This window comes from Streptomyces sp. bgisy159, from assembly GCF_057707805.1.
The window spans coordinates 55,803-113,473 of record NZ_JBYIQX010000023.1; the positions used below are offsets into that span (position 1 = coordinate 55,803).

The 57,671-nt window shown below is 68.8% G+C and carries 39 protein-coding genes and 4 pseudogenes (1 of these 43 only partly in view); 32 read left to right on the forward strand and 11 right to left on the reverse strand.

Annotated elements, in window-relative coordinates:
- The 27 genes and pseudogenes from AC3ET3_RS22115 to AC3ET3_RS22245 form a co-directional block, all read left to right on the forward strand.
- Positions 1-608, forward strand: the 3' portion of a protein-coding gene (locus AC3ET3_RS22115) for a relaxase/mobilization nuclease (RefSeq protein WP_435612733.1). It extends 244 nt beyond the left edge of the window; the window shows 608 of its 852 coding nt (coding positions 245-852); its start codon lies beyond the left edge, outside the window; it ends in the stop codon at positions 606-608.
- A gap of 34 nt (positions 609-642) precedes the next feature.
- Positions 643-1,323 (forward strand): hypothetical protein, encoded by a 681-nt coding sequence (locus AC3ET3_RS22120; RefSeq protein ID WP_435612760.1) that lies wholly within the window; start codon positions 643-645, stop codon positions 1,321-1,323.
- A 25-nt stretch (positions 1,324-1,348) separates the two neighbouring features.
- Positions 1,349-2,107 carry a hypothetical protein gene (locus AC3ET3_RS22125; protein ID WP_351728234.1) on the forward strand — a complete coding sequence of 253 codons (759 nt, stop codon included), beginning with the start codon at positions 1,349-1,351 and terminating at the stop codon, positions 2,105-2,107.
- Entirely contained in the window at positions 2,104-2,307 is a 204-nt protein-coding gene (locus AC3ET3_RS22130) for a hypothetical protein (RefSeq protein ID WP_351728203.1), read from the forward strand. The genes AC3ET3_RS22125 and AC3ET3_RS22130 overlap by 4 nt, the downstream gene beginning before the upstream one ends.
- A gap of 275 nt (positions 2,308-2,582) precedes the next feature.
- The gene (locus tag AC3ET3_RS22135; RefSeq protein WP_061915785.1) at positions 2,583-2,966 is read left to right on the forward strand and encodes a hypothetical protein; all 384 of its coding nucleotides are present in this window, start codon (positions 2,583-2,585) and stop codon (positions 2,964-2,966) included.
- The gene (locus tag AC3ET3_RS22140; protein WP_435612734.1) at positions 2,963-3,763 is read left to right on the forward strand and encodes an SPDY domain-containing protein; all 801 of its coding nucleotides are present in this window, start codon (positions 2,963-2,965) and stop codon (positions 3,761-3,763) included. Before AC3ET3_RS22135 ends, AC3ET3_RS22140 begins: the two co-directional genes overlap by 4 nt.
- Before the next feature lie 29 nt (positions 3,764-3,792).
- The gene (locus AC3ET3_RS22145) at positions 3,793-4,149 is read left to right on the forward strand and encodes a hypothetical protein (protein ID WP_058082617.1); all 357 of its coding nucleotides are present in this window, start codon (positions 3,793-3,795) and stop codon (positions 4,147-4,149) included.
- Positions 4,140-4,961 (forward strand): SPDY domain-containing protein, encoded by an 822-nt coding sequence (locus AC3ET3_RS22150; protein ID WP_435612735.1) that lies wholly within the window; start codon positions 4,140-4,142, stop codon positions 4,959-4,961. The genes AC3ET3_RS22145 and AC3ET3_RS22150 overlap by 10 nt, the downstream gene beginning before the upstream one ends.
- Positions 4,962-5,035: 74 nt before the next feature.
- Positions 5,036-5,560, forward strand: coding sequence for a hypothetical protein (locus AC3ET3_RS22155; protein WP_435612736.1), 525 nt, complete (start codon positions 5,036-5,038; stop codon positions 5,558-5,560).
- Positions 5,557-5,892, forward strand: a pseudogene (locus AC3ET3_RS22160) (SPDY domain-containing protein); the annotation flags it as partial. The gene AC3ET3_RS22155 and the pseudogene AC3ET3_RS22160, both read left to right, overlap by 4 nt.
- Positions 5,893-5,962: 70 nt before the next feature.
- Positions 5,963-7,756, forward strand: a complete 1,794-nt coding sequence (locus tag AC3ET3_RS22165; protein WP_435612737.1) for a type IV secretory system conjugative DNA transfer family protein — start codon at positions 5,963-5,965, stop codon at positions 7,754-7,756.
- Entirely contained in the window at positions 7,753-8,211 is a 459-nt protein-coding gene (locus AC3ET3_RS22170) for an XF1762 family protein (protein ID WP_079060030.1), read from the forward strand. Before AC3ET3_RS22165 ends, AC3ET3_RS22170 begins: the two co-directional genes overlap by 4 nt.
- Before the next feature lie 181 nt (positions 8,212-8,392).
- Positions 8,393-8,989 (forward strand): hypothetical protein, encoded by a 597-nt coding sequence (locus AC3ET3_RS22175; protein ID WP_061915769.1) that lies wholly within the window; start codon positions 8,393-8,395, stop codon positions 8,987-8,989.
- A gap of 193 nt (positions 8,990-9,182) precedes the next feature.
- Positions 9,183-9,653 carry a hypothetical protein gene (locus AC3ET3_RS22180; RefSeq protein WP_356307320.1) on the forward strand — a complete coding sequence of 157 codons (471 nt, stop codon included), beginning with the start codon at positions 9,183-9,185 and terminating at the stop codon, positions 9,651-9,653.
- A 97-nt stretch (positions 9,654-9,750) separates the two neighbouring features.
- Positions 9,751-10,158 (forward strand): annotated as a pseudogene (locus tag AC3ET3_RS22185) (tryptophan synthase subunit alpha); the annotation flags it as partial.
- A gap of 38 nt (positions 10,159-10,196) precedes the next feature.
- Positions 10,197-10,490 carry a tryptophan synthase subunit alpha gene (locus tag AC3ET3_RS22190; RefSeq protein WP_435612738.1) on the forward strand — a complete coding sequence of 98 codons (294 nt, stop codon included), beginning with the start codon at positions 10,197-10,199 and terminating at the stop codon, positions 10,488-10,490.
- Positions 10,483-10,959: a hypothetical protein gene (locus AC3ET3_RS22195; RefSeq protein ID WP_435612739.1), complete on the forward strand. Its 477-nt coding sequence runs from the start codon at positions 10,483-10,485 to the stop codon at positions 10,957-10,959. Before AC3ET3_RS22190 ends, AC3ET3_RS22195 begins: the two co-directional genes overlap by 8 nt.
- A 97-nt stretch (positions 10,960-11,056) precedes the next feature.
- Complete coding sequence (locus AC3ET3_RS22200; RefSeq protein WP_203349165.1) at positions 11,057-11,920, forward strand: adenine nucleotide alpha hydrolase family protein; 864 nt, start codon at positions 11,057-11,059, stop codon at positions 11,918-11,920.
- On the forward strand, positions 11,917-13,188 hold the full coding sequence (locus AC3ET3_RS22205; protein ID WP_435612740.1) for a DNA cytosine methyltransferase: 1,272 nt from the start codon (positions 11,917-11,919) through the stop codon (positions 13,186-13,188). Before AC3ET3_RS22200 ends, AC3ET3_RS22205 begins: the two co-directional genes overlap by 4 nt.
- The gene (locus tag AC3ET3_RS22210) at positions 13,188-14,306 is read left to right on the forward strand and encodes a DnaB-like helicase N-terminal domain-containing protein (RefSeq protein WP_435612741.1); all 1,119 of its coding nucleotides are present in this window, start codon (positions 13,188-13,190) and stop codon (positions 14,304-14,306) included. The genes AC3ET3_RS22205 and AC3ET3_RS22210 overlap by 1 nt, the downstream gene beginning before the upstream one ends.
- Before the next feature lie 66 nt (positions 14,307-14,372).
- Complete coding sequence (locus AC3ET3_RS22215; RefSeq protein WP_435612742.1) at positions 14,373-15,743, forward strand: SPDY domain-containing protein; 1,371 nt, start codon at positions 14,373-14,375, stop codon at positions 15,741-15,743.
- 261 nt (positions 15,744-16,004) lie between these two features.
- A complete protein-coding gene (pglW, locus tag AC3ET3_RS22220) occupies positions 16,005-20,693 on the forward strand; it encodes a BREX system serine/threonine kinase PglW (RefSeq protein ID WP_435612743.1) in 4,689 nt (1,562 codons plus the stop codon).
- Positions 20,694-20,754: 61 nt separating this feature from the next.
- Positions 20,755-24,501 carry a BREX-2 system adenine-specific DNA-methyltransferase PglX gene (gene pglX / locus AC3ET3_RS22225; RefSeq protein ID WP_435612744.1) on the forward strand — a complete coding sequence of 1,249 codons (3,747 nt, stop codon included), beginning with the start codon at positions 20,755-20,757 and terminating at the stop codon, positions 24,499-24,501.
- 23 nt (positions 24,502-24,524) lie between these two features.
- Positions 24,525-28,424: a BREX-2 system ATPase PglY gene (pglY, locus tag AC3ET3_RS22230; protein ID WP_435612745.1), complete on the forward strand. Its 3,900-nt coding sequence runs from the start codon at positions 24,525-24,527 to the stop codon at positions 28,422-28,424.
- Positions 28,424-31,342 carry a BREX-2 system phosphatase PglZ gene (gene pglZ, locus AC3ET3_RS22235; protein WP_435612746.1) on the forward strand — a complete coding sequence of 973 codons (2,919 nt, stop codon included), beginning with the start codon at positions 28,424-28,426 and terminating at the stop codon, positions 31,340-31,342. The genes pglY and pglZ overlap by 1 nt, the downstream gene beginning before the upstream one ends.
- A 121-nt stretch (positions 31,343-31,463) precedes the next feature.
- A complete protein-coding gene (gene brxD / locus AC3ET3_RS22240) occupies positions 31,464-32,816 on the forward strand; it encodes a BREX system ATP-binding protein BrxD (protein ID WP_435612747.1) in 1,353 nt (450 codons plus the stop codon).
- Positions 32,817-32,869: 53 nt separating this feature from the next.
- Entirely contained in the window at positions 32,870-35,017 is a 2,148-nt protein-coding gene (locus AC3ET3_RS22245) for a DEAD/DEAH box helicase (protein ID WP_435612748.1), read from the forward strand.
- Positions 35,018-35,263: 246 nt separating this feature from the next.
- On the opposite strand, the gene AC3ET3_RS22250 is transcribed toward AC3ET3_RS22245, so the two are convergent.
- From AC3ET3_RS22250 to AC3ET3_RS22260, 3 genes and pseudogenes are all read right to left on the reverse strand, one after another.
- Complete coding sequence (locus tag AC3ET3_RS22250) at positions 35,264-35,677, reverse strand: NUDIX hydrolase (RefSeq protein ID WP_435612749.1); 414 nt, start codon at positions 35,675-35,677, stop codon at positions 35,264-35,266.
- Position 35,678: 1 nt separating this feature from the next.
- Positions 35,679-35,985: pseudogene (locus AC3ET3_RS22255) on the reverse strand (NUDIX hydrolase); the annotation flags it as partial.
- Positions 35,986-36,051: 66 nt separating this feature from the next.
- Positions 36,052-36,948 (reverse strand): DUF5655 domain-containing protein, encoded by an 897-nt coding sequence (locus AC3ET3_RS22260; protein WP_435612762.1) that lies wholly within the window; start codon positions 36,946-36,948, stop codon positions 36,052-36,054.
- 101 nt (positions 36,949-37,049) lie between these two features.
- On the opposite strand from AC3ET3_RS22260, the pseudogene AC3ET3_RS22265 reads away from it, so the two are divergent.
- Positions 37,050-37,235 (forward strand): annotated as a pseudogene (locus AC3ET3_RS22265) (DNA-directed RNA polymerase subunit alpha); the annotation flags it as partial.
- Positions 37,236-37,433: 198 nt separating this feature from the next.
- Here the strand turns inward: AC3ET3_RS22265 and AC3ET3_RS22270 are convergent.
- The 4 genes from AC3ET3_RS22270 to AC3ET3_RS22285 form a co-directional block, all read right to left on the reverse strand.
- The gene (locus AC3ET3_RS22270) at positions 37,434-38,879 is read right to left on the reverse strand and encodes an argonaute/piwi family protein (protein WP_392366071.1); all 1,446 of its coding nucleotides are present in this window, start codon (positions 38,877-38,879) and stop codon (positions 37,434-37,436) included.
- Entirely contained in the window at positions 38,876-40,171 is a 1,296-nt protein-coding gene (locus tag AC3ET3_RS22275; RefSeq protein ID WP_435612750.1) for an HNH endonuclease, read from the reverse strand. The genes AC3ET3_RS22270 and AC3ET3_RS22275 overlap by 4 nt, the downstream gene beginning before the upstream one ends.
- 249 nt (positions 40,172-40,420) lie before the next feature.
- Positions 40,421-40,630, reverse strand: coding sequence for a hypothetical protein (locus tag AC3ET3_RS22280; protein WP_435612751.1), 210 nt, complete (start codon positions 40,628-40,630; stop codon positions 40,421-40,423).
- Between the two features lie 53 nt (positions 40,631-40,683).
- A complete protein-coding gene (locus tag AC3ET3_RS22285; RefSeq protein ID WP_435612752.1) occupies positions 40,684-41,223 on the reverse strand; it encodes a hypothetical protein in 540 nt (179 codons plus the stop codon).
- Between the two features lie 933 nt (positions 41,224-42,156).
- Here AC3ET3_RS22285 and AC3ET3_RS22290 point away from each other — a divergent pair.
- From AC3ET3_RS22290 to AC3ET3_RS22300, 3 genes are read left to right on the forward strand one after another with little or no spacing between them, the layout of a single operon-like run.
- Complete coding sequence (locus AC3ET3_RS22290; protein ID WP_435612753.1) at positions 42,157-43,284, forward strand: restriction endonuclease-related protein; 1,128 nt, start codon at positions 42,157-42,159, stop codon at positions 43,282-43,284.
- A 53-nt stretch (positions 43,285-43,337) separates the two neighbouring features.
- Positions 43,338-46,589, forward strand: a complete 3,252-nt coding sequence (locus AC3ET3_RS22295; protein ID WP_488191833.1) for a pPIWI_RE_Z domain-containing protein — start codon at positions 43,338-43,340, stop codon at positions 46,587-46,589.
- Positions 46,589-49,231, forward strand: coding sequence for a pPIWI_RE module domain-containing protein (locus tag AC3ET3_RS22300; RefSeq protein ID WP_435612755.1), 2,643 nt, complete (start codon positions 46,589-46,591; stop codon positions 49,229-49,231). Before AC3ET3_RS22295 ends, AC3ET3_RS22300 begins: the two co-directional genes overlap by 1 nt.
- A 268-nt stretch (positions 49,232-49,499) precedes the next feature.
- Here AC3ET3_RS22300 and AC3ET3_RS22305 read toward each other — a convergent pair whose 3' ends face one another.
- Entirely contained in the window at positions 49,500-49,916 is a 417-nt protein-coding gene (locus tag AC3ET3_RS22305; RefSeq protein WP_399019630.1) for a peptide deformylase, read from the reverse strand.
- Between the two features lie 257 nt (positions 49,917-50,173).
- Between AC3ET3_RS22305 and AC3ET3_RS22310 the strand changes: the two genes are divergently transcribed.
- On the forward strand, positions 50,174-53,434 hold the full coding sequence (locus AC3ET3_RS22310) for an HsdM family class I SAM-dependent methyltransferase (RefSeq protein WP_435612763.1): 3,261 nt from the start codon (positions 50,174-50,176) through the stop codon (positions 53,432-53,434).
- Between the two features lie 610 nt (positions 53,435-54,044).
- On the opposite strand, the gene AC3ET3_RS22315 is transcribed toward AC3ET3_RS22310, so the two are convergent.
- The 3 genes from AC3ET3_RS22315 to AC3ET3_RS22325 form a co-directional block, all read right to left on the reverse strand.
- Positions 54,045-54,935 (reverse strand): DUF5655 domain-containing protein, encoded by an 891-nt coding sequence (locus AC3ET3_RS22315; protein ID WP_435612756.1) that lies wholly within the window; start codon positions 54,933-54,935, stop codon positions 54,045-54,047.
- A gap of 257 nt (positions 54,936-55,192) precedes the next feature.
- A protein-coding gene (locus AC3ET3_RS22320; RefSeq protein ID WP_435612757.1) for an IS5 family transposase occupies positions 55,193-56,001 on the reverse strand; the annotation gives its coding sequence in 2 pieces (ribosomal slippage) (positions 55,193-55,662 and positions 55,662-56,001; 810 coding nt in all).
- Between the two features lie 505 nt (positions 56,002-56,506).
- Entirely contained in the window at positions 56,507-57,484 is a 978-nt protein-coding gene (locus AC3ET3_RS22325) for a hypothetical protein (protein WP_328919206.1), read from the reverse strand.
- Between the last annotated feature and the right edge of the window lie 187 nt (positions 57,485-57,671).

Below are 57,671 nucleotides of genomic sequence, written 5' to 3' on the forward strand. Positions count from 1 at the left end.
CGATCCTCCATCTCGACATCCGCCTCCACCCGGACGACCGGGAGCTGACCGGTCCCGAGTGGGCCGAAACCGCTCACCGGTTCGCGCGAGCCGCCGGTATCGAGATACCCGGCGCCGCAGAGCACGGCTGGCGGTGGATCGCCGTCCAGGCACAGCCCGGGCGCCTGGACCTGATCGCCAACCTGATCCACCTCGACGGCACCTGGCGCACCCCGCCCTCAGACATACTGCGGCGCCTTGCGGACGAGGCACGCCGCATCGAACAGGACCTCAACTTGATCCCCGCCCGCACCGGACCCGCGACACGCCCCGCTGTCCGTACGGCGCCCACCGCATCCGCGCAGTTCGCGAGCGTCCTTACGCAGCTCGCCGACGAGCAGGCCGGCCCGCTGGCCACGGTCCGCGGACTGAGCGAGCACACCGCTCACCGCATCGCCCGCCAGCCCGGAGCCGCCAGCACCGAAGCAGCACACGGTCTGGAGCTGATCGCCCGCCGGCTCCACGCGATCCAGCAGGACCTGGACACCACCGCGGCCCACCTGGTCCGCCGGTCCCGGATCGCCGCCGCACCGCCCGTAGCCCGGCACACCGCCCACAGATCTCCGTAGGAGCAACGCCTTCTTGCCCCATACCGGCCGCTTCATGGACATCCGCCGCGACTCGAGCTCCAGCGAACTCCTCGCGCGCGGCGACGACTTGGAGGCACACAGCATTCTCCAGCGCGCGGGATTCATCGCGGTCGTCCGCCTCCACGAGACCTACCACCGCGGCCCCGCCGGCCTCACCGAGGACGACGAGTCCCGTCTCGCCACCGATGCCGTAGCGCGCCTGCGGGCTGCCGGGTACCACGTCGACTGCGACGAACCTTTCGACACCGACGCCCGCCCCGCGCGCTATCCCACGCTCGGTACCTCGGTCTCCCACCTCGCCGAACGCCTGCGCGAAGCCACCGACACCGCCGAGGCAGCCGACATCCTCACCGCACTCACCGCGCCCCACGACGGCATCCTCGCCGGGTTGGAGGAAACCCTCGGCGCTCTGGCGGAGTTCTTCGACGGACTCGGCAACGCGACCGATCCGCACACCGCCCGGCGCCTGCGCTACCTCGCCGACGAATACGTCCGCGTCATCCACTCCGACCTCGCGTACACCCGCGAACGGCTGGCCGACCGGCACGCCCCTCACCCCGGCCGCCGCCCCTGCGCCGAGCAGGTGCCCGACCACGAGCCCGAACGCTCCGCCGTGTGCGCCTGCCCACCCCCGCCGCGTGCACTGCCGGCCCCGGCACCGCCGCCCGTCGGTGCCACCCGCCTGCGCCGCTGAGCCCCTGCAACTGCCCAAGGACACCATGCACGACCACGACACCTCCGAGCACCTCGCCTCGTACGCCGACGTCCTCGCCGGTGAACTCCCCGATACCTGGACCAGCACGCACCTGACAGCCGATGCCAAAGACGACCTCGCCGAACTCGCCGACCGGATCTGGGACCTGGACCTGGTCGCCGCCTCCCTCGGCGAGCACCCGCTGACGCAGGCAGCCGTCCTCAGCCGCCCCGACGGCGCCCAGCTCGTCCTCCTGGACCGGCACGACGGACGCGACGGCTTCCTTCTCGCCGCCGTCGCCCCGCGCGCCCTGCCCGACGAGGCGTACCGGGCTGTCCCTGAGCCCAACGGCGTCGCCCTGGCAGACGACCCGTTCCTGAGTGCCGAGCAGGTCGCTGGCGATCTGCTCGCCCGCTACGACCGTGCGCTCGCACAGGTCCGGCACAACGCCCTGGGTGGCATCCAGCCCTCCCAGCCGGACCGGATCGTCCTGACCTGGCAGCCGGACGGCAGCGTCGCCACCGCCCCCGCCGACGACCGGGCCGGCACGATCCTCGTCGCCCACGGCTTCATCCAGGACCCGCAGAGCGGCATCTACCGCCTGGGTGGTGACGACACCCAGGTCCAGGCCCGCGCCCTGCGCGAGATCGGCCCGCGCCTCGACGCGCTCGGCATCGGTACCGCCCTCCAGCACCCCGCCGGACGAACCGCGCCTACCTCAGCCCCGGCATCCATGCCGCCGACCCCGTCCGGCACCCGTACGCCAACCGCCAGGACTCGATGAACCAGGCGGAGGCCGACCTGGGCATCCCCTCCCTGCTCCTGACCGGTCATGACGTCAAGTGCACGCCCGGCGTCTTCGACGAAGCCACCTACCGGCGGGCCATGCACGGCCTCCGCACCAGAGCGGCCCGTCCCGCAGCGCAGCAACCGGCACCGGACGGCTCCCCGTCGCACTCCGCACCGGCCCGCTGTACCCCGTAAGACGCCCGAGCGGCCCCGGCACCACGCCGGGGCCGCCCAGCACACCGCCCGACTCCCGGAGAAACCCGTAGCACCCCGCACACCCCCACCGATCAGCAACCGGCTCAAGCCCCGGCTCGCCACAGCCCTGTTCCGCCGCTATCTGCGCGCTTGCATACCGACCGGTCCCGACCACACCTCCCCGCTGACCGGCGCCCGCCCGGGGGGCGTCCTCACCGAGTCACAGCGCGTCGGGCAGCGCCACCACCACTGACCGTTCACCGCCCCGGAGGAGCATGTCCCACCCCGCCCCCTATCCGGTGAGACTGGCCGACGAGATCACCCGCCAGCTCGGCCAGCTCGCCGACCACCTCTCGCAGCTTCCCCCGCCCCAGGCCGCGCAGGTCATCGCCCGCGTTCTCGACCCGGACGCCGGAGTCCTCGGCGGCGTCACTCACCTCGTCGCCACCGGAAGCGTGTTCGCCAAGGACCAGGCAGAGCGCGGCGCGCTCCCCGCGGAGGTGTGGCTCGCTCTGGGCCGTGCCTCGAACGAACTGCACGACATCACCCTCGACCTGGACGAACACAAGGACGCCCTGGCGCACGTCAGCACCCAGCCCGCCACCACCGAGGCGAAGCGCCCAGTGCCCGCACCGCTCGTGGTCCGGCGGCGCCGGTGAAGAAGAAGCAGTGGCAGGGCTGGGGGCCCGGCGAGCAGGCCGAGCAGCACTACCTCGTCCAGCCCCGTGCCCTGGCAGGCGGCGGCGACGTCCGGCACGTCTCGGAGTTCCTGCGTGCCTCGGGCTGGCGGGACAAGTCCAAGACCGGCGGCCCTTTGTTAATGGAGAGCCCGGACCGGACCGTCCGCGTCGCCTACGACCCTTACGTCCTTCCCGGCGGCTGGACCATCCACGGCCGGGCAGACGGGGCCAGCGGCGAGTGGTCGGCGCACCTGGGCCGTCAGGCCCCGGTGGAGATCGTCGCCGGCCTGACCGACGCCCTCACCCGTCCCCGCTCCGCACACGCCCCCAACGTCTGGGCTCCGCTGCAGGAACAGAACTGGCACACGCGTTTCGAGGGCGAAAACTACGTGGCGACCAGCCCCGACAGCACCGCGTGGATGCAGTACGGCCAGAACCCCGACGGCACGGCGATGTGGTGGAGCGGAGCGCAGGACAAGCAGGGCAACGGCTGGACGGCCCACTTCACGCCGAACACCCCGATGCACCTCGTGCAAGCCTTCTCCACCGAACTCGCTAGCCCCGACCCCGTGATGCGCCCACGCGGACGCGTCCCGCACAGCGCGCAGATCCGCACCTGGTCGGTATCCGTCGAGCCCTCCCAGCTCAGCGCCTGGCAGCAGGCCCGCATCACGGCCGCCCGGGCCGCCACCTGGGCCCGCAACAGCGCCCGAAGCACCAGACCGCGCACCACCGCCCGCGCCCACGCCGCCGACGGCGCACGAACCCGCCGCTGACCACGACACCCACCACCCCGAGGAGCCCGATGCCCGCACTCACCCCGGACACCATCCGCGCCGCGACCGACACCCTGTGCCGTCTCACCGAATACCTGCGCGAGAACCCCGACCCCAAGGAGGCGCTCGCTCTCGTCGAGCCCCTCCTCGACGAATACACCGGCCTGCCCATCCAGCTCGGTGACACCCTGCGCGCCCTCGCCCGCGCCGTACAGAGCCACCCGAACACACCGCGCAGCGAGAAGATCAGTGATCTGGTCACCGAGCTGCGTGCCGCGGCGTGGGTGCAGACCGACCAGTACATGCTCCACTACGTCCTGGACGAGCTGCGCAAGGTGATCGGCAGCGCCGCCGCGAGTGAGCCGGGGTGCGGTCGGTGCCGCTGAGCGAACGGCAGCTCGCCGGGTTCGCCGACAAGCACGCCTGGCGGATCCCCTTCGACACCAGCCCCCGCCATCTCGCCGGCCCCGGGGATGCCCGCCACGTCACCCACGGCTTGGCCGCCGCCGGATGGAGCGCCGTCTCCGACCCTTTGAGTGCCGAGATCGTCCTGCGCAGTCCCGACCTTCGCCACAGCCTCCAGTTCGACCCGCAGTCCGCCACCTCTGCATGGTGGCGGCTGCGGGCCGAGCCCACCGACACCGAGCCCGGCTGGTACGCCGAGTTCGGTGAACTCGTGCCCGCCGAGGTCCTCGCCGGCTTCACCGATGCCCTCATCGCCCCGCCGCCACAACAGCCAGACCCGTGGCAGCCGGTGACCTCGGCGGGCTGGCACCGCGACTCGGACGGTACGGCGCGCTCGCCGGACTCCATGTGCCACATCGAACTGCGCCCGTTGAGCGAATTCAGTGGCCGGTCGTCCTGGCACGTTGAGACCTGCGAGCCCGGCGACGGGCAGTTCCCCGGCCCGCGCATCTGGCACGCCTACTTCGACAAGGACGTCCCCGCCCACCATGTCGGATCGTTCCTCACCGCGCTGGCCGACCGCAGCCCGCTCCAGCGCGGCATGTACGACCGCACCGGCCACTACAGCGCCGTGCAGGAGCCCAGCCCGCTGCGCCCGCAGCAGGTGGTCGACGCCCACACCGCCCGTATCGAGTCGCTCCGTGCCCGGGCACGCTCCGCCCGCAGGCAGCAGACGAAACCCGCACCGACGCCGGCAAAGGCCCACACCGCCCAGCCGGCCGCCCGCCGCTGAACCGACAGGACCCCTTTCCCATTTCCGCCGATCACCGCGCCCACCGCGCCCTCCTCCGTCACCTCGACCATTACGTGAGCGACAGCAAGAAGATCCGCGACGCCTGGGACGCCTACTCCGACGAACACACCGACCTCGACGGCTGGCCCTACGACGACCACGCCTACGGAAGGCGCGCGAGCCAGCGCGACGCCGACACCGCCGAGGCATTCGAGCCGCTCCGGTACGGCGCCCGTCACCTGCTGGCCACGGCCGAAACGCAACTGGCCCACCTGCCGGAGACCAACGTGCAGAGCCGCTGGGTCTACCAGCTGGGCGTCCTGCGCGACGCACTCGACCGACTCGACGAACTGCACGAGCAATGGCTGGTCACCCGCGACGCCCTCCCCGCCACCGCCAAGCCCGGCACCCCGGACTTCGACGACGCACTCGCCGCACATCACGCCGAATCGTGGAGCTACCTCGACGACTGGGCCACCCACGGCAAGGCGCTCCGCGAGATCAACACGGCCGCCCGTAAAGCCCCTTCACCCCTGGCTCCCACACCGACACCGGCCCCGGCCACCGCGCCCGACCGGCGAGCTACGGCACGGAAGTGAGCACGCCCCCGACTCCCGAGACCGTCGAGGTCGACTTCATCACGCCGCGCCATCTGGTCGGCGGCGGTGCCCCCGCCTGGATCACCGTCTCCCTGCACCGCGCCTGCGGCTGGAGCCACGGCAACGACCCCCTGATACCCCGCGTCCTGCTCTCCAGCCCGGACCAGGAGACCCTCCTGCGCCTGGAACCCGATCCCGACGGACAGTGGTGGACCCTCAACCATGCAGCGGAGCCGGACCGGCCCGCCTGGTACGCGAGTTTCGGCGCCCGCACCCCGGTCGAACTCATCGCCGCCTTCAGCGACATCCCGCCGGCAACTCCAGGCCCGCCGCGCCCGCCGCCGGCCAGGAACAGCCGCAGCCGCTGAATGCCCCGCCCCCGCCCGGAAGGCACGTAACTCTTTGCCCCCCACCTCCTCCAACAGTTCCACCGACGGGTACGACATCGTCCTGCGCCTCCTGATCGGAGTCGCAGCCGTCGTCGTCCCCCTGTCCCACCTCGCCTGGCTGTCCGGCAACATCACCGCCTACCTCACCGGAGGCGGCTGGGCGCCGTACCAGCCGACCACCGCCCTGCTCCACCCCCAGCGCCTCTGGCCCCACGCTGGAGAAACACCCCTGCTGATCGGGGCACGCATCGTTCCCGTTCTCCTCCTCCTGGCCCTCGGGACAACAGCGGGCATCCTGTTGGCCCGGCACAAGAACCGCAGCGGCGGCCGGAAGAAGAAGATCACCGGCATGGCCAAGGCCCGGGACATCGAACCGATGATGGCCAAGGCGATCACCGAGAAGGCCCGCTCCCTGCGCCCGAGCCTGAAGGACGCCAAGCACATCGAGGCCCGCGACACCGGCATCCTCCTCGGCAACCTGCAGGGCACCAAGCAGGAGATCCGCATGGGCTACGAGGACGTGGCCGTCGCCATCATGGCGCCCCGCTCGGGCAAGACCACCTCGCTCGCGATCCCCTCCATCCTCGCCGCGCCCGGCCCGGTCCTGCTGACCTCGAACAAGGCCGCCGGCGATGCGTTCACCGCCACCTACGACGCCCGCGCCGCCGTGGGACGGGTGTGGTCGATGGACCCGCAGCAGATCGCGCACGCCGCACGCGAGATGTGGTGGAATCCCTTGGCGGACGCCAAAACCCTCGACGGCGCCGGGCGGCTGGCCGGCCACTTCCTCGCCGCCTCCGTGGACGCCTCCCAACAGGGCGACTTCTGGTCCAAGGCCGGATCCAACATCCTCGCGCAGCTCTTCCTCGCCGCGGCCCTGGACGAGCGGCCGATCACCGACGTCATGCAGTGGCTGGCCTTCCCCGCCGACCGCACCCCGCTCGACATCCTCCGCGACGACGGATTCACCGCCATCGCCGCCCAACTCAAGGGCACCGTGGAAGGACCGCCGGAAACCAGGGACGGCATCTACGAGACCGCCCGCCAGTACGCCGCCGCGCTGCTCAACAGCGAGATCGCCGCCTGGGTCACCCCGCAGAAGAACGTCCCCGAGTTCAGGCCGTCCGAGTTCGTCACCTCCACCGACACCCTCTTCCTGCTCAGCAAGGACGGCGGAGGCGGAGCCTCGGCGCTGATCGCGGCGTGCGCCGACTCGGTGATGCGGGCCGCGACCGCCCAGGCCGAACGAGCCGGAGGACGCCTCGACCCGCCCATGCTCGCGATCCTCGACGAGGCCGCCAACGTGTGCAAGATCTCGGACCTTCCGGACCTGTACTCGCACCTCGGGTCGCGCGGCATCATCCCGATCACGATCCTGCAGTCCTACCGCCAGGGCCAGAAGGTCTGGGGGGACGCCGGCATGGACGCCATGTGGTCCGCCTCTACCGTCAAGGTCATCGGCTCCGGTATCGACGACCCCGACTTCGCGGACAAGCTGTCCCGCCTGATCGGCGACCACGACGTCGAGACCACCTCGACCTCGCACTCCGAGTCCGGCAAGTCGACCTCGGTGTCGATGCGACAGCAGCGGATCCTTCCCGCAGACGAGATCCGCGCCCTGCCCAAGGGCACGGCCCTCTGCTTCGCCACCAGTCTGCGCGCCGCCATGCTCGACCTGCGCCCGTGGTACCAAGAGCCCGGCGCGGCAGAACTGTCCGCGGCGTCCGACCGCGCATCCAAGGCGATCACCGCCCGGGCCATCGCCAAGCACGCACCGGTCCAGTCCGACTTCGGGCCCGCCGCGTGAGCGAATCGCGCCTGCACCTGGTGCCCGTCCGCTCTCGGGACGCCAAGGAGTTCGTCCGCCTCTGGCACCGGCACCACCCGCCGCCCGCCGGACAGATCTTCTCCCTCGGTGCCGCCGACGAGCCCAACATCCTGCGCGCCGTGGCCGTGGTCGGCCGCCCTGTCGCCCGCCACTTGGACGACGGCACCACCCTCGAAGTCACCCGCACCGCCAGTGACGGCACACGCAACGCCAACTCCCTGCTCTACGGAGCTGCTTGGAGAGCGGCCAAAGCGCTCGGATACCGGCGGCTGATCACCTATACGCAGGCAGGGGAGAGCGGAGCCTCGCTGCGCGGCGCGGGGTGGCGCGTCCTGGCCCACCGTCCTCCAAGGCCGGGCTGGCACACGCCGTCCCGGCCGCGGACGGACCGCGGAACCTCGCAGATCGCTCGCACACTGTGGCAAGCGCCCTGACAAGACACGCTCATCGGCACCTATGCATCCCACGAACGCGACGACATGACGTCCGTCAGCAGCGCTGGACGCGGTCATCGCCGCGGCCGTCCCGCTCGGCAGGCGCGGTACCACCACGTGCAGGCTCGCCGGGCCCGCTGAAACAGCCACCAGATCCCGTTCCCCGATCCCCTGGACCACCGTGTCTCTTTTGGACATCCCCGATGTGTTCATCGGGTCCACCGACGACGGGCACACCTTCGTCATCATCAACCGCCGCATCCACGATGCCGACCGGCTGCTGACCGAGGCCGGGTTCCTCGCCCGCGAGCACCTCGGCCGCACGCTCTACCTGCTCCCCCCGGGCACTGCCCAGGACGCGCACGATCGCGCCGGGGTCGCCATGTACGGGCTCCTGGCCCACACCCACGACCTGATCGATCTCTGCTGGACGACCCGCTGGAGCCCCGGCAGTCCCGTCGCCGATCCGGAGATTCGTTTCCACTTCTGTGACGGCACCGTGGCGGTGACGGCCAGGACCGCCGCCGCCCGTTCCCTCTTGGAACGGCACGGCTTCACCCCGAACGGCTCTTCCTATCGGCCGCCGGACGGACTAGACGAGCGCCGCCTGCTCGGCGCTGTGACAGCTGCCGAAACCCACGCCTACACCCACGGTCTCAGTGTCCGCGTCGACCTCGGCATCCCCACGCCGTCCGACATCCCTCCCGCTCCCCGCCGCCCGTCAGCTGCCGCCCCCGGCTCACCGACCACGCCTGCGGCCCGCCGTCGCACCCGCTGACCCCACGCGGGGGGTCGGGGTGTGAACGATCGTCGAGCCGCGGCCAAGGGCGCGCGGCGGTACACACCTTCGCACTCCAGCCGTTGACCGCTTTCCCTCTTGGAGTCTTGCCACGTCATCCGACACCCCGAGCGCGCATGACCTCGCCTGCGCGCTTGCCGACCAGATCCGCCCCGGCGCTGCTCCCCGTGACGTGGTCGTCAGTTTCAGCGTCCGCCGACAGGCGGCAGCCAAGTACGATCACGGCTCCTGCGGCGGCCCCGTGACGGTCTTCGCCCAAGCACTGCACGCCCGCCTCTACGGCCTTCCCACGGACGACGATCCGCTGCCCACCGCCCTGGACGCGCTCCTGCAGGCCACTCACACCGCGACCGCCCCCGAGCAGCAGACCGCGATCCTGCAACAGCTCGCCGAGCAGCTACGCAACGCCACCGAGATCATCCAGCGCTACCAGTACCAGGCCCAATGGGACCGGCTCCCCGACAGCGTCGCCGAGCAGCTCCGGGACGCCCACGACCAGGCCGAGCAGGTCACCAAGACCCTCGACGCCGTCGCCCCCGCCTTCAGCAGCCAGCCCGCCGCGCCCGTGCCGCCTGCCGCGCAACCGCGCCACACCGCCAGCCCACCCGCGCCCACGACTCCACCGGCCGGGCGCCGCCGCTGACCTCCGGCGACAGCCCCCGCCGGGAAAGGCAGGCTCCAACCTGGCCACCGCCGATCCCCTCCACACCCGCCTCACCCAAGGACCCCGTGCGCTGGGCGTGTTCGTCCCCGCCGGCCTGTACCCGGCAACCGCACAGCGCCAGCACCTCGACCAGCTCGCGCAGGCAGGTGCCGACCTGTTCGAGGTCGGCCTGCCCACCGAGGACGCCGCCCTCGACGGCCCCGTCATTCAGACCGCCTACCACCGCGCCCTGCGCAGCGGAAACGCCCTCGACCACGCCGTGCGCGCCGTCGAACACGCCGCCAGCCTCCGGCCGACCGTTGTCATGACCTACTGGGAGCCCGTGAGCCGCCACGGCCCCGCGTACGTGGCCCGCCTGTTCGCCGACGCCGGCGCCGCCGGCGTGATGATCGTCGACCTGCCCGCCCACCAAACGGCCCGCTGGCACAAAATCGCACGAGCGACGGGCCTTCGCACCCCACACCTCATCCCGCACACCACCCCTGACCCCCTCCTCCCGGCCGCGGTCGCCGGCGCCTCCGGATGGCTCTACGCACCCGCCACCACGGCCCCACCGGCTACCGAGGCCCGCTCGACATCCCCGGACTCGCCGGCTTCACCCAGCGCCTACGCGCCGCGAGCCCACTGCCCGTGGTCTCGGGAGTCGGGATCTCCACCCCAGCCCTCGCCGCACGCGTCGCCCCGCTGGTGGACGCCGTCGTCATCGGCACCCCCGTCGTCCGCGCCCTGGCCACCGACCCTGCCCAAGCCCCGGACCTGACGGCCGCGTTCGCCCGAGCCCTGCACCCGACCACCCTCACGGAGACCCGTGCCTGATCGCTCTGATCGCTCCACCCTGACCGAGGCCCTCGACCGGATCGTGGCCGACGCCCTTGTCCTGCACCGAGCCCTGCGCACCAACGCCATCGGCCACGCGCACGCACTGGCCGCGCGGATCAACGACGCCCAAGACCTCGCCAGCGCCGCCCTGCGGCTGTTCCTCGACCTCGCCCAGCACACGCCGCACACCACGGCCGGGAAGCTGCTGCTCCTCGACCACATCGCGCAGATCGCCAAGGCCGCCCAGGACGCAAGCGCCGAACTGACCTCAGCCCTCGCCCGCGCCGTGGAGAACCAACGCCGCCGAGCCAACGCCACGAAGGGGCCGGCCATCCTCATCCGCCCCTCACCACAGCAGTTCATCGAGTCGGCCACCGACCTCCTCGACCGCATCCCCACCCTCCACCACGCCATACACCGCGACCGGCTAATCCCGCCCAGCCGGCTGACGCACCAGCCTCATTGAGGGCGCGCCCCCCATTTCCCCATCTCCAGGACAGACCATTTCAGATCAGCCTCAATTCCGTGCCCTTTCCCTGGGCGCGGGAGTTCAGTCCAGCACCCTGCTCGCCCTTTCCGCCGAAGGGATCCTCCCGAAGGTCGACTACGCGATATTCGCCGACACCGGATGGGAACCCAAAGCCGTTTACGCCCACCTGGACCGACTGGAACAGGAGATAGCCAAGCCCGCCGGCATACCGGTCCTCCGCGTCTCAGCCGGAAACATTCGCAGCGACGCCCTGAATCCGGACCACCGCTTCGCCTCCATGCCCCTGCACATCCTGAACAAGGACGGGCGGCCCGGCATGACCCGCAGGCAGTGCACCGGCGAATACAAGGTGAAACCAATAAAGCAGAAGGTACGCGAACTCCTCGGACACCCCTACCCCTCGCGCATCCCCAAGGGCGTGTTCGTTGAGCAGTGGGTGGGGATCTCCACCGACGAGTTCCACCGCGCCAAAGACGCCGACGTGAAATACATGCGCAACCGGCATCCACTCCTGGACCTTGGCTGGAGCAGAGCGGACTGCGTTCGTTACCTGACCTCGCTCGGGCTGGCGAAGACACCGAAATCGAGCTGCCTGGGATGCCCGTTCCACGGAAATGCGCAGTGGAGGCACATCAGGGACACATCCCCTTCCGAGTGGGCGGACGTCGTCGAATTCGATGCGGCCATCCGGCAAGGCAATGCCCGCGCCAACGCCTCGGGCAGCCGACTGCTCGGCGAGGCGTTCCTGCACCGCTCCCGCGTCCCGCTGAGCCAGGCGCCGATCGACCACGTCACCGCCGCCGAACGGGCAGCACTGCGCATAGACGCGGACGAAGCCGACGCGCTGGAGAACGGCGTCGTGGACGGCTGCTCCCCCTGGGCGTGCCGCGGGGACACGGACGTTCTCACCCGCGACGACTTCGGGCTGGCCACGTGATACTCGACCTCTTCGCGGGGCCGGGCGGCTGGAGCAGGGCACTGGGCGTCTTCGGTGTGCGCGACGTCGGCCTGGAATGGGACGAATGGGCCGGCAAGACGCGCGTGGCCGCCGGGCAGTTGACGATCCGGACCGACGTGGCCATGTATCCGACGTGGCCCTTCCTCGGCCGCACGCGCGGGCTGATCGCCTCCCCGCCGTGCCAGGCATGGAGCATGGCCGGCAAACGCCTCGGCCTGCTCGACCAGCCGCTGGTGCACACGGCAGTGGAGGACCTCGCCGCCGGACGCGACACCCGCGAGCGCCTCCTCGCCGCCTGCCGCGACGAGCGCTCCCTACTCGCGGCCGAGCCGATGCGCTACCTGCATGCCCTGAACACGGTCGGCGAGCCCGAGTGGGTCGCGATGGAGGAAGTGCCGGACGTCCTGCCGCTGTGGAAGCAGTACGCGGCCGTTCTGCGGTCCTGGGGGTTCTCGGTCTGGTACGGGATCCTCAACGCCGCCGACTTCGGCGTTCCACAGACGCGCAGGCGAGCGATCCTACTCGCCTCCCGGGTCCGTACGGCACAGCCTCCCGCCCCCACGCACGCCCAGGTCGCCGAGCCTGACTCGCTGTTCGGTCCGGGCCGCGCCCGCTGGGTCAGCATGGCCGAAGCCCTGGGATGGGGCGCGACCGACCGGCCCGTTCCCACCGTCTGCGCCGGCGGCGGGCCCGGCGGCGGACCCGAACCGTTCCCTTCGGGCTCCCGCAAGTCGCTCTCCGACGCCCGGGAGCGCGGCACCTGGACGCCCAGGCCGGACGGTGTTCTCCTGCAGTCCCGCCGCGAAGGAACTGGCTGGAAGGCACGGCACGGCGCACGGCAGAACCGTGCCGCCGACGCTCCGGCGCCGACCTTCACCACCGATGCCCACCGCTGGTCCTGGTCCCTGCGCAGCAACAACCAGGCCAACGCCACCGTCCGCCCGCTGTCCGAGCCGGCGGGCACGCTGTTCTTCGGGCACCGCGCGAACGAGTGCACCTGGGTCGCCGAACCCGCCTCGCCTCCGACCGACGACACGGACACGTCGGCGGTGCCGGAGCCGATCCGGATCACCGCCCGCGAGGCCGGCCTCCTGCAGACCTTCCCCGCCGACTACCCCTGGGCCGGCAACAAGGGCCAGCAGTTCTCCCAGATCGGCAACGCCGTGCCCCCGTTGCTCGCCGGCCACCTCCTCGCCCCGCACCTCGGCGTCACCCTCGACCCCGACGACTTCACCCTCGCAGCCTGATGCCCCACGCCCCCGAACCCGAAGAAGACGACCTCGACGCCATCGCACCGCCGCAGCCGGTATTCCACGTCGAACAGGCCCTCCTCGGCGCCCTTCTCCTGGATCCACACCGTCTCAGCGACGTGACCGGCATCGCCGCCGACTCCTTCTCCACCCCCGCGCACGCCGCCCTGTTCGCCGCCATCAGCACACTGCCTCCGCCCGACCCCGCCGAGCACGCGAAGAACACCAAGTGGCTCGACCAAGTGCTCGCCACGGGCCGCCAGCAGGCGCGCGGACTGACCGCCTCCTACCTGCACACCCTCGTCCAAGTCTGCCCCTGGCCCCGCCACGCACCGGCCTACGCACGGATGGTCGAGGCCGAACACGCCCGCCGACGCCTGCAGACGGCCGCCGAACGCCTCACCCAGATTGTCAACGACGCGTCCCTCCCGCACCCAGTCGAGACAGTGCTCGCCGAGGCCGACGCGCTCACCGCGGTCGTGGACGACATCACGAGCCGCTTCCCGCCGCGCGCCGGAGTGCTCCCCCGCACCGCGGCACCGCCGCCAACCATCACCACCGACCACACCGAGGCAGCCGAGGAGGAGCAGCTGCTCCTAGCAACCGCCACCGCCCACCCCGCCGACATCGAGTCCGTCCGGTGGCTGCTCCCCGACGACCTCACCCGGCCCCTGCACGCCGGCCTGTGGCAATGCCTGACCGCCCTGGCCCGCCGCCGCGAGCCCGTCGACCCCGTCACCGTCCTATGGGAAGCCCAACAGCGCGGCCTGCTCGACAACGCGAGTGAACCCAGCAAGGTGCTCCGCCTGCTGGCCGAACCGGCCGGATCCGTGGAGCACTGGGCCGAACGCGCCCTGCAGCGCTCCCTCCTAGCCACCGCCGACCACGCCTGCCGGCGCATCTCGGCGTACGCCGGAGACCCGGCGAACACCCCGTTCCAGCTCGTCGTCGGCGCCCGCCGCGCCCTCGCCGACATCAGCGCCGTCCGCACCCGCTGGCAGCACGCCACCGGAACCGTCCCGCCACCACGACCGCGCCCGGCAGCCGCCACTCGCGCCGGCCCGCCGACCACGACGGCCGCTCACGCCACCCGCGCCGCGCGAGCAACCCGATAGCACCCCGCACACGCCGGTGGCCGGACCCGAAGGCCCGGCCACCGGCAGAAGAGACGACACCCCCACGTGACTCCCCCTATCGACGCCCACGTCCGCCTCGACACCCACCCCACCCATCCCAGCGCCGTGACCGCCGTCCTGACCGGCAGCCAGGCCCGCATCGCTCTCATGGCTCTGGAGGCAGCCGACTGGACCGTCGCAGCCGACAACGTCCTGGTCCTAGCCCGCATCGACCACGAGGAGCCCTACTGGGCTGAGGACGCAGCCAAGCACCTGTCCGCCGACGGCATCACCGTCGAAATCACCCCTCGACTCCGGGAGGCCATGGACGAGGAATGGACCTGGGCGAACTATCCGATGCCGTGGTGCACCCGCAGCGAGATCCGCGAGGTCTCCAACCACGCGCAGAAGATCCACGACGACATCCGCCACGGCCATCTCCTCATCCACGCACACGCCCACGACGGCCACACCACCGTCGCGGTAGGCACGTACCTCCACCGGGGCGGCAAGTCCGTCTACCTCCACGGCGAGGACCACCTGCGCCAGGTCGCCGACACCTTCGACTCACCCACTCAGGCCCTGCTCGCCTTCGAGAAGATCCACGGCACCGACATGCGCCCCGGTCCGGCACCCCTGACCGACGCCGAGCGCGCCGCCGTCGAGGCCCGCGCCACCTTGGACCTCGGCGCAGCGAAACCCGGGCCTCACCGCCCGGAGCCGAAGACCGTCCCCGTCTACCTGGCCGATGCCGGCGACCACGACGCCCTCCTCGACTCCTTCCTCGACAGGCACAGCGAGTTCGAGAAGTGGCGGACCTGGTCCGACGACACAACCCACGCCATCCACGAGTCGCAGACCCTGCGCATCGAGCGCGTCCACGAGACCCCGGCCCACGAGACCGCCTGGACCGTAGCGGCCTACGAGACGCCCGTCTCCGACCGCATGTGGGTCCTCACCGCGACCGGCTCCACCCCCGCCCCGGTGATAGCGGAACTTCTGAATCACCTCGCCGACGGCGACGGCTGGGACACGACCACCGGCGTCCTGGTGGACGAGAAGACGGTCACCGCGGCCACCCAGCCGCTCTCCGACGCCGGATGGAAGCACACCGTGGACGGGCGATGGATCCGCTGGACATCCCCCGACGGGAACGTGGGCATCCGGTTCGACGCCTCCACGGCACAACACCCGAATCAGAACCTGGCCACCTGGACCGTCTGGGCCGGCCCCGGACCGGACCGGCCCACTTGGGCCATCACCGCGTCCCCGCATACCCCGAGTTCGCTGCTGGCCGATCTCTCCGAAACCCTCGCCCACGAGACCGGCACGCGCCAGGCAGAGCCTGCGGGCCGCGAACACAGGACCAGCCTCGCTACCAGTCCGCCGACCACGCCCACGGTTACGGCCGACCCAGCCGCCACACGTGCACGCTGATCATTGACGCACACGAGCGCGGCAACATGGCGCGGGATCGCCGGTTGGCCAAACCGGCGATCCCGCGCACATTCGTTCGCGGCGCACTCTGCCCCGTTCCATCAACGCCAGGTCTGGGATTCCGCGGCCTCGGTCGTAGCACGCTTAGGCCGCTCTTGATGTCAGTGACACCCTTTAGGATTCGGTCCGAGGGTTGAGCTGTGCTTCCTGAACGCAGCGGCAGGAACTACGGCAGGCTTACAGACACGGACGGGGAGCCGCATGCTGGAAGACCGGTGGACGACGGTCACCGAGTCCGAGTATGAGCACGAGCGCCGTGGTCTTGAGGCGATCCGCCGACGTCTGCCAGATGAGGAGCCGTGGCGTGCCTGGACGAACTTCATGTTCACCGCGAACAGCGGGCACGTCCGTGAGGTCGATCTTCTGGTGGTAGCGCCGGCCGGGGTCTTCCTGGTCGAGTTGAAGGACTGGCACGGCTCGGTCCACGGCGGCGGCAACGACTGGGTGCAGACCACGCCCAGCGGGACCAGCCGTCGGCACGGCAATCCGCTGCACCTGGCGAACCGGAAGGCCAAGGAGCTGTCGGGCCTGATCAACGGCGTCTCCGGTCGGCCCGCGCACCGAACGAAGATCTGGGTGGGTGAGGCTGTCTGCTTCACGGACGACAAGCTTCAGGTGAACCTTCCGGCTGCCGACATGAACGGCGTGTTCACGGTCAAGCAGCTGGTGGAGATGCTGGCCGTGCCGCCGGGAGACGTCCGCTACCAGATCACAGCCGAGGCATCCCGCTTTGTCGATGCAGCCCTGAAGAAGCTCCGTATCGCACCGATCCGCCGCCAGCACGAGGTGGGCTCCTACCTCCTGGAGGCGAAGGCGTTCGACTCCGGGCCGTCCTGGGCCGACTATCTGGGACGCCATTCCCAGCTGCACGATCTGGCACGGGTACGGGTCTTCCTCAGTGAACGTGGTGCCTCCGACGACGAGCGGCGCTCGGTGGAGCGTGCCGCCGCCCGCGAGGCATCGGTACTCAGCCGTTTTCGTCATCCCGGTGCGGTACAGCTGAAGAATTATCTGCCGTCGGGGCATCCCGCCGGGCCCGCGATCCTCTTCGACTACCACCCGGAGACGCTGCGCCTGGACGATTACCTGGTCCAGCACGGTGAGGGTCTCGACCTGCAGGGGCGCCTCGCGCTGGTGCGGCAGCTTGCCGAGACGGTGCGCTCCGCGCACTCCCGGCGGGTCCACCACCGCACGCTGTCGGCGCACGCGGTGCATGTGATTCCGCGCGACCGCGGTCCACGCGGGCGGGAGCTCGGCGAGGAGCAGCGCTGGCTGCGTCCGTGGACGCAGATCGCGGATTGGCAGATCGCCACTGGGCAAAGCTCCAGCCGCGGCCGGCCGCTGACCCTGGCTCCGACTAACGTGACGGGGTTCCATGTCGCCGAGCAGGCAGATCCTTATCTGGCTCCGGAGCTGAGGATTCCGAAGGCCGATCCAGTACGCCTCGATGTGTACGGGCTCGGCGTGCTCACGTATCTGCTGGTGACCGGGCAAGCGCCTGGCGCGAGCCAGAGCGAGGTCATGGCACGTCTGGAGGCCGGCGAGAGTCTGCGTCCCAGCGCGCTCGTCGACGGTCTCAATCCGGACATCGACGATCTGGTGGAGGCTTCCACCGCGTACGAACCGGGTCGGCGTCTGTCCACGGTCGACGACTTCCTGGAGATGCTGGAGTACGTCGAGCAGGCATTCGTCGAGGAGGTCCCGGGCGGCGGGGATGCGGCTGCAGTCGCGGGCGGGGACGGCGGTTCAGCCGCAGGCGTGGGCGAGGAAAGATCCGAGCCGGAGAAGGACCCGCTGGAGGCCGTGGCCGGGGACGTACTGGCCGGACGCTGGGAGGTCGTGCGCCGCCTCGGTACAGGCTCGACCGCGCGGGCCTTCCTGGTGCGGGATCTGGAGGGCGAGCCTCGGCGCAGCGGCGGCCTGCCGGTGGCAGTGCTGAAGGTCGCGCTGAGCGAGGCCAAGCATGCTGTCCTGGATCGTGAGGCGGAGGTCCTGGGCCGGATCCACAGGGACTCCAGCATCATTTCGCTGTACGAGCCGCAGCCCCTGACATTGGCTGGGCGCCGGGTCCTGGTCCTGGAGTACGTGGGCGACAGCCGGGAGCTGAAGGACCAGGACGGCAGTGCGAGTAAGGGGCCGCGCCGCAGGGAGGACACCGTTGCGCGCCAGCTGCGGGACAACGGCCGCTTGGGCATGGACCAGCTGGAGGCGTACGGGAAGTACCTCTTCGGTGCTGTGGAGCACTTGGAGGCGGAGGGGATCTGGCACCGGGATCTGAAGCCGGACAACATCGCGATCCGGGTCCGCCCCAACGGCACCCGTCAGCTGGTGCTGATCGACTTCTCGCTCGCCGGGTACCCGGCGAAGGAAATCGAGGCGGGCACCGAGGGCTATCTCGACCCGTTCGTGGGCGTCATCACGCGCGGCTCGTACGACGGGCACGCCGAGCGGTATGCGTTGGCCGTGACGCTGCATGAGATGGCGTCGAACGAGCTGCCCCGCTGGGGTGACGGCTCGGTCACGGCCCGGCAGACGGATGCGAAGGAGTGGCCGTACCCTCAGCTTGCGGCCGACGCCTTTGAGCCGGCCGTCCGGGACGGCCTGGTGGCGTTCTTCCGTAAGGCGCTGGCCCGGGATGTGAAGGACCGCTTCCCGGATCTGAAGCCGATGGAGCGTGCCTGGCAGCGGATCTTCCTGGACGCACAGCAGACGACGGCGCCGAGCAACGGTCACGGTGAGAAGTCGGGGCGCGGGGCGAAGGGCGGCACCGACGCGGTTGCGGGGTCGGCGGCGCAGTCGCGGATCGGGCGGGAGGACGACGACGTCTCTGCCGAGCAGGTCCGCGACCAGCAGGCCGAGCGCGCCGACCGGAACACGCCGCTGTCGGTGGCGGGTCTGACGGTCGCAGCGCAGTCGCAGCTGTTCGCGATGGGGCTGAACACCGTCGGGGACGTCTTGGACTACTCGGCGAAGAAGTTCCTCACCGCGCCGGGCATGGGCTCGCGCACCCGGGAGGAGATCCAGCGCCGGCAGAAGGAGTGGAACGCGCGCCTGGGCAAGGCGGCTCCCGCGCCGCTCAGCGCGGAGGCCCGCAAGGCGGCGGGCCAGGAGCTCTCCGACCTGGAGCGGGCGGTCGCAGAGTCGGTCGCCGCCGACGGGGACGGCGTCGACCCGCAGGTGCTGGGCGGCCTGAGCCTGGACGCGCTCGCCGCCCGTCTCGTACCGAAGCCGTCCAGCGGTAGTGCCCGCTCCAATGCCAAGGAGCGCGAAGCCATCCGGTTGCTGCTGCGGCTGCCTGATGAGACAGGGACGCTGCCCGGGGGCCTGGCCTGGGTTCGGCAGCGGGACGTCGCCGATGCGGTGGGCCTGACCGCGGGCCGGATCCCGCAGATCGTGAAGAAGGCGCGCGAGCGCTGGTACAAGGACGCGGCCCTGGGGCTGCTGCGTGAGCAGGTGGTGGAGCTTCTGGCTGAGCGCGGCCGGGTGGCCCCGGTGATCGAGCTCGCCGACGCGCTCATCGCCCGGCGCGGCACCCAGCACGTGGAGCGGCGCGACCGGCGTGCACTCGCCCTGTCGCTGCTGCGTGCGGTGGTCGAACGAGAGAGTTACGACAACGAGTCCCCGCCGCTCTTCCGCTACTTCCACGCCCGCATGCCCAAGGGCGCCGATCCGGTACTCGGCCTGCTCGCCCTGGATGTCCGGGAGGACGTGGACGGTCCGGACACCCCGGCGCTGCCCGCCCTGCAGGAGTACGCGCTGAACCTGGGCGTGCGGGCCGACCGGCTCGCAGCGCTTGAGTCCCTGCCGACGGCGAGCACGGTCCTCACCGAGCTGGACGCGGTGCGACGGCCGCCGGGCAGCCTGGGCTGGGACGAGCGGCGGACGGCCGAGATCGCGGTCGCCGCCTCCACCCGGGCCGCGCTCACCCCGCGGTTGGAGATCTACGCGCGCGACCTGGACCTGGTGCGTGCGCTGCGGATCACCCAGGCCGGCGTGGTCGCCGTGCAGCCGGGCGTCGAGGAGGAGCGGCAGCCGGGCCTGACGGTGGACGCGCTGCACAAGCGGGTCGCCACCCGCTTCCCCGACCTGGGCACCGATCCGCTGGCGCCGCGCGAGCTGCCCACGGGCAGCGCCTTGGTCCGCGCCCTGAAGGAGGCCGGCTTCGAGCTGAAACTGGCCACCCGCTACGACAAGGTGCTCCGGCTCATCCCGGATCGCACTTCTGGGGACGCCACTGCCGGGCTGACCTCGGCGAGCTGGGGTGCCTCGGCTGCGCGCCGCTCGGCCCCCACTCAGTACGACGCGGACGCGGCCGTCGCCGCTGCCGTCAAGGCTGAGCAGCGACTTATGCACTCGGCGCGGCAGGACGGCTTCCGGGTCCTGACCGTGCCCCAGCGGCGGGCCGAGGACGCGGTGCAGCGGCTGGCCGGTGAGCCATACGGGGCTCGGCCGGTGTCGGTGACCGGACTGTTCGTGGCCGAACTGCGCGGCGTGGTCGGCGAGGCTGCCCGGCCGACCTGGGAGACCGTCCTCAAGGCGGACGCCGCCGAGCCGGGTAGTCGGGCTCACCAACAGCTGCGCATACGCACCGACAAGGCGTGGGGGCGGATCGAGCCGCAGCTGCGGGAGCAGCTAGCGGAGGCCGATGGTCCGCTGTTGCTCACCGACACTGCGGTGCTGGCCCGCTACGACGCGCTCGACCTGCTCGGGCGCCTCTCGGAGGAGGCTCGACAGGGCGGCAGCCCGCTGTGGCTGCTCGTGGCCCAGTCCGATCCGGCACGGGCGCCGCGGTTGGCCGGGCAGAGTGTTCCCTACCAGGCGGGGTTCGACGAGTGGATCGTTGTGCCTGACGCCTGGGTCGCGCGCAAACACCTCGAACCGGACGCCTGACCCGCCTCCCCCTTCTAGCCTGATCTTCTCCGTCTTCTCCCATTCTCGACTGGAGCCGTTCGTGATCGACCGCCAGACCCTCCTCGCCGACCTACAGAAACAGGTCACGGCGGCAGAGACCGACCTGGAGCAGCAGGTCAAAGCCGTCCCTGAGGTCGGGACGCGACTGCGCGGTGAGTATGAGCAGGCCCGGAAGCTGGGCCGCACGGCGGCAACGTGGAACGCCTGGCTTGGCGAGCGGATCACCCAGGTCGCGGTGGCCTGGGTGCTCGGCACGGTCTTCGTGCGGTTCAGCGAGGACAACCGGCTGATCGCCGAGCCGTACATCACCTCCCCCGACGTGGCGGGGCGGGAGACCGCCCAGGCTCGGTTCGAGGAATACCTGGAGGAGGACGCCGACCCGACGTACCGCGGATGGCTGGAGACGGCGTTCGCCGAGCTGGGCGCCGGGCAGGCCGGGCGGCTGCTCTTCGATCGCGATCACAACCCCCTCTATCAGATCCCACTGTCGCACGACGGCGCCGGCGCGCTGCTCGCATTCTGGCGGGAGCAGCGCACCGGTGAGGTCAGTGGGGAGGAAGGGGCGGGTGGTCCGGCCCTCGTGCACGACTTCAGTGACCCGCTGAGCGAGGACGGCACCGAGGGCTGGGACACCCGATTCCTGGGCGACCTGTACCAGGATCTAAGCGAGGCGGCCCGCAAGACGTACGCGCTGCTGCAGACGCCGGAGTTCGTGGAGGAGTTCATCCTCGACCGGACGATGACCCCGGCAGTGCGGGAGTTCGGCTTCGAAGAGCTGAAGATGATCGACCCGACCTGCGGGTCCGGCCACTTCGTGCTCGGCGCATTCCGGCGGCTTGTGCGGATGTGGGCTGAGCAGCGGCCCGAGATTGACGCTTACGAGCGGGTGCGAGCGGCCCTGAACTCGGTCCACGGGGTGGACCTCAACCCGTTCGCAGTCGCAGTGGCCCGTTTCCGGCTCCTGGTCGCGGCGATGGCCGCGAGCGGCATGCGCACCTTCGAAGAGGCGCGGCGCTACGAGTGGCCCATCCAGCTCGCGGTGGGCGACTCGCTCATCAAGGACCGGCAACTGGAGCTGCAGTTGGGGCTCACCCTTGAGGGGGAGGACGGCAGCGCAGCCGGTGACCCGCTCGCTGACTTCTCGTACGCAACAGAGGACGTGCACGAGTATCCCGGCATCCTAGAGCAGGGGCGCTACCACGTGGTGGTGGGCAACCCGCCATACATCACGGTCAAGGACAAGCAGCTCAACCAGCTGTACAAGGATCTATACAGCGCTTGCAAACTGCAGTACGCGCTATCCGTGCCTTTCGCCCAGCGGTTTTTTGAATTGGCTAGACAGGGCGGAAGCGCCGGAAACGGCTACGGCATGGTCGGCCAGATCACAGCGAACTCCTTTATGAAGCGGGAGTTCGGCACCAAGCTCATCGAGGAGTATTTCGCCCACAAAGTTGAACTCACCGAAGTGATCGACACGTCGGGAGCATACATCCCGGGGCACGGGACACCGACGGTGATCCTCGTCGGACGACCGAGGGAAGGATCTAAGCGACAAGCGACGATCCGAACTGTACGCAGCGTTCAGGGCGAGCCCTCGGCACCGTTCAATGCTGAGGAAGGACTGGTGTGGACAGCAATCGTCCAGCAGATCGAGGAACCGGGATCTGTCAGTCAGTGGGTTTCCGTCGGGGACCTCGATCGCAACCGATACTTCGCCAAACAGCCTTGGGTACTCGCAGACGGTGGACAAGAGATGCTCGGGAATCTCGAGGAAGCAAAAGCGAGGCGTTTGGGCGAATTGTGCCGCTCGATTGGACGGTATACGCATACAGGTAACGACGCCGCGTATTTCAGCCCAGTTGGGACTTGGTCGCGTTTCGGAGTAAGCCCTGAACACATCACACCACTTGCCGAAGGCGACTCCGTTCGGGATTGGGAGATCTCAGTTACCACGGAGTCAGTATTTCCATATCGCAGAAGTGACCTCAAAGCCGAGCTTTCAGCCGATATTTCACACCACCTCTGGGTTCATCGCACAATGCTGCGTGAGCGACGGGAGCCAGGGGGAACGCATGAGGAAATTGGGCTCACATGGTATGAGTGGAGCCGCTGGCACCCGGAACGATACTCCGTCCCGCTGGGAATCTCCTTTGCTTTCGTGGCCACACACAATCATTTTGCCCTGGACCGAGGCGGCAAAGTATTCAAGCAGTCCGCTCCAGTGATCAAGTTGCAGAAGGGTGCGACGGAGGAGGAGCATGTGCAGCTACTTGGGCTGCTCAATAGCTCCACTGCCGGATACTGGATGCAGATGGTAAGCCAGAACAAGGCGGGGGCTGACAACAACAGCGGGGGTGGCAACCGATGGACACCGGCCCAATTCATGGAAAGGTACGAGTTCACCAGCACGAAACTCCAGGAGTTCCCACTCCCCGCTGAATACCCCACCGCCCTCGCCACTGAGCTGGACGCTCTCGCCCGGCAGCTCTCCGCGGCGACCCCCGCCGCCCTCGCTACCGCAACCGTCCCCACCGCCTCTGCTCTCCGAAATACCCAAGCCCAGTACAATTCCGCCCGTGCCCGGATGATCGCCCTCCAGGAGGAGCTGGACTGGCAGGTCTACTCCCTCTACGACCTGCACTCCGAGGATCTGCGCCTGGCCGATGCCTCCGCCGTGCCCGAACTCGCCCTAGGTGAGAGAGCCTTCGAGATCGTGCTGGCTCGCCGAGCCGCCGCCGGGGAGGCCAGCGACGAATGGTTCAAGCGCCTCGGGTCCACCCCGATCACGGATATCCCCGAGCACTGGCCCGCCAACTATCGGGCGGTCGTGCAGAGGCGGATCGAGGCCATCGAGTCGAACCGCGCCATCGGCATGGTGGAGCGTCCCGAGTACAAGCGGCGCTGGGCCACCGATGGCTGGGACACGATGCGGCAGAATGCGCTGAAGTCCTGGCTCCTCAACCGGGTCGAGGATCGCGCGTACTGGTTTGATGCTAGCGGCAACCCCACCGTCACCACCCTCGCCCGCCTCGCCGAGAACCTGTCTGCCGACGAGGACTTCGCGTCGGTCGCCGAGTTGTACGCGCCCCGGCAGGATCTCGTAAAAACCGTACGGGAGCTCCTGTCCGAGGAGCACGTGCCGTTCCTGTCTGCACTGCGGTACAAGCCGACCGGGCTGAGGAAGCGCGCCGACTGGGAGCAGGTTTGGGAGTTGCAGCGAGAGGAGGACGCGGCGCCCGACGAGCCCGCCAAGCGGAAAGTCCGTCAGCGGACACCCTTGCCGCCGAAGTACACCTCAGCGGACTTCCCGAAGCACAGCTTCTGGCGAGCGCGCGGCAAGCTCGACGTGCCCAAGGAGCGGTTCGTGTCGTATGGCACGGTAAGCGCGCAGTCGCCGGAGCTGTACGGGTGGGCCGGCTGGGATCACCTGGAGCAGGCCCTCGCGCTCGCCTCGTACATCCAGCAGGCTGGGCTCAGCGACGACGACCTCGTGCCTTACCTGGCCGGGCTGCTTGAGCTGCAGCCGTGGCTGGAGCAGTGGTATGGCGAATACGACCCGGAGTTCGGGGCGTCGCCGGCTGCCGAGATTCTGGCTTTTAGGCAGCAGAAGCAGGGTGAGCTCGGGCTGACCGACGATGCGCTGCGGGCCTGGCGTCCGTCCGCCGCCAGCCGTGGATCCGGCGCGCCGAAGAAGCGCGCGAGCTCGAAAGCCGCCATCCAGACGTCCATCGCGGACGCCGACACGGACACCGTCACCGTTGCCGTCAGCGGCGCAGAGTCCGCCTGAGCAGGGCGAGGAGCAGACACACCATGGCTTTCATGAACAGGAACAATCCTCGTCCCGAGGACCGGCCGCTGCTTCGGGAGCTGATCGACATCCCGGAGTCGGTGTCCACCTCCGACTTCGTGTTGAAGCTGAACGAAGCGGTCACGCCCGAGGGGGCCGAAGCGGCGCTGAAGGACTACGTCGTCACCGACCGGCTGCTCGGCAACTTCGACGAAGCCCTCGACCTGATCAAGTCCGCGCTGGACAGCCGCTCGTCGAAGGCTGCCTATCTACACGGCTCGTTCGGTTCCGGTAAGTCGCACTTCATGGCGGTGCTCTACGCGCTGCTGTCGCGGAACCAAGCCGCCCGGGCGCGCCGCGACCTCGACCCCGTGCGAGCCCGGCACGCCTGGCTGGATGCGGACGACCGCAAGTTCCTGCTGGTGCCTTACCACATGCTGGGCTCCAAGTCGCTGGAGCAGCGTGTGCTCGGCAAGTACGTCGAGCACGTACGGAAACTCCACCCCGGCTGCCCGCTGCCGCAGGTCTACCGGACCGACGGGCTCTTCGAGGACTTCGCCGAGCAGCGCCGCCGGAACGGCGACGAGCGGGTGATCGAGCAGCTCGCCGATGCCGGCGACGGCCAGGAGGACGAGTGGGGCGACTCCTTCGCCTGGACCACCGAACTGCTGGATCAGGCGGTGAACGCCCCGGAGGAGCACGAGAACACCAAGGACCTCGACCTGGAGAACCCCTCCACGCCGCGGGAACTGCGGGCCCGACTCGTGCAGGACCTCACCCAGACCCTGTTCCCGTCGTTCTCACGTAACGCCTCCGAGGATGCCGACGGGTTCGTCTCGCTGGACAAGGGGCTCGGCATCATCGCCGCGCACGCCAAGTCCCTCGGCTACGACGGGCTCGTCCTCTTCATGGACGAGCTGATCCTGTGGCTGGCCTCCCGCATCCACGACCAGAAGTTCGTCTCCCGCGAAGCCGACAAGATCACGAACTTTGTGGAGGGCGGCGACGAACGGCGCGCCATCCCGGTGGTGTCATTCATCGCCCGCCAGCGCGACCTGCGTGAGCTGGTCGGCGAGGAGATGTCAGGGGCCGCCGAGGCCGCCGTCCAGGACAGTCTGAAGCTCAGCGGCGGGCGCTTCGACAAGATCGTCCTGGAAGACCGCAACCTCCCACAGATCGCGCAGGCCCGCCTGCTCAAGCCCACCAGCCCGGAGGCCGAGGCGAAGGTGGAGACTGCGTTCGCCGAGGCCAAGAGGCTCGGTCCGGACGTATGGGACACCCTGCTCGGCCACGACAAGTCCACCACCGGCGCGGACGAGGGCGCGTTCAGGCGGACGTACCCGTTCCCGCCGGCGTTCATGGATACCCTGGTACACATCTCCGCGGCCCTGCAGCGCTCCCGCACCGGCCTGAAGCTGATGAGCCAGCTGCTCGTCGATCACCGCGACGACTGGCGGCTCGGGCAGCTTGTGCCGTTGGGCGATCTGTACCCGGCCATCGCGGGCGGCGGCGACAAGGCGTTCAGCGGGGAGACCAGTGTTCACTTCGAGGCTGCCGACAAGCTGTACCGGGACAAGCTGCGCCCGTACCTACTGAAGACCAACCAGGTCACCGAGGACCAGGTCGAGGCGTACCGACGCCGCCCCGAGACCCTCGGCGACCCTCAACTTGCGGCCCGCTGCCGCGACTTCACCGGTGACAGCCGACTGCTGCAGACCCTGTTGCTGTCTGCGCTCGCGCCCAGTGTGCCCGCGCTGGCCGACCTCACTCTGGCGCGGTTGCATGCCCTCAACCACGGCTCCATCACTACTCGCATCGCGGGGACCGAGGTCGGCAGGCTGGAGCAGAAGGCGAAGGAGTGGGCGGCGACCTTCCCCGAGATAAAGGTGACTGGTACCGGGCCGGGTGCGGTGGTGCGCCTGGAGCTCACCGGCGTCGATCTGGACGCCGTCCTCGCCAACGCCCAGGTCCACAACAACCAGAACAACCGGCGTGCCAAGATGCGCGGTCTGCTCAAGGAGGCGCTCGGCGTCAGCGACGGGCCTGGCGGCTTCGACGCGTACGACGTGCTCAACCTGGTGTGGAAGGGCACCGAACGGCAGGTCGAGGTGGTCTTCGGTAACGTCGCCGATGTCGACTCGCTGCCCGAGGCGACCCTGCGGCCCAGCCAGGAGGACGCCTGGCGGCTCATTGTCGACTTCCCCTACGACGAGGGCGAGTTCGGGCCGATGGATGACCTGCAGCGGCTGCGTGCGCTGCGGGAGAAGCCGGGTGGTGACTCGCGCACGCTGGCCTGGCTGCCCACTCACCTGACCGATGCTTCCCGCGGCGACTTCGAACGCCTCGTCGTCATCGACAAGGCCCTCGCTGACGAGACCCGTTTCGACTCCGACTTCGCGCGCAGCCTCAACGCCGACGACAAAGAGCGCGCCAAGGGCATGCTCCAGTCGCAGCTGCTCATCCTCACCGAGCGCGTTACCCAGGCGCTGCGGCAGGCGTACGGGCTCACGCAGAAGCAGGAAGGGGTCGTCGACCTGAGCTTCGACACCCACCTGGTCGCCCAGCAGGGCGTACCCGAGCTGCGGCTTCCGCTCGGGGCAACTCTGGATACCGCCGCCCGTGACCTGGCCGGCAAGCTGCTCGCCCATCAGTACCCCGCCCACCCCGACCTGGACCCGGACGGCACTGGCAGGCCGGTGAAGCCTGCCGAGATCAAGACCGTCTTCGAGTATGTGCGCAAGGCCGCCGAAAACCGTGACGGGCAGACCGAGGTCGACAGCAAGGACCGCAAGACCATGGCGCGGATCGCGGGCGGTCTTGGGCTCGGCGCCATGAGGGAGGCGTACTACCGGCAGTCCACCGCCTGGCCCGACCACTTCAACGACCGAGCCCGCCGGAACAGCACCGCCGAGCCGACCCTGGTCAAGCTCTCCGACTGGACCGACCTTCCCGAGCCGCGCGGATTGCCCGAGCCGCTGCGTCGGCTGCTCGCCGCCGCGTACGCGGAGATGACCGACCGGGTATGGGTGCGCGGCGGCGTCCCCATCGAACCCGCGCCCGCACCGCACGAGCTGAAGCCGGACTACGCCCTGCGCGAGCAGCAATTGCCCACGGAGAGCGACTGGACAGAGGCGCGCAAGCGGTTCGAGACCATGCTCGGCGACCAGGCGCCGCAACTGCGGCGCGGCCGGATCGTCAACCAGTTCGCCGCACAGATCAAGCAGGCTGCCGCCTCACTCGGCCAGGACGCCGGACGGCTCGTCGGGGAGCTGGAGAAGCACCGTGACTTCCTCCAGTTGAACGACGACTCCCCCCGGCTCGTCCTTGCCCGCCGGGCGCAGGAGCTGGTCAAGGAGGTGACGGAAGCTGGCATCGAGGCGAAGACCGTCGTGGACCGGCTCGCCCGTTTCCCTCTCGGCGACTTTTCCGCACACCGGTACGGCATGTCGTTGAAGAGTGCCGGGAAGGTAGCCAGCGCGCTGCAGAACACCAGCTGGGACCAGCTGGGCCTGGCCGACACCCTCGGCGTGGACGGTGCGGCCGTCCTGGAGCGGGTGCGGGATGCCGCCGCTGGCGACCCGGGGGATTACCCCGATCTGCCGGGCGTGCTGCACGCCAGCGGCCGGGAAGTGCTGTCCCTGCTGAGGTCTCGCCAGAGCACGGCCGAGCGCCCCCAGCCGTCGCCCACTCCTCCGCCGAGTTCCGACAGCGTGGACCTGAACGGCGGCTCCGCCCACCCGCAGGTGCTGCCGGAGCCGCCGCAGCAGCCGGGGCCGCGCACACCGTCCCGGTCCGTGGCCCGCTCCGGCGGCGGGCGGACTACCGCCGCCCGGGCCGCCGCCGAACTGCAGGCGGAGATCGCGGCGCTCGCGGCCGAGCACCCGAACGCCACCGTCGAGGTCATCTGGAAGGTCGTCGACTGATGTCCGACACGGTCACCGCAGTCACCGCGACCGCCGGCCCCGCCCGGCTGTCGGCAGGAACCGTCCGTCAGTACCTCGCCGCCCGCAGTCGGCTCGGTGACGGCACGGTCCGCGTACTGCTGCTGCGGGCCGCTCCCGTCTGGGACGGGCCCGCCGTGCAGCGTACGGCGGGCGGGCTGCAGGCACGGGTGGTCGTCGCGCCCTCGGTGCTGGCCGTGCACGAGCAGATCCTGGGCCACCTCGACGCGCCGACTCCTCCCGACCCCAAAGTCCTGGTCGTCCTCACCGACCGCGAGGACACCGACCTCGACCCCGGGCTGCTCGCCCGCGTCTACGGCGGAAGGATCCGGTCCGTCGACAATTGGGAGGTCGTGCAGGAGGCGTTCGACGCGCGCGGTCTCGACGGGCGGCTGCGCAGGGAGACCTGGGCGGCCGAAGCGCTCCTTGACGCGGCGGCCAGCCGCGGTTGGCCCTCCCTCGGTAAAGGACTGCTGTCCCGAGACGAAGCCCTCACCCGACTGGCCCGGCGTCGGCTCCGGCTCGGCCGCCGTGACACGGACGCGCTGGGCGGGCCGGCCGCACACGACGACGGAGACCGCATCGACCCCATCACCCTGTTCCGGTGGACCCACATCCCAGGCGGCCCCAACCTCCTGCGCGACCTGCGCGGACCGGAACGGGCCGGCCTGGCCCGCTTCCTCGCCGAACCCGAACAGGCCGGCTCCACCGGAAAGATCATTACCGCCCTGGTAGACGCCGACCACGGGGCGGACGCAGCCGCCTACGCGGTCGTCTGCGCGGCCCTGTGGGGGCACGCGGAGGCCGACCACGACCTGTACCGGGCGCGCGGGCGCGCCGAGCGATGGCTCGGCGACCAGCCCCCCGCCCAGGGCGACGACCTCGACCGACTCCTTACCTCCTTCGGGCAAAGCGGTGAGGCGTACGTCCGCGGCCTCGTCGACCGGGGCGAACACCGGCTCGCGGACCCGGTCCTGAGCAGGGCCGCACAGCTCGTCACACAGTTCGGGGCGCAGACCGCCGCCGCTGCCAGTCCGCTGCTCGCCGCCGGACTGGATGCCCGCTTCACCGCCGCGGGCCGCGCCCTCGCCGACGGCGGTCCCGAGACGGTCACGGCTGCCATCACCGCGCTGGCCGAACACGCCCTGGCCGTCGACGGCGCCACCCAGGCCCGTATTGAACGGGTACGGATGGCAGCGCGGCTGCGGCGGTGGCTGGCGTCCCAACCTGAAGTCGACATCGCCTCGGTGGCAGACGGCGCCGACCGCCAGATCCGCGAACTCGGCTGGGTAGACCGAGCCTTGGAACACCTGGACGCGGGCGGCGACGCAGATGACGCACTCGCCAACGCCTACAGCCGGATCGGCGAGCAGGTGCGCAGCAAACGTCGTGAGCTGGACCGCGCGTTCTCCGAGCGGCTCGCGGTGTGGACCGCAGATGGCACCGCCCCCGGCGCCATGCTCACCGTCGAAAGCTTCCTGGACCGGGTCGTCGCGCCCGTCGTGGACTGTCCCGGCCGACGGGTCCTGCTCCTCCTCATCGACGGAATGAGTGCGGCGATCGCAGCCGAACTGGGTGAGGAACTGCACGCACACTGGTCCGAGTTCGACCCGCTGCAGGACGCGACCGGAGCACCGGTGAGGCGCGCCGTGGCCGCTGCGCTGCCCACTCTCACCACCGTTTCCCGCACCTCGCTGTTCGCTGGCACCCTGATGAAGGGCGACCAGAACGACGAAAAGCGGCTCTTCCCTCAGCACCCGTGCTGGAAGGGGGCCCCTGCGGCTGTCTTCCACAAGGACGATCTACGCAGCCCCGACACCGGCTCGCCCTTCTCCACCGCCCTGACTGAAGCGCTCGCCGACGAGCGCACCCATGTCGCGGTCGTCCTCAACACCGTCGACGACCGGCTCGCCAAGGAGCAGAAGCTTGGCGACGGCGCTTGGGAGATCAAGGAGATCGGCGGCCTGGAACCGCTGCTGCGGGCCGCCCGCGCCAACGACATGACCGTGCTCCTCACCTCTGACCACGGCCATGTGGTCGAGCGACGCGGCAGCAAGATCGACACGGCCGCCGGCGCCATAGGGTCGGCCCGTCACCGCGCCCCCGGCGGACCCGTCGCACCGGCCGAAATTGAGCTGGCCGGACCACGGGTGGTCTGGCCGGAGCCCGGATCGCGGATCGTCGCGCTGCGGGACCACGACGCCCGGTACACCGCGCTCAAGGCGGGCTACCACGGCGGGGCAACCCTCGCCGAGTTCACCATCCCCCTCCTCGCCCTACTGCCGTTCGGCGCGGAGCCACCTACGGGGTGGCGGGAGCTGGGCGACCTTACGCCCGGATGGTGGGAGCAGGACAACGACGCCACCACCGGACTCGAGGCCGAGACGAAGGCCGGAGCCGATGCCATCGCGGCACCCGAGGCCACCGCTGCACGCCCAAGCCGCAAGCAGGCCAAGAAGTCAGCCCCGCCCGTGACAGAGGGCGCTATCAGTCTCTTCGGCGAGGACGAGGTCGCACCCTCCGCACCACAGGAACCTGTCGCCCCTGTAGTGAAGCCTGCGGCCGTACCCGTCTCCGATCAAACAGAGGACCCTGCCACCGCACTGGTGAATCGCCTCATGGCCACCGAGCTGTACCAGGAACAGCTGGCACTGCTCGCCCGTGTGCCACGCGACAAGGCGGTCCTGCCGAAGGCTCTGGCCGCGCTGGTCGAAGCGGGCACCTTGCCCATGACCGCCCTGGCCGAACGCGCCGGCCAGCCCGCCACCCGAGCCCCTGGCTTCGCCGCGACCCTGGCCCAGCTTCTCAACTATGACGGCGCCCAGATCCTGGAAATTCTCCCCGACAACCGCACCCTGCGCCTGCACCGGGGCCAGCTGATCGAGCAGTTCGGACTGTGAACCGGGGGTCTGCGGCCATGCCGGGCGGTGCAGTCGGCCCGCCCGGCCGCTCCGGGCACCGGCGGCGCGGTGCACGCACGGGTGTCCGGCCAGGTGGGCAGCCGGATGGGAGACTATTCGGGTGAACGCGTTTGGATCTTCAGCATCCGGGGCTGCCACCCCGGTCAGCGCGGTGCGGCGGCGTGCTGTCGTGGACGCGCTGCGGCGCGGCGCTGTCCCCGAGAGCGGCCTCGACCTGCTTGCCACCGGACTAGACCGCTTCGAGCGGGCCGTCGATGAGGAACTGGACACTGTCGCCGCAGGCGGTTCGGTGTTCAAGGCCGTGCGCGGCGAGTACGGATCCGGCAAGACCTTCTTCACCCGCTGGCTCGGCGAGCGCGCCAAACGGCGCACCTTTGCCGTGGCCGAGGTGCAGGTGTCAGAGACCGAGACCCCGCTGCACAAGCTGGAGACGGTCTACCGGCGACTCACTGAGCGCCTGGCCACCGCCAGCTTCCCGCCCAGCGCCCTGCGGCCGGTCGTGGACGCCTGGTTCTACGCACTCGAGGAGGATGCACTCGCCGACGGCGCGAGCGAGAGCGAGCTGCCACAGGCCGTGGACCGGCTGCTCACTGCCCGCCTGGCCGAGGTGTCCCGACACGCCCCCGCGTTCGCCACCGCCCTGCGCGGATACAAGCAGTCCCTGGATGCCGGCGACGAGGCCACCGCCGCTGCGGTGATGGCCTGGCTCGGCGGCCAGCCGCACGTCGCCGCAGCCGCCCGGCGCAGTGCAGGCGTCCGCGGTGACCTCGACCACTTCGGTGCCTTCGGCTTCCTTCAGGGCCTGCTCACCGTGCTGAGAGACGCCGGGCACGCCGGCCTCGTCCTCGTCCTGGACGAAGTAGAAACCCTGCAACGGGTCCGCTCCGACGCCCGCGACAAAGCACTCAACGCGCTGCGGCAGCTCATCGACGAGGTCCACTCCGGCCGTTTCCCCGGCCTGTATCTCATCATCACCGGCACGCCCGCCTTCTACGATGGGCAACAGGGCGTACAGCGACTCGCACCGCTCGCCCAGCGCCTCGCCACCGACTTCACCACCGACCCCCGCTTCGACAACCCGCGGGCCGTCCAGATCCGGCTGCCCGGATTCACCGAGGCATCACTGACCGGCCTGGGCGCCACCATCCGCGACCTGTATACCGAAGGCTCCCAGTCCCCCGACAGGATCAAGCAGCTTGCCGACGACGCCTACCTCACCGACCTGGCCCGGGCTGTGGGCGGGGCACTGGGCGGGAAGGTCGGAGTCGCACCACGGCTGTATCTGAAGAAGCTGGTTGGCGACGTACTCGACCGGATCGATCAGTTCCCCGACTTCGACCCGCGCAGGCACTACAAGCTGACCGTGGGCAGCAGTGAGCTCACCGCCACCGAACGGAACTTCGCCGCGCCCGCACCGGCCGCCTCGGCTGACGACCTCGACATCGACCTCTGACGCCCCAGTTCCCGAAGTCCCGAACTCTGACGAACAGCCCTGGAGTTGCAGACGTGCAGGAGCAGCCGCGCGGCACTGACCCGCTGGAGCGCCTTGACCCGGTAGTCCTGCACCACATCGTCAACACGCTCGGGTGGCCCGATCTGCGCCCGCTGCAGAAGGCGTCCGTGCACCCGCTGATGAACGGTGAGGACGCGGTCCTGCTCGCGCCGACGGCGGGCGGGAAGACGGAGGCCGCCACCTTCCCCCTGCTGTCCGCCATGCGAGAGCAGCGCTGGACCGGCACCTCCGTCCTCTACCTGGCCCCGCTCAAGGCGCTCCTGAACAACCTGGTGCACCGGGTCGACAGCTACGCCCAGTGGCTGGGGCGCCGAGCCGCCCTCTGGCACGGCGACACCCCCGAGTCCGTACGCCGTCGCATCCGCACCGAATCCCCCGACTTTCTGCTCACCACACCCGAGTCGCTCGAAGCGATGCTCATCAGCGTCAAGACCGACCACGCACACATGCTGGGCCGGGTGCGTGCCGTCGTCGTCGATGAGGTGCACGCCTTCGCTGGGGACGACCGCGGCTGGCACCTGCTTGCCGTGCTCGAACGCCTGGAACGGCTCGCCGGCCACCGCATCCAGCGCATCGGGCTGTCCGCCACAGTCGGCAACCCCGACGCCCTGCTCATCTGGCTCCAGGGCGCACGCCCCGCCGATCGCCCCGGCCGGGTCGTCGCCCCCGGCGTGACTCTGCCCGCCACAACCGGGACCACCGAACACCCGCGCCCCGCAGGGGAGGTGGAGCTCGACTACGTCGGATCGCTCGCCAACGCCGCCAAGGTGATCTCCGCCCTGCACCGGGGCGAGAAACGGCTCGTCTTCTGCGACTCCCGCAAGCAGGTGGAAGAACTCGGTGCGGCACTGCGCGCCCGCGACGTCACCGTGTTCCTCTCACACGCCTCGCTGTCCACCGACGAACGCGCACGCTCCGAGCAGGCATTCGCCGAAGCCCGCGACTGCGTCATCGTCTCCACCTCCACCCTGGAACTCGGCATCGACGTCGGCGACCTCGACCGTGTCATCCAGATCGACTCCCCCGGCACAGTGGCCTCGTTCCTGCAGCGCATCGGCCGCACCGGGCGTCGCGCCGGCACATCCCGCAACTGCCTGTTCCTCGCCACCCGGCCCGACACCCTGCTCCAAGCCGCCGGCCTGCTCACTCTGTGGGCCCGTGGCTGGGTGGAACCCGTCACCCCGCCCCCCTCACCCCGCCATCTCGTCGCCCAGCAGATCCTCGCCGTCACCCTGCAGGAACACCGCGTCGGCGACCGGTTGTGGCCCGAGCAGTGGAACGGCCTGGCTCCCTTCGACCAGTCTGCCGCGCCCCTCCTGTCGCACCTGGTCGCGGAAGGCTTCCTCGACAGCGACGGCGGCATGCTGTTCATCGGCTCCGAAGCCGAGAAGCACTTCGGCCGCCGGCACTTCATGGAGCTGACCGCCTCCTTCACCGCACCCCCTGAGTTCACGGTGCTCGCTGGACGCACCGAGATCGGCACCACCGACCCCACCGTCCTCACCGAAGAACGACCGGGCCCGCGCCGCCTGCTGCTGGCCGGCCGCAGCTGGCAGGTCACGTTCATCGACTGGGCCCGACGCCGTGCCTTCGTGGAACCCGTCGAGGACGGCGGCATCGCCAAATGGCAGGGCAGCGAAGCCCGCGGGCTGTCGTACGTCCTCACCCGCGCCATGCGCGACGTCCTGCTCGGCACGGATCCCGACGTCCGCCTCACCCGCCGCGCCGTCGCGGCCCTTGCTGAACTCCGCATGGACCGCGCACCCTACGAAGTACACCCGGCGGGCACCCTGCTGGTCCGCGATCCGGACGCCACCCGCTGGTGGACCTGGGCCGGGTACCGCGCCAACGCCACCCTCACCGCCTCCCTCGGCAGCCTCGCCGACCCCGTACAGCGCCCCACTGACACCCATGTCCGCCTCCGTCAGGACCTCTCCCCCACCGACTGGAAAACCGCCCGCGCCGAGCTCCCCGACTCCCTCACCCTGCCCACCGTTGACCCGCGGGCAGTCCGCGGCCTGAAGTTCTCGGCGGCCCTACCGCCCCGCATCGCCACCACCACCCTCGCCGAACGCCTCGCCGACTTCGACGGCGCCCTCGCCGCAGCCCGCGAGCCCGTACGGATGGAATGGGGCACCTGAACAACCCGGAACACAGGCGAATTTTCGGGCGGCTGAGGCCCTTCTCGGCCTGGAGGACGCTCGCGCTCATCTCGATGTCGATGCGGTGGCCGGTGCTGTCTACCCACCTAGGCTTTCACCACGAGGGGCAGGCAGGTCCTGCTCACCGAGGTTGAGGTCCGCCTCCACCAGCCACGCCCCGGTTCCAGCCTTGATTCCAACGCACTTACTCGAGCTCAAGAGATCACCCATTTGAGCTGGAACCACTCAGGTTGCCATGACTGCGTCCAGATGCGCTTGCACCGGCTCGAACAGCCCATATGGCACGTACTGCGGAATATCGTCATGGGCGACCCACGCAAGCTCAGCCAACTCCTCGGCGTCCGCGACATAGGCAGTACCGCCCACCACTTCACAGGCCGTGTACGACATCAACCGACCCGTCTTCGGGTGGACCCGCTCGCCGAGCAGCTTCATGGCAACCACCTCCACCCCGGTCTCCTCGTGGGTCTCTCGTACGGCGGCGTCTTCGCGGCTCTCACCCGGCTCAATTTCGCCGGCCGGGAACTGCCACGAGAGCTGTCCCTCGCTGACCCGGCGCCGCACCATTAGCACGCGCCCCCCGCTGACGACGATGGCCGCGGCGATGCCCGGCTGCTCCTCCGCGTTCTGCTGCGTCACGCTGCTCCTCCAGGACAGCCAGGATGGGTGGGAAGATCGTATCGACGGGGATAAAGCGGGTGACCGAGTTTCTTGGGACCCATATGACGTCGATGTTCTCGACTGCGTCGGTGTTGCTGGCTTCGCCTGCCAGGTATTCGCAGAGGAAGTACTCGCACAGCACGCCGGTCACCGGATGAAGCCGGTTCCCAAGGCGCTGCCGGACCGCACAGTGGACACCCGTTTCGTCGAAGGTTTCCCGCACGGTGGGTGGTCTCCGCCTTGGCTCCTGGCTTGATGACACCGGCCGGGAACTGCCAGGTGATCCCGAAAGGCATCACCCGACAGGCCCGGACCGACCACGTGAGCAGGCACGACCGAGAAACCGCCAGCGATCACGCCGCCGCGTAGCTCGCCAGGAACAGATCTTGCGCCCGCTCCACATCCCTCGGCGTACGCAACTGCACCTCCAGATCACCCGTCCCGTGGTGACCGAGACCGGAGACATCCCGGGTGAATCCCGGGACAAGGTCGACTTCCTTCGGGTCGACCTTCAGGTAGACCAGCAGCTTGCTCCGCTGTGGCGGACAGAGGCAGGCGAAGTTCCGCAGCCGCTGGTACGCCCGGTACGTCTTGCGCTCGACGCGGTTCACACCGTCCCCGAGCCCGAGCAGTGCCTCATCGACCGCGCTCGCCAGCTCAACCATCGACGCGTCCTGGACGTCGGCTGTCGCCCGGGCAACCGCCCGGCGGCGGGCCCGGCGTGCCGCCTGCATGCCGCCGCTCCCGGACGCCACGGTCTCAAGCCCGAGCAGGTCGCTCCCGAAGAGTCGGTAGCGAACCAGGTCGATCGAACGCCGGTGCTCGTGCACGGCATGCACGTCGTAACGCGTGAAGTCGCCGACGATACATATCAGGCGAGGGCTGCTCCACAAGACATTGGACGCGGCCCTCATCCCGAGCCGGTCGCGGACCAGGTGCTCGATCTCGGCACGGTGGTCCATTAGCCACGCCAGGTAGAACAGGCCCTGGTTGATGACGCCGGCGTCGACGCCGCGCTTGTACTCGACGATGACTGGCGATCCGTTCTCGTCCAGCCCGAGCGAATCGATCCGGCCCCTGTGGACCAGCCCGGTGCCGTACTCGCTCGCCAGGAAACGGACGCCTAGCAGCGTCTCCATGTGCGCCTCGACGAGACCCTGCACATCTGCCTCGACCTCAGCAAGACGCGGCATGACCTCGCTCACGCCGCTTTGCGATGCGTCCGTCCGGAACAACTTCAAGCCGACCACCCCCGTTATCGCATAGGAGATGGACAACGTCGGACGGGCGGAGAATTGTTTCCGCAACCAGCACGAGGCACGTGAAGAACGTGTGCCGGAGGCCCGATCGACTGGTTCAGCGCTCCGAGGCTTACCTCCCGGACGTCCGCAACTTCGGTGCGAAGTCCATCGCCGAGGTCATGGAAAAGCTCCCCGGGATGGGCCTGGCCCTGAAGGACAGCCCGCCCGGATTCAACCCGCCCGCCGCCGCCTTCGACGCGGACGCGGGCTTCGTGGAGACCGAGCAGTACCGCTGAGCCGCGCGCCGGTCATAAGACAAAGCGTCCAGGGACAGGAGAACCTCACCGCTGTTTCGACGCCCTCAGGGGACCTCGGGCGGGTCGCGCCAACGTACAGCCAGGTGGACAGCGCCGAATGCCGCAGGTCGTACAGCCGTTTCGCCGGCAGGGAGCTGACGAGAAGGGGGCGTTGCCCGAGGCCGGCACCTCGTGCATTCAGATATAGAACTTGAACTGAGGCAGTGGCTCCCGGTCTGCGGGGATCTCCCTCATGATCTCGCCGACCAGCCCGGAGAACTTGATCGTGATCGGCAGGAGTCCGCCCAATGCGGCCGAGTTCCAATTGAGCTTCGTGAGCGCGAGGACTTCCTTCAGCAGAGCATCTCGCGAAGAATCCTGTCCGACATGGTCTGCGACCTGGAGCGGCGCCGGAACGTGCATCCCGTGGAACTCGTTGAGCGCGGATATGTAGCCCGTCGTGTACAGGTAGTCCAAGTCACCGAAAGTGAAACGGGTTCCGCGCAGCGGCGGGTACTTCGATGTGGTGATGAGACGTACCCGGCTCTGCACCTCAAGCGCCATCAGGTCGTAGCGCCGCACACGGGACTCGATCGCCGCGCGGAAGCCGTCACGTTCGTCCGGCCAGTAGCGCGAGGTCTTGTGGACCACGATGCGAGCCGGGGTCTGCTTCATGGCTGCCTCGTACCGGTCGAGTACCAGGGCCATCAGCTGGTGCGCGCCGTCAGCCGTCAGGTGAGGCGAACGACTCCCGGTCTTGTTCGGATCCCACTCGAATTCGTGTCCCCGGAGAACCAGTCCTTCCCCTCGCTCGTCAAACGCCTGCACGAGACTGGTCTGCATCGTCGCATCCGCGCTACCCAGTGGCCGATAGAAGCCGATGCCGACGTAGCAGGTCCCAGGCGTAAGGCCGTACGGACTCCACGGATAGCCTCCCGCCTTGCAGTACATCGCGGTGAAGAAGTTCCAGGCGATGCGGGAGGGCGGTGTCCTGTCGCGCCCGTCGAGCGTGGGCGCTCGGACGATCTGCGTTGGTATGCGGAACTTCATGGCGCTCGCCTTGAGAGCCCGGCGCAGGTCGCGATGGACCGCGCCGGTCTCTTTGCCGGTGTAGTCGGCCGTGCCGCAGCGCGTCACGATCTGGTCGGACAGCGCGATCACGACGTAGTCGGGGACGCTGTCACGCTCTGCCAACTGCCGGAACTTGGCCTCGAACAGGGTCAAGGCAGCGTGGAAGCGGTCCTTCTGCGACTTGATCTCCAGTACCTGCCGCAGTTCGGTCTGCCCCAGTTCTTCATTCCACGCGTCGTCGAACTCCAGCGACGAGAAGAACCCGCGGTCGGGCATCCACCCAGGGAACTCCGGGTTGTTCAGATCCCCGCGTACGCCCTCGGCGCGACTGCTCATCCAGGTACGGGCCGCCTCGACGAGCTCGGCGGTACCGATCAGCCCCACGCGCAGCCGGGTGGGATGGCGGCCCGATGCCGTCCAGGAACGCGGCCCGTAGCGTGCGATGCCGGCCTTGGGGTCAATGTGCAGGCCGTCGTCGGCGAACTGCAGCAGCGGTTCGGGAAAGTAGGTGCTAGCGATGAGCGACGGGGAGCCGGCGGGCGAGATCCTCGGTGGAGCAGGGCGTGCCGTCATCGCAGCGTTTCCTCCGCGTCGTCGTCTTCGTCGGCGGCATCATCGTCCTCGCTCAGACGCTCCGCCTCGGCCCAGGTGAAGAGGTCGTCCACGTAGTCGACATTCTTGAAGGGCATGTCGTGCTCGGGGGGAATGCCCGGCCAGCGCACCTGTCCGCTACTCAGCGATGTCGAGACGATCAAATTCTGCCTGTCCGTGCCGAAGGGGAAGAAAATCCGCGGAGTGCTCCTGCCGAGGAAGTCCCGCCAGAACTGCACTTCGCCCAGGAGGTCGTGGTTGAAGAGGCGGGACTTCTTCCGGGTCACCTGCCGCCCGATGTACTTGGCCTGTATGGACTCGAAGCCGTCGGAGGTGACACGCAACTCGGGTCTGACGCTCAGGCACCACTGGTTGTCACCGATGAGGAAGAAGCGCAGCGAAACAGCACGGTGAAGCCAATAGTTGCGAGCCTCCCCGGTCGCTCGCTTCTTGGGCTGCCATACGACGCTCCGGGTCGCCCTGCTGGCATTCAACGGCCGGTACGGCACGGAGCGTTCAACGCCAGCAGCCTCCGGTTCGAAGTAGTAGCGGTGGTGGTCGTGGTCGAGCCGCAGTCCGAGACGTCCGGTGAGTTTGTTCAGCGACCGGTTCAGCAGCGCGACGTACCACCCCAGCCTGTCGGGATCCGTCCACCACTCCTTGGTGGAGAAGCGCTCGGTCTCCGTGCACGCCACCACGTCGACGAACGGGTTGCTGGTGTCCCGCAAGTCCTGGAATGCCCACAACCGCCCCTCACGCAGGATGAACGGCGTCATCGTCCCAGCAGATGCCGCGGCTGGCCGGACCTCGTTCTCCCGGCCGACAGAGCAAGGAGCTCCGTAGATGTAGCGCGGCATCTGCGTAACCGGCAGCACGTTGCTGTACACGGTGTCGTTGACCATCGGGGGCAGCTCCGTCGGCACGTTGGAACGCCCGCCAAGCCTGCGCTCGATCCGCTGTTCGTGAGTCTCCTTCATGGCGTGCAGACGCTCCACCGTGTACTTCGCCAGCGCACCTTCGGAGTCGATCAGCTGGTGATGCTGATTGCACAGCAAGATCAGGTTCTCGTACCGATTGCGCTCCTCCGGCGTCAACGGTGAATCGCCCCGCGGACCGTTCGGGCTCTCCGCCACGATGTGGGCCATCTCGCCAAGCACCACAACGGGGTCTTCCGGCGTCCCCTGAGCCGTCAGCAGTAAGCCGCATCCGGGAAAGGCGCAGATATTGCCGGAACGCTGGGTCAACTTGCGTTGCTGCGCGACAGGTACGGCCACAACACCTCCTCCAGGTAACCCACATGCTACGGACGACCTCTGACAAAGGCCCTCCCTCGCCACAGGAGTGCGAACCATCGGGGCTCCGCTGCGTCGCAGCACCCGCTGGTGGGTCGTCACCGCGTCGGCCCAGCCTCTGATCTGCTGACCACTGGTTGTGCTGTCTTCGCTCAGTCCCTCGACCTGCTCGGCGAAAGTCCGGTGTGGACAAAGTCTCACACCGACTCCGGCGAACCGTCAGATTGATCGTCACCGCACGAACTCCGATGGTGACATCGACCGGCCTGCGCCGGTAAGGGCCGTGACACGCATGAGTTGGCGGCACACGACGGGTACGGCGCCGTCGCGCGATCGCGGCGCAGCAGTGATGGTGAGTGTCGTGCCGGCGATATGGAGGTCAGTCACGGTCACCGACGCCAGGTCCGGCAGCAGCAGGTCGAAAATTTGATCACGTAACACACGCCGCATGATCGATCTGAGGCATGGTCCGCCCGTGGCGGTTGTGGTCGGGGCTACTTGACCTCGCCCGAGAAGATCGCGGTTTGGTACTTGATGGCCTCGGGCGTGACCTTGATCTGCACCTTGTGCGCGTCCTTCGGGAGTGGGCAGCCGTCCTTCCAGGTGGCGTCCTCCCCCGGGTCCACGTAGCTTTTCGCCCCCCAGGTCGCCGACCCCGCCGCTTCGAGTCCCTGGGTGCTGTCGTAGACCGGCTCGCCGTCGGCGCAGGAGAGGGAGAACCGGGTGAGGTCCATTATCTCGCTGGCGCCGTTGTGCACGGTCACCTTGAAGGCGACGAAGGGCTGCGGCTTGACAGAGGCGTACTCGCTCGTGACGCCCCGAGTGAAGTCGGACACGGTGGCGGTCGTACCGTCGGGCGACTTGGCCCTGTGGCCCAGGGCGACGGTCAGGGTGCCGCTGTCCTTGGTCTGCTCGTTGCCCTTGGCGTTGCCGTCGGTCTCCTTGGATGCGGTGCTCGCGCCGTGGCCGCAGGCGGTCACGGAGCCCAGGACTGCCACGAGTAGGAGGGACAGGCACACGGTACGCGTCTGCACACGGGTCTCTTTCCCTGTGGTGGAGGCTACTTGACTTCACCGTAGAAGATGGCGGTGGGCATGCTGCTCATGCCTCGTCGTGCGGGCTGATCTCGATCTGCGTCTTTAGGGCGGGCTCTGCATGTACACACCAGGCTTGGCCTGCCGGGTGAGCACACGCGAAGCGTCGCGCTCCCTGCGCGGGAGACTCACAGACGATATCCGCCTCCCCAAAACCACGAAAACGGCAAACGACGCCGCTATCGGGACGCACCTTGCGGTGCCCTCGGGCATATGCGCGCGGGTAGCCGACGGCGCCCTGCACGCCCCCTGTCGCCACTGCGAGGTTCGCCCGCCGGACCCCATCGCTCGAGAGCAGCCCGCACCAGACCTCCCAGGACGCAGCCCGATGGCTCACTGCTCGTGTCCGATCGGTGCAACCCGAGCGAGGTACCGGGCTCGCTCCGATGCCATTTTTCGGCTCGCGAGAGGCAGGGGCCGTCATATCTAAGCTCATGCGGGCGACTCCGGAGACATCGGCAACGGTGCTACGGCATATCCCACCACCCACCACTGACAGCGCGGGCCGCGCGCCTTCCCGGAGTCGAAGGCAGAGCGGTTTTCAGAGATCCCCATCGAAGCATCCCGCAGGCCGTAGCGCCGCCGACCACAGTGCTGTCCGGCAGCGCCAGCCGACGATAACCGAAATCATGAGCGGGTCAATCGCATAGACATTCGAATTCCGAGAGACGTTGTCAGTGCGGTCGGGTATACCGGTCGGCTATGAATGTTGCTCAGGAAGCGGCTGCGTCGGCCTCCGGGGGTACGCAGGCACCATCGGTTGACGGCGACTTTCCAGATGACCACCGCCCCGCTGCTGCGGTCCCTGCATCGCGGGACGCCCGCCTCGGCGGAGAGAGAGACTCGCGGACCGCTCAGGACGACTACCTGCTGGTGGAGCTGCTGTGTGCCGCGTTGGTGAAAATCCGCCTCGAACGACAGCGGGCCGGCGTTCAAGCCCGCGGCACGGACGGGTCGGGGCCATTGCCGCGTGCCTGGCGTGATGCACGCGGCCGGTTGTGGTGGAAGGCGCAGTCACTGGGTTTGGAAGGCCCCAGCAACGACCTGGAGCTGTTCGACTGGTGCCGTCGCCCGCTGGGATCGTGGCCTGTACCGCTGTCGCTCACCGAGGGCGATCTCGAAGTGGTGCTGCTGGAGGGTGATGCCCTGTCTGAGTTCGCCGAGCAGGCGGCAGACCTGATCCAGCACGCTGACGTCGAGGCGGAGCTCGTTCAGAATCAGGTTTTTGCCGCCCTGATGCTGTGTGCCCGGATGAACGGTAAGGACGACGACGCTGTCCAGCGGGTCTACTGCCGGTTGCGGCGCCTGCTGATCGACCATCCGGTGCTCCCGGACCGCGAGGTCCAGGCGCTGGCGCGGGAACTCCCGGCAGCGGACTCCGACCATGACTCGTTCCTCGCGAAGTTCGTCCGCGTCGCCTACGTCCACCACCCGGTCCAGGCGCCGGGAAAAGTTCGCCTGCGGCGCTGTGCCGACTGCCGGAATCCGGTTGACGACGGGGCCGTTGGCTGTGGGGCTCCCGGCTGTACAGGGGTGCCAGAGCGGTACGAGGTGACGTGTCTGGGCGCGTATTGGGCCCAGCACCGGGCAACCCGCCAGTTCTTCCACGATCCGGGACTGCTGGAGGGACGGCTGCTGGACCGCCTGGGCGAACTCGCCGACGGCACACTGTGCATCGAGGACTGGCCGTGCCTGGACGCGTGGGATATGGCGTTGGCGTTCGAGGCCCGGGAACCGGGTGCAGAGGCGGAGCTCTGGGCCGTCGATGCCAAGGACTGCTCAAGCCCTGCCCTACTCGCCCGGGGCTTTCGTTGCGATCCACGCGTGCCGGCGCGGCGACGCATCATCGTCATCCCCATGCACCGCCTCAGAACTCCCGGCTACCGCACGGACCTTGAGCGCGAACTGCAGGGCCGCGTTTCCGGCGTCGAAGTCCTCGACGAGAAGACGTTCCTGCGGCAGGCCACCGTCCGTGCACGTCAGGGAGGAGGAACGCGATGAGGGACACCCGCGCCTGGAGCAAGCAACTGGTGAAGGAGCTGACGGACGACAGCGTGCGCCCCCTGCTCGGCCCCCTCAGGCCGTGGGAAATCTGCGCGCTGGAGATGGGCCTGTCGTTCCTGGACGACCATCTGCCCGGCCAGGGCGTCGGCGCGCTGTGGCCGGTGCTGTCCGGTTACATGCGTCTGGATGAGGACCTGGGTCCGCAGCTGCGGACTCTGCGGGAGGTGATGGGCCCGCTTGCCAAGACCGGAACCATGCGGGAGAAGCTCGATCAGTACGTGAAGCTGCCGGTACAGGTGCGGGGCTTCGAACCCTGCGACATGCGCGGCCACAAGCCGGAGTTGTCGACCGTGTTCACCCGGCGGTCCACCCCGTACGCCGCGGCCCGTCATGACCTCTACCGTCAGACGCTGCAGAAAATCGCCCCCTACCAGACGGCGTCCCCGTACCGGCCGGTGCCGCCGGGTTCGGTGTGTTCTTTCGAGCGGGCCGACGGCAGGCGGGAACAGATCCGCGTCCCCGAGACTCTCATCCCGGCGCCGGCACCCGCGGTGCTGTCCGCAGCAGTCTCCCGAGTGCAGGAGCCCATCCACCTCACGCGGAATGACTTCCAGTGGGCTGCTGAACAGATCGATAAACTCCTGGAAGCCCATCCGGAGATCGAAAACCGGGACTTCGTCAAACGGTTCGAGCAGATGGAAGCCCTGCTGGCCGACCACACCGAAGGTCATCTCCTCGATCAGCAGTGGCGGATGACCATTGACCGCATGTGGCACGTGGTCGGCCTGATGAACAGCGGCAAGTCGACCCTGCTGGACCTGATCGCCTTCATCGTCGCCCGCCGCGGCGGCAAGGTCGGGTTCGTCCTCGCCTCCGGCAGCGACGTGTTCGCCAAAGTCAGCTTCCTGCAGGCCCTGGGCATCGATGCCGTGCCCATCTTCGGACGCACCCGGGAAGGCGTCCACAAGGACCGGTTCTGGCGCTCCCTGCTCCACGACGGCGAGACGACATTCCCCACGGGGCTGGACCCTGCCGCGGCGTTCGCCGACGACCAGTGCTACCTAGAGGAGCTGCGGCTGACCAGCAGGACCGACCGGGCCCCGCTGCCCCGCGAGGAGCGGCCCTGCACAGGCCGTCTCACCGTCGTCGGCGAGAGCGGGCGTCGAGACTGCCCGCTTCTGTCCCAGTGTCCTTCGCATACGGCGGCACGCAAGGTTGCCGAAGCACAGGTGTGGGTGACGACCGCGGCGGGCCTGGCCTCGACGAGGATGCCTCAGTCCCATATCGAGGTCCGCGTCGCCGAAGCGGCACAGCACCACCTGTCCGTCCTGCTCGTCGACGAAGCCGACACCGTGCAGCAGCAATTCGACGACCGGTTCCTGCTGCACGAGATCCTTTCCCAGCCCGGCAGGGGCTGGAGTCACCGGGTAGGCGACCGAATCGGGCAGCGGCTGGAGCACTCCTGGTTCCTCGATCTGCTGAACCCGGAGGTGACGGCTGGCGACAAACATTTCCGTCGGCACGATCAGGCACTGACCGAGCTGTACCGGCTGGTCATCGCCTCTGGTGCGGACGCACTGCGCGACGTCATCGCCGAGGGTCCGTTCACCGGCTACAGCCTCATGCGGCGCTTGGCCCGCAGCCTTCACGGCCTTGGTGAACGGACTGACTTCACGGACAAGGCGGAACAGGAAGAAGCCGCCGACTACTACTTCGAAGCGCACTTCGCCTCGCTGCTCTCCGCCCCGTTTCAGGCTCCTGCGGCGAACTGGGCCGAGCTGATCGAGGCGATGACGGCAGCCCACGACACTCGTGTCTCAGCCCAGGAGGCCGCAGAGGCATGGATCACGACACACCAGCCCGCCATCGACGAGGCGAAGGTCCGAGGCACGCTGGCGGAGTACGCACAACTGCTGCAGGCCGGGGTGTGGGCCGCGCGAATCACGACCTCCTTCTTCGAAGTCGCCCAACGGCTGCACGCCATCAGCTCCTCCCCGATCGGCGACGGAGAGGACTTCTGGAGCCGGCAGCCGCCACGTGACCTGATGCCGTTCGTGCCCGAACAGGCTGCCGGGAACCTGATGGCACTTCAGTGGCAGCCCAACCCCGGTGGTGACAGCGGGTCGTTCAGCATCCTGTGGCTGCGCGGGGTCGGCCGCTGGTTGCTCTACCACCTCCATGATCTCCTGACAGCCGAGGGCATCGAGGGACCGCATGTCGTCCTGGCCTCCGCCACCAGCTGGATGCCCGCCTCGCCCCGCTTCCACCTGGACGTCGCCCCGAACCTGGTACTCCGGGAGCCGGCCAAGGCCAGGGCGGCGCTGAAGGAGAGCAAGATGTTCTTCCGCCCGCCGCGCTACCCCGACGGCCGTCCCGTCTTTACTTCGGGCACCGGCGGCGACCCCATTCGCCATGCCCACGCGCTGTGCACGGCCGCCGACTGGATCTGCAACCCGGCCCCCGGTGCGCGCGAGTCCCTGCTCCAGCAGGCCCGTCTGCGGCTGGCCGAAGACCGTCAGCAGGTCCTGTTCACCGTGCAGAGCACCCGCGATGCCCAGACAGTCGCCGACTACATCAACCACAAGACCCCGTACACGGCCCTGCACGTCATTCGCGACGACGACCCGCCCACCCGGCACAGCATCCCGAGGCGCCGCCTGCCCACCTTTGCCGCGTCCGACGCCGACATCCTGGTTGCTGCCGAAGGCGCCGTCCAACGCGGCCACAACATCCTCAACGCCCGCCGCGTCGCAGCCCTCGGCGCGGTGTTCTACCTGGCCCGCATCCACCCACCCGCCGACGATGCCACCTTCCCGCTGTCCCTGCTCAGCCGCGAGGCGATGCGCCGCCTCCGCGACCCGATCGAGCTGGCCGACCCCTCGGTCGATCCCGTCGACCTCGCGCGCAAACTCCGCCACGGCGAACGCCGCCGCTGGCAGCAGCGGGTCGGAGAGCCGGTCCTGTTCTCCCGCCTGACCGACCCGGTCGAACACGCGGCGTTCGTCGGCAACTTCCTCGTCCCGCTCCACCAGACAATCGGCCGCGGCATCCGTGGCAACGAACCGGTTCTGGTGTACCTCTGCGACGCTGCCTTCGCGCCCCGCACCGCCACGCTCGACGAAACCGCGGCCGACACTCCCCGCACGAGCGTGATCGTCGCCGCCCAGCAACTCCTGCACGGTTGGCTCACCGATCCAGGCCCGACCGCCACCGCGGCACAGCGCCTCGACCATGAACTCGCCCGCGCCTGCTGGGGCCTGGCCTCCCATCTCCTCGACAACATCGACTGGGGTCACCGCTGATGCCCGCCTACCGCGCCACCCAGGCCACCGTGCTCACCTTCGCTACCGGGGCCAGCTGGCCCGTCACCGGCTACCGAGCGACCTGCCCACCGGGGATGCTCAGCCTTCTGCAGGACGCCTGGGAAGCCCGCCCCGGCCGTCGAAAGCGCAACGGACCCGACAGCCTGCCCACCAGGTCGTTGAGGGACTTGATCACCCTCATCGACCCGGAGATCACCTCCGTGCACTGGGACCCTCGCCATCCGGCCTGGCTGCGCGCGCGTACCGAGATCGACCCGGATCTGCTGCTGATCGCGCTGTCGGCATGGGCCTCCGCTCATGTGGCGCCCCAGGTGCCGGACACCGACTGGTACGGCCGTCTCGAAGGCGCCGGACAGTTCGAATGGATCCCCGAAGACCTCGACCTCGCCCAGCACGGCCTTCATCTCAACGGCACCGCCAACCCTCCCGCGCACGTCTTCGACCTCCTGCCCAGCCTCGTCGCCGAACATCTCACCACCACCGATCTTCAGCTCCTGGGCCACCGCCGTGACCTGCGGCTCGGCCCCACCCAGGCCGACGGCCGCCGCGCCCTGCATCTCGGCCAGCCGGAGCCCCTCATCGATGACGACGGCGCGGCCGGAGCCAGCGTGGACGTCCTCACCCTCCACCTGGAAACCGTGCCGGGGGTCCCTGAAGTCCACCTCCACCTCGACCTGGGCATGACCCGCTTCGCGACGAACGCGCTCGACTACATCCCCCGCCGCGGAAACGGCGACCCCACCGCCAGCGTCCTGCTCTCCGCCAAAGAGGGATTCATCCACCGCCGCGAACGTCCCATGCTCCTGCAGAGCTCCGTCATCATCCGCCGACGCGGACAGGACAGCTCATGGACCTGGCAGCCGGGCGTCGCCAGCATCCTCGCCCGCCTCACCCACCACGAGCCGCCCAGCCTCGACGAACTGCGCGCCGCCCCGGGCAACGCGGCGGCTCAGCCCTTCGCCGCGCACATCGTCCACAGCACCGGCATGACCTACCGCCATCCGAACCAGGACGGCGCCCCGCCGGCTCGTGCCACCCACGACCACCCTGTCGGCCACGGCTACCAGCCCCGCGACCATATGGAGGTCCTCACTCAGGTCGCCCGACAACTGGAGGACAAGGGGCTGGTCCCCCTGACGCCCAGCCCCAAGGCACGGACCCGGTCGAAGACACGCCTGCCGATGCATCTGCCCGACTCCCCCACGTACGAAATCGAAGTCTGGGCCTCTTCCGACCGCACCTGGCAAGGTCTACAGACAGCTGCCGCCGACAAACTCGGCCTGACTCCCGCCACCTCAACAGCGGCGTGCGCCAGCTTCACCGGACCGATCAACCTCACCCTCCACCGCCACGACCCGCAAGACTTGGCCGCCGGTCTGCCACGCTCCACCGAGTCAGACCCGGCAGCCCGGCGGGCCGCCTACGAAGCCAGCGAGGTCGAACGCACGGCGCGAATCACCCGTGCATTCCCCCGCCTCGCCCACCCCATCGCCTGCATCGTGGAGATGGAAGGCGCGGCCTACTTCTCCCGCACACACCAGCGCGACCCCAAAACCCTCTTCAAGAAAGTCCTCCCGAGCCTGCGCCGCAACGTCCAGGGCCTGCGCCCCATCCCGCCGGCCAACCCCAATCCCAGCAAAGCAGCCCTCGCCAAGCGTTTCCTCGGCACCGACTTCGCGACCACCGACATCGAGCGCGCCACTTCCGCCCTCCGGGACGCCCTCCGCCAGGCCGGACACCTGCCCAAACTCCCCGCCCCACCCGGCATCGAAGGCCCCTTCGAGCTGATCACCGTCTGGCTCGCCCCCGCAGGCGAGCGGATGCTCGTGCCCATGCTGATCCGTCAGCACACCCACGAGGAACCCACGGCACAACTCATGACGACGACGGGCAGCCCCACCGAGCGCCCCATGCCGTTGACCGCCCTACCGGAAGCCCTCGTGGCCGGCCGCGGACGCGTGCCCCGTACCGCACGCGCGGCCCTCGCCGAATTCCTCACCAACGCCCTGTCGCTCGACTCCACCGCCAATCGCCTGCTGCTCGTACGCCGCGCCCGGACGAGCGACAAGGACATCTGGCCCTGGCTCCAGGACAGCCGCATCACCTTCGACCAGCTCGTGCTGCCGGGCATCGACCTCACGGCCCCCAACGCGGACCCAGACCGCCGTAAGCCCGGCGACCAACCGGGCCTGCGCATCATCCGGCTACGTGAGCGCAGCGATCGCTCTGCGGTGCCCAGGGCCTTCGGTGTCACCCAGGAAATGGTCAGCGCCGGCGACGACACCGACGAGCTGATCCCCGTCACCCGTCACGGACGATTCTCCGGCCTGGTCGAAGTTGGGGAACGCGCCTTCTGGGGCATCAACCCGCGCCCCGATCAGAATCAGACCCCTCTCACGATCACCAAGTTCGACCCGGCCCAGACCGGCAACCGGACCTGGACCTGCTCCAACCCGACCTCCCTGGAGATCGTGCCCGCCTTCCTCCAAGACGGCGACAACCCGGCCGACTGGGCCATGTACGTCCAGGCCCAACGACGCCTCCACGCCCACACCGACATCGCCACCACGTGGCCCGCCATCGTCCACCTCGCCGAGCTGATGGAGGAATACATCGTCTGATCGGCCAGCCCATGCCGCTGCTGACTGGTCAGGTCACACGCGCTAGCCGGATGGGTATGAGGCCATCCGGCTACGCGTCACCGCACCCAGGTAGATTCCGCCGAAAGCCGCCCAGGTAGCAATGGCGGATTCTTCGGCGGGCCGTTGTCGTCACCGTACGAACCGCAGCGGCCATGCATCCACGTCGCGGACAGCGGACACACAGATCGTCCCACGTCATTGAGGGTCCTCCCCGCCCACGTCCTCCATCGTCACTGGGAGCTCCGGGTCAGGAGTCGTACGCCCATGCCCGGCCGGTCTGCCGGTACTCCTCAACGCGGATAGGCAGAACCCCTGACTGCATACGATCCGTGTACAGCAGGCCGTCGAGGTGGTCAATCTCGTGCTTGACGAGGCGGTCCAGGCCGCGCTGGTAGACGTTGGTTACCGTGGCACCGTTGAGGGATGTGGTCTCCACGGTCATTCTCAGAGGGCGAGACACCTTCCCTCGCACGTTGAAGAAGGACAGGTACCCTTCGTACTGCTCATCGCTCTCCTCCGACACATCCGTGACACGAGGGTTGAGGACGACGATGGGGCCAGCGCCGGACTCGGCAGGCTGAACGACAGCAGCAGCACGGGTAATGCCGATCTGAGGCGCGGCGATCCCCAGCCCTTGGCGAAGGTGTGCACCTGGGCGATGCACTCTATGAACGCGAAGAGTCTGTCCACAACACGTTCCGCGCCATCCCGCTCGGCGGGAAGGTCGAAGGGACGTGCCGGCTCACCGAGGATGGGGGCGCCCGCCTGGACGACCCCGAGGTTGCGCGTCTACTCGCTGGGCCCCTTGGCGCACCAATCATCATCACGTTTGTCACGGGGTGAGATGATGACCGGCGCCCGGCTGGTGGGTGGCCGCCGGGCCTGGGAGGGTAAGTGGCTGGGGTCGAAGGCCGAGCACTGGTGGATGCCTGCTGGGCTGTAGCGGATCTACTGCGGAGCAGCATGCCGGCCCATCAGTACCGCGACGTGATACTCCCGTTCACCTTTCTGCGCCGGATGGACTGCCTGCGCCGGCATGAGGTGGGCCTGGGGCTGAAGGTGACGGCCACGGAGGGGGAAGGCGGCGTCGCGGCCGCAAGCTCGGACTCGGCGCAGGCCGGACTGGACGAGACAGGCGGAGCTACGGACACTCGGGACAGCCTCGGCGGATTGCTCACCGCGGTTGACGAGGCGTCACCGGATGCCGAGAAGCTGCTCGCCGAAGCACTGAAGGGCTTTGCGCGAGTGTTCTCCGCCGAGGTCGTGGAAGTACTGGACGCGTTTCAATTCGCCGCTGAGGTACAGAGGCTGGCGAGCGCGCGTGTGCTGCGTGGCGTTGTGTCCGGGTTCGCAGAGCTCGATCTGAGTCCTGATGCCGTCTCCGACCAGGAGATGGGGTCGGCGTACGAAGAACTGGTCTGGCGTCTCGTCGAGGCGGCGCCGGAGCGATCGGGCGAGCACGCGAGCCCCCGCGACGTGGCCACGCTGGCCGCCAGACTGCTGCTCGGCCCAGACGCGGCGACGCTTGACCGGGCGGGCCGGCCCATCGCCGTCCATGATCCGTGCTGCGGCACCGGGGGCATGTTCACCGCCGTCGAGGACTACCTGCGCGGCCTGGACAGTCCCCCCGAGGTGAGGGTCTTCGGCCAGGAGATCAACCCGGAGAGTTATGCGATCGCCCGCTCCGAACGCATCATGAGCGGCACGGATGCGACGGGCATCTGCTTCGGGAACGTCCTCAGCGACGACAGGCACCGAGGTGAGACGTTCGACTATCTGCTGTCGAACCCTCCGTGGGGGGTGGAGTGGCGACGGACACACAGCGAAGTGAAGCGCGAAGCTGAGGAGTTGGGCCACGACGGCCGCTTCGGGGCGGGGCTGCCGCGTATCAGTGACGGTTCCTGGCTCTTCGTGCAGCACATGGTCGCCCGTATGCGGCCTCCGGCCGAAGGTGGCGGCCGGGCAGCCATCCTGCTCCCTGCCTTGACGCTGAACCGGGGCGGTACCGGATCGGACGAGGCGAAGCTCCGGCAGTGGCTTTTACAGAACGACCTGTTGGAGGGTGTGGTCGCCCTGCCCACGCATCTGTTCGTCAACACCGGTCTCTCCGCGTCTCTGTGGCTGCTGTCCAACCGCAAGCCGCCCCGGCTGCGGGGCAAAGTCATCGCGTTGGATGCCCGAGGCCACTTCGCGACCCTGCGCGAGACGCTGGCGAGTAAGCGGCACTATCTGACGGACCAGCACATCGCCCGCCTCGGCGAGCACTACGAGGTCGCATACGGGGGCAACTTGGGGGAGCAGCAAGAAGCCGATGGTGAGGACGGGGCGTTGCTCCTCGACGTTGATGACCTTGGCTATCAGGAGGTCACGGTCGAGCAGCAGCTGCGGCAGTACTTCGCGGTGAGCGACGACACCGTCAGCGATGCCGAATCCTGGCCGACACGTGCATCCTTCGACGGAACGGATGCCCTGGTGGGAGCACTTCGTGCGTTGAACGGGCAGAACTGGCCCACCTGGAACGCGTTCGAGGGCGCCTTCTCCACGGCCCTGAGGAACGCAGGTCTGTCGGCGGAGCTCCCGCGTTCATTGTCGCGCCGGGTACGACAGGCGGTGGCCGTATCGGCCCCGGAGGGGGAGCTCCAGAAGGACACGCGGGGGCGTCCGCTGCCGGATCCCGAGCTGCGGCACAAGGTGCGGGTGCCGCTGGGACAGGATGTGGACGAGTTCATCGAGCAGGAGATCGCGCCCGAGTACCCGAACCTGTTGCGCGATCAGATCGGCGTCGAGACCGGCTACACGTTGCCCCAGGCCCCCTTCCTGTTCGGCGTGCCCGGTACGGGCTTCGGTCCACTGTCCACAGTGGCACGGCGCGTGGGAACCGGCTCACCCGGTAGGCGGCCCACGGGCCTGCCTCTGCTGAGCGGCCGAGACCTCCAGACGGTGGCGACCGCGGCGGAACTCTCGGAGTCTGCCCGGCCAGGGCAGGCTGTGGCCATCTGTACCGGCGGTGACGTGGTGGGACTCGCGGGCAACTGGCGTGTGTTGCCTGCGGAGTTCGGGGACGCCGTGACCGGTCTGACCGTGCTGCGTCCTATCGGCAACAACGGCCGAGCCTTGTGCGAGTGGATGCGGACTCGGGCGAGCGAAGAGGACGGCCCTTACTCGCGCGTGTCCATGAACTCGCCCGTGCCTGTCGAGCTGATCAAGGACCCTGAGTTCAACGCGCATCTGGACGACCTCGACCACGGCAGAGCGGCGCTCGCCGTCACGACCTCAAGAATCCTGCCGAACGTGTTCCAAGGTATGCAGGCTGGTCTCGACGAGATGCGCCGTGTCGCCAAGGCATCCGCATACGAGGCGCGCATCATCGAAGAACTTGTCCAACCGCTCGGGGACCCGGTCCGACGGGCCGAGTGGACCTACCCGTACCACGTCGCGGCGCTGGCCCGGCAGTACCGCATCGCCACGACGTCGGCCCCTCGCAAGGATGCTCTCCTGAAACTCGCGGAAGGCGTGGCGCGCTGTGTCGGGGTGCTTGCCGTGGCGGTCCAGATACACCGTGACCAGGGCTACGTTGACACCCTTCGTAGAAACAGATCCCTCTCGCAGGGCGGTGCGACCTTCGGGACATGGGAGAAACAGATCGAAGCCCTGGTCAAGGCCGGGCCTATCCCCGAACTTCCGGAGCTGGAGGGCTCCCTGGACCCTGGTGGGGTGCTCGGAACGCTGCGCGAACTGCGCGGGATGCGGAACGACTCCAGCCACGCGAGCAGGGTGCAGCCGGAACACAAGCTGGAGCGGGAGGTCGAGACGCTTCAGCCGCTGGTCGTGGCGGCCCTGGAATCGGTGGGCTGGCTGTCCGCCCTCCGCTGGGAACTGGTCGACACCTGTGCGTACGCCGGGAACGGCGGATTCACCCTGATCGGGCGACGTCTCCAAGGAAGCCATCCTGACTGGGAGCCTTTCGAGCGCTCGTTCCCCGACACCCTCGACCCAGACCGCATCTACGTGGAGGGCCCCTCATCCCCGCGACCGTTGCCGTTGTGGCCCGTGGCACGGGCCGAGGTCTGCGAGGACTGCGACGCACGGGAGCTGTTCCTGTTCCACAAGTTCGACAAGACGAGCGGGGACATCACAATGCGCTGCGGCAGGGATCACAAGTTCCCTCGGGACGACACCTGAAGTCGTGCCACGCCCGCGGCCCTGGACTCCAACGGGTTCGCGCGTCGGGCACCCCCGCTGAAGCGGTGGCCGACGAACTGGTCGCGCCCGGACTTGCCTTCGAACCGGACCGATGTCAGTGCGAGAGCCGGGCATCCACGAGTAGGCGCGCACGATGAGCACTCCGTCCCGGCGTCACTCGACGAGTTCGGCCGGGGCCTGCCTACGGGCGCTTGGCCCTGCCCCGACACATCGGCTGGGGCCCGCACGACGAGTACGACCTAGCCGGCGCACCGTGGACTGACTCGCATCAGTCGGCGCGGTCAGTGACGGCTTCGGTCTCCTCCCTTCCCCCCCGATGGCTCAGGGAGGATGCGGGCTAGCATCGCAGGCCGCCCGGCACCCGAAGCACCGCTAACGATTACGGCGAGCTGATGACGGCTCGGGCAAGTGAACGCAGCCTGCTTCGAAGCGGGGCAACATAGTGCGGGATCGCCGGTTGGCCAAACCGGCGATCCCGCGCATCATTGATGGTCCACCGCCATTACCTGCCCGTACGTCGGAAGGCACGACCACCACGACATCCAAAGCAGCCCCCCGTACGCCTTCACGTCGCAAACACACCGGACGGCTACGCCGCCGCGTAACTGGCGCGGAAGAGGTCCACGGCCCGCTCCATGTCCCGCTCGGAGCGCAACTGCACCTCCAGGTCGCCCGTGCCGTGGTGGCCCAGCCCCGTCACATCCCGAGTGAAGCCAGGTATGAGGTCGACCTCCTTCGGGTCGGCCTTCAGATAGACGAGGAGCTTGGTCTTCTGCGGCGGGCAAACGCAGGCGAAGTTCCGCAGGCGCTGATACGCCCGGTACTGCTTCCGCTGCACCCGGCTGACGCCGTCCCCGAGGCCGAGCAGCACCTCATCAACCGCCTCCGCCAGCTCCGCCAGCGAACCGTCCTGCTCTCGAGCGGGCGGCAGCCCGACCGCGCTGCGGCGAGCCCGCCGCGCGGCCGGCGTCCGCCCGGTGACGGAAGCCACGGTCTCAAGTCCAATCAGGTCCTTGCCGAAGAACCGGTAGCGGACCAGGTCGATGCTGCGCCTGTGCTCGCGTACGGCGTGCCCGTCGTAGCGTGTGAAATCGCCGGCGACACAGATCAGCCGGGGTGCGCTCCACAGCACCTGGGACGCGGCCGATACCCCGAGTCGGTCGCGTACCAGGTACCGGAAGGCGTCCTTGTGCGCCATCAGCCACGCCATGTAATACAAGCCCTGATTGATCACGCCGGCTGCGGTGCCGCGCTTGAACTCCACGACCACCGGCGCCCCGTTCTCATCGAGCCCCAGCGAATCGATCCGGCCACCGTCAGCGCAGTCGATGACGTACTCGCTCGCCAGGAACCGCACCCCCAGCATCGTCTCCATGTGCGCCTCGACGAGGCCCTGCACATCCGCCTCGACCTCGGCAAGACGCGGCATGACCTCCGTCACGCCGCCATTCGTCGTGTGAAACAGCTTCAGGCCCGACACCTTCCCCTCCTCGGCTCGAAGATCGAGAACGCAGGAGGGGGGTAGATCTATTTCCGCGTGGGCGCACCGAACAGGTGAGGAGATGTGAGACGGTGACCACCTGGCACAGTCGGGCACCCCCGCATCCCATCCGTCCCAGAGGGGCCCTCGTCCCACATACGTCCCACAAAACCCCTGACAGCGTGTCAGCGAGGAAGAACGTGGCAGGTCAAAGCACCTGCCGACGAGATGCGCCAGGGGCCTTCTAACTGATCATTTCAGAATGAGGTTCGGAGTCGTCTCAAGCAGATGATGCTGCAGGCGAGTTGGAGCAGTCCGAGGTGGAGGTCGGCTCGTATCTCGTAGCGAGTCCGCAGGCGTTTGAACTGGTGAAGCCAGGCGAAGGTTCGCTCGACGACCCACCTGGTCCTGCCCAGGCCGGATCCGTGGGCGGTGCCCTTGCGGGCGATCTTCGGCGTGATGCCGCGAGCGCGGAGCAGGCGACGGTACTTGTCGTAGTCGTAGCCGCGGTCGGCGAACAGCCGCCGTGGTCGATGACGTGGCCTGCCCACCAGGCCGCGGATGCGGGGAATCGCGTCCAGCAGGGGCATGAGCTGGGTGACGTCGTGACGGTTTCCGCTGGTCAACGACACCGCCAGGGGCGTTCCGTGCCGGTCGGTGATCAGGTGGTGCTTGCTGCCCCGGCGGCCGCGGTCGACCGGCGAAGGTCCGGTGTGAGCCCCCCTTTGAGGGCCCGGACGTGCGAGCCGTCGACCGCGGCGTCCTCCATGTCCAACAGTCCGGACTTGCGGAGTTCCGCGAGGAGGATCTCGTGCAGGCGGGGCCAGACGCCGGCCTCGGTCCAGTCCCGCAGGCGCCGCCAGCACGTCACGCCGCTGCAGCCGATCGTCTTGGTCGGCACGTCAGCCCAGGTCACACCCGTGCGGAGCACGTAGACAATCCCGCGCAGGGCCGCACGGTCATCCGCCGGCAGCCGACCGGGATACCGCCGGCGCCGCGGCGGGCGAGGAGGGAGCAGCGGGGCGACACGAGCCCACAGGTCATCAGGCACAAGATCATCCGACACCTGCAGAACTCTGCCGCCCACCAGGCCAACTGCCAAGCTCCTGAACCAAACTCATTCTGAAATGATCAGTAAGCACCTGCTACACAAGGCATCCCGCACCTCTTCCCCGCCGGCCTGCGGCATGCCTCCGGGGCCGCGCCGGCGGCTGAGCACACGAAGGGCCGGCAGCCAATGCGATGCTGTCGGTGTTGCCTGCCGGCCGGAAGATGGCCGTGGGCGCAGGTCAGCAGGTGAACCAGGACGGCGAACAGCACGAAGACGGCCGCCGCTCCCCCATGGGGCGAGGCGGTCGGCAGGGCGCCTGAATCTCAACCTTACGGGTACGGGCTGTAGTTGAACTAAGCACATAGAGTGCGCGTGAAGGAGGAGGGTGTGCCCAGCCCGGATCCGGTCGTGGGTCATCATTAGGTCCTTTGTCGCGAGCACCGGTGGTGTAAGACGCACCCCTGGCCGATTCCCGGATCGGGTCAATCGGATCGCCGTACCCTGACCTCCGACTACACCGTCAGAAGTTGGCCAGGCGGATCTCGTAGCAGTCGCCACACATGTCCATGTCGGGGACGAGTTCGGCGGCCTGGTCACAGAAGGTGCAGACGCCTTCGTATGTGGATCCACAGTCGAAGCAAATCCAGGAGTCCTCTCCGGGCGAGCTGGCCAACGGAGTGCTGATCACGGAGTAGGCGCCGCAGCTGCTACAGCCGTTGAGGTCGCCGCCTCCGTCGGTGATGCTGACGTGCTTGCTGGAGCCGATGAACTCCCACGCGGCATCCTCGCCGGTGCCGTACTGCCTCGCGCACAGGAGGCAGGCGAGATCCTGGGCTCCTGCGTCGAGTACGACGGTGAACTGACCGCAGGAGCGGCACGAGGCCGTCGAGCTCTCATAGCCGTCCAACCGACTGCGCAGGGTCTCCATGCGCAGGGCGAGGAAGTCCGTGAGGTGCTTGAAACCGTCGCGTACCTGCTCCATGTGCTGCTCAACCGACCATGCCTCATCGGTCTCGTGGACCTGGGGCAGGATGTCGGTGTTGATGAAGCCGACCAGCAAATCGAGTACGGGAACGGTGCGCGCCTGTACGGCGAGGACCGTGTCCTTCAACCCGAAGTGCATGATCCGGTTGCGGAGGCTGCCCAGGGCCCTGAGGCCAGCGTCCTCCGGATCGATCGTGCTCTCGATCCGCACAGTGTCACGCAGACGTTCGATCGCTGTTTTGACGCCGCAGCTTTTGAAGTCACCGGCCTCGTGCTTGCGCTGGTCGAACAGCTCCACCTTTGTCCACACCAGCGCCGGATCGTGCATCTCCAGCCGGGCCTTCAGCAGCGTCTCAGCCGCAGCCTGGAGGTGCAGGACCGCGTACTTCATATCGCGCGGTCCCGGCTGCCCGTCGTCACCGGACAGTGAGCCGACGGCACTCACCAGGAAGTCGAGGCCGTTGACCAGAGCGGGGAAGTGGAGGTCTGCCGGTTGCTGCCCGGTACCGGTCACCAGCGAACCCCGTACGCCTTGTCGTCTTTCACCCTCATCGCCCTCCCCCTACGTCAGGTGCCGGATTCTCCGGGAAGAGTACCGGCGAAGGGCTGCCCCACCTCCGGGACAGCAGACGTCTGGAATGAGCGAGGGACCCTGCAAGCCCCTCATGTGTCACCTGTCCACCTGCATCCTGTCCACCACG

What these genes read in the sequence shown, in the direction of transcription:
- pglY (WP_435612745.1), top strand. Translation starts at nt 24,525, where the DNA reads ATGGCTTTCATGAACAGGAACAATCCTCGTCCCGAGGACCGGCCGCTG.
- AC3ET3_RS22135 (WP_061915785.1), top strand. Translation starts at nt 2,583, where the DNA reads ATGTCCCACCCCGCCCCCTATCCGGTGAGACTGGCCGACGAGATCACC.
- AC3ET3_RS22120 (WP_435612760.1), top strand. Translation starts at nt 643, where the DNA reads ATGGACATCCGCCGCGACTCGAGCTCCAGCGAACTCCTCGCGCGCGGC.
- AC3ET3_RS22190 (WP_435612738.1), top strand. Translation starts at nt 10,197, where the DNA reads ATGGCTCTACGCACCCGCCACCACGGCCCCACCGGCTACCGAGGCCCG.
- pglW (WP_435612743.1), top strand. Translation starts at nt 16,005, where the DNA reads ATGCTGGAAGACCGGTGGACGACGGTCACCGAGTCCGAGTATGAGCAC.
- AC3ET3_RS22125 (WP_351728234.1), top strand. Translation starts at nt 1,349, where the DNA reads ATGCACGACCACGACACCTCCGAGCACCTCGCCTCGTACGCCGACGTC.
- AC3ET3_RS22300 (WP_435612755.1), top strand. Translation starts at nt 46,589, where the DNA reads ATGCCCGCCTACCGCGCCACCCAGGCCACCGTGCTCACCTTCGCTACC.
- pglZ (WP_435612746.1), top strand. Translation starts at nt 28,424, where the DNA reads ATGTCCGACACGGTCACCGCAGTCACCGCGACCGCCGGCCCCGCCCGG.
- AC3ET3_RS22130 (WP_351728203.1), top strand. Translation starts at nt 2,104, where the DNA reads ATGAACCAGGCGGAGGCCGACCTGGGCATCCCCTCCCTGCTCCTGACC.
- AC3ET3_RS22145 (WP_058082617.1), top strand. Translation starts at nt 3,793, where the DNA reads ATGCCCGCACTCACCCCGGACACCATCCGCGCCGCGACCGACACCCTG.
- AC3ET3_RS22210 (WP_435612741.1), top strand. Translation starts at nt 13,188, where the DNA reads ATGCCCCACGCCCCCGAACCCGAAGAAGACGACCTCGACGCCATCGCA.
- AC3ET3_RS22270 (WP_392366071.1), bottom strand. Translation starts at nt 38,879, where the DNA reads ATGACGGCACGCCCTGCTCCACCGAGGATCTCGCCCGCCGGCTCCCCG.